Below are 54573 nucleotides of genomic sequence, written 5' to 3' on the forward strand. Positions count from 1 at the left end.
CACCTCTTTTGCCTCCCCCTCTCGAGGGAGATTTTATCATAGGGTGGGTCAGTTTTATTTGACGATCGGGGGTCAATTCTATTTTACGATCTACATATCAAATTCTATCAGCACCTTATAAGTAGAGCTCTCGACTAACGCCGCGGGCGGATGAACCAAGAAATTAAACGGACACTCGGAACTAATCTCCAATTGCCCTTTTTCTTTTTTCCCCATTTGAGGACAGTAAATGTCCTGATCAAAACGCAATTCAGTGCCGGGAATTACAATACAATTTTCAGTCCAAATAACATTCTGCCTGAGAATCAAAGATACTGTGCATAACCCGTTAACATCTCCAGCAATAGCAGCCAGAGGCACGTATACATCCTTACCTCCGCAAATCACCTTCCTCAGGTTCTCTAAAGGTAGATACAGACTGCCGCCAGGGTAATCCAACCGCACCCCATATAGATATAATTCTTCAGGATCAGGCAGCGAGAATACCAGTTCCGGTAGCTTCCCCAGGTATACCGGTGTATTATCTTTGGTCCTCAGAACCGTTATCCTATTGCCTCCTAACAACTTGGGCACCAACTCTCCTTTCCGCTTAAGAATGGACACCCCAGTTTTTGACTCCACCAGTACCAAATCGACGTCATCCAGATGCAAATACCAGTATTCATAACCGGACCAGCGACCGGTCAACCGTTCTTGTTCTTTAATTACCTGGACGGGTTGTATATTGCTTCCAGCAGGGGCAACCAGGTAAACGTCTCCTGTTGGCAATTGCTCCTTTTCAATTAACTCTCCCCGCGAGTTGAAAAGCAGGCATAATTTATCGCCACCTAAACCGTTAATTTCCCAACACCGGTTAATTTCTCCGCATATGAGCTCAAAGTAGTATACAGATTCAGGTTGTTCCAGCTCTATAATAACAGACTCAGTTCGAAACTGGCCATCTTTAGTCTTTTTAATAAAAACATCTTTTTTCCATTCAGCCCCAGATTTTCCTCGAATCACAAATACAGCCCCTGTTGCCTCTTTTACGGATTGTTGAGGTAGCTCCACCTTAAGGGAACGCTCAAGAGTATCCAATCTGATAACCGGCCGGCGTAAAGTTATATCTCCCGCTTCTCTCCAGCCCCACGGCTGTTGTACTGCAGCCAACATGCTTTTTCCCTGCTGGTGCCACCATTTTTCCATAGACCGGACAATTCTGGAAGGTAAAGTAATACCGTTAATTTTTTCATCACCCTGATCCAGCTTCTGCATTAACAACAGGGAATTAAACACAAATTTGTGTGATATATCTCCTCCCTGTATTAAAAAGGTGCGGGTGGATTCATTCAAAGAATACAACGGCTTTTTGCTCCGTTCCATTTTTCCTTCCAATTCCAATTTCTGCTTCCGCACCTCGGTCAGGCTGACGTGAAGAGAATCTTCATCGAGATGCTCCTCCATTAAAGGCAGGTTGTCCAACAGAACATCAATATCGATCTGGCTGGATATTTCACCTTTTATAGTCTCAATTTCACGGCGTATATTTCTCTGTTGAACCAGCTCCTCCAGCCCGTCCTCCAGTTTACCTTTGCCCAGCTTGACCAGTTTCATTTTGTATCCAGCAATTTCTTCTTTGAGCTTGGACAACTGTTCCTTATATTGGAAAAGTTCTTGTTTAGAAACAGTTGCCATCCCATGCCTATCTGCAGCGATTTCCTGCTCTGCCCTGCCCAGGTCCTCCAATTGCTTCTCAATTTCTCGACGGCCTTTCAAAAGTTGTTGAACCTTCAGCAAGCCCTCGGGCAATAGCGGCCATGGCTCTGCCAGAAGATGGCTCCGCACGGGCAAATTGCTGAGATGTTGCACCAGCATACGCCTGCATTCCATTGCCTGCCGGTATCGCCGCCGCAACACTAAACGCAATAGCCACCCCCAAGAACCGGTAAACACCCTGATAGCAGAAAAAGATTCTCTGGCCAATTTCTCAACATATTCAACTGGAAGTTCTAACAGAGGAACGGCTAAACTTTCATCCCAGCAGTCCAATACTTGAACAGCAGTTGCTGCTATTTTCTGATTGAACTCATAAAGTTCGGAAAGCCTAACTTCTTTGATTTCAGCAATCTCCTGGGCCTTCTCCAACCAATTACAAATCTGCTGCAAATTATTCCGTTCTGCCTCAGCATGCTCCAGCCATCTCTCTGGAAAAGCCAATAACTCAGTTAACTCGTCAGATTCTTTAATTTTGGTTTTCAATTCCTTCAACCGCTTTAACCTATCCCTGTTTTTCCAAAGCTCCAGGGCAATGACCAAAGACTTCTCACGTTTGTCGAGTTCCGCCAGTTGTTCCTGCATATCTTGATATATAAGATATTCCTGGCGCCAGTTTGCCACCACATGTTTTACTTCGTCCCAGTTTACCCAGCTTTCTATCAGCCCGGCATTTTTGCGGTCTTTAAATAATGCCATTATCACATCGGAGAAGTAACTGTCCAGATAAGAATTCGGAACATAGCCGTGGGCCAGAATTGGTACTATATAGCGCGATTTGCCTTCAAATTTAGGCAATTTATACTTCTCAACTGTCTGGAGAAAAGTTTCGCCCAAAATCCTCTGCCATTTTACCTGAGCTTGTGGCAGTTCAAGGGCCCTGTATACCGGATCCCAAAAGTTATCCCTGTAATGCAATATACCCATCCAAACAAGAAAGATGGCAATGCTCAGGGAATTCTCAATAGCAGGATGCGGTTTTTTTAACTCCCTTGAGATCAATTTCGCCAGGTGATTGAGTTCCTCATGATTCAACTCGATATCCCCTAAAAGGGCCAAATCCGAAGAGCCAGCCAGTAACTCTTCAAAGTATATGTCGCTGGCATGCAAATGGCCACATTGGAGTAATCCCACTTTTTTCACCTTCTTCAAAAAACGAAAGAGCTCCAAAATGTGTCCCGGCTCCAGGCCCAGTTGCCCGGCCGCCATAATACATCCTACCGCAAAGCTTAACCTCACCTGCCACCAGCATTATTCCTCCAGCCGCATCAGGGCATTGTCGTAGTACATCAGGAGGCTTGAGTCTTCCTGGAGGACGGTATCGGGGATCCGTTTGGCCACATCCACGATGGTTTTAAAATCCTTTGCCGCCCAGCAGGCCTTGAATCCCGCCCGCAGTGCTTCGGTACGGAATACTTTCAGCCTGCCCCTGCCCTCCCTGTATTCCTCGAACTCTTTCAGGAGGGCCTTCTCCCGGATCTTCTCCAGGTCGGACTGCTTGTTGGGGTCGGGGACGTACCAGCGGCCCGCTTCGTCCCGCAGGAAGTAGAGTATGCTTTTTTACTATGCTTGACTGACAAAAAACGGTTTAATGCTTCTTATTAACATTAACTGGTAGTCGTTCTGCCGGTGATACTGGTTCACCGTTTAGTTCGGTTTGATTTTTTGGAATTATGCAAAAGTCACACTTGTTGGGTTATAAATCCAGGTTTTCTCAAGAGATATCCTTAAAAACAAAATTAACTTCATACTTTTTTAATGATATATTGGGTATTTCAGATACAGCGTATTTTAGTTTTCTATCGAAGTCTTCGGCAATTATAATACCTCTTACATTTTTGCTGCCAGCAATGTTTCGTCTAACCCAGCTGATGTAACTTAGAACTTGACCAGCAGCCGAATGGCTGGCCTTCCCTGCTTTTAGCTCAATAACAAGGTAGCCTCCTTCTTTATCTACGGCCAAAATATCTATTCTTCCTACATCGGTGCGGTATTGTCTCCCCGATATACTGTCTTCTGAATATAGCTGCAGTCCTTCTTCAATCTGTTCCAAGTTTCTTACGATATACTCTTCAAGGTCTTTTTCAAGGCTTATAACGGCTTCATCAATTTCTTCTTCAATTTCATCAATTTCTTCATCAACCTGAACAACCCCCTTCTCAGTAACTGCCCACTCTCCATCCGTTTCGGGGTTATAAAGCCTGTACTGCCCTCTGCCAACATAAAATAAACAAGGCTGTTTACGAAGATAGGGATAATGCTTGCTGGAGGGATGGTTAGCGCTTAAGCCGATCAAATGACACTGGATGGTGCTCTCCTTCCAGGGCCTGTCGGGATATTTCTCATAAATGTAGTCAATAACTTGCCTTGTGGTTACTGTACCGCCAAGTTTTGTTACGGCGTCCTTGACTGCTTCAAGACAGGTAGCCATTTTATCATCCCCTTTTATCAAATTCTATTCATTCCGCTAACAGTCCCTTTTCTTATCTTTATCATAATCAAAAGCTTTTCAAGAATGGTCAAGCAGGCCAACGGCATTATTCATCCAGCCGCATCAGGGCATTGTCGTAGTACATCAGGAGGCTTGAGTCTTCCTGGAGGACGGAATCGGGAATCCGCCTGGCCACATCCACGATGGTTTTAAAATCCTTTGCCGCCCAGCAGGCCTTGAATCCCGCCCGCAGTGCTTCGGTACGGAGTACTTTCAGCCTGCCCCTGCCCTCCCTGTATTCCTCGAACTCTTTCAGGAGGGCCTTCTCCCGGATCTTCTCCAGGTCGGACTGCTTGTTGGGGTCGGGGACGTACCAGCGGCCCGCTTCATCCCGCAGGAAGTTTTGTTCCAGGAGCTCGGAGAGTTCCGGCAGTTTCTCGTGCCTGGCCTTGTGCAGCTCTCTCAAAAATTTGGGCTGGATTTCCTGGTAAGTCTGTGGTTTCTTTTCCAGTTCGCCGCGCAGCCACTGGATGGAAGACTTTTCATCGGTTACAAAAAGGGATAATTGCTCAATTTCCTGGACCATAAAACGCTTCTTATCATATTCCACTACCTGGTCGGGGAGGAAGTACATTCCGTCTCTTTCCGGGAAGCGCTGTTTTAAACCGGCGTAAAACTCCGCCGCACCCATGGGAACGGCAACGCCCCGCTGGATGTGGAAGGCCACCATCCGGTCATAAAGGAGGTAGTTCTGGCGCTCGGCGATGACCTCGGCCCTGCCGTCCTTCTCCACAAACACGGGAAGCTGCTTTAAGTGCGTGCGGACAAAGTCCCAAACCCCCTCTTCCGTCCCCGCCGAAAGATGAAAACGCTTCTCCAGGCCGCCGTTGGGTTTGTAAGCTGAGATGACCAGGTCCTGCTTCACAGCGGTTGTCGAAGTAACCTGCTTGAAAGTCCCCTGCTTTTTGTCCAGGGTCCGTACGTCGGCAATAACAAACCCGGCCCGCATGATGGCCTCCTGGATGGCGTTCCAGATCCGGTTCTGGGAGTTGTGAAACACCACCGTCATCCACCGGCCGGGCTTGAGAACACGGTAATATTCAGCAAAGCACTTTTCCATGAGCTCCTGGTATTCCCTGGGGCCTTTGCCCTGTACTTTATTCTCAACGGCTTCGGGTCCATTATTGGTGAAGACTTTAAGCCAGGCTTCCCAGAGGAAGTTAAGCTCGGAATACATCAGGTTTCCACCAAAGGGAGGATCGGTGAAGATATAATCCACTGAACAATCTCTAAAATCAATTTGTGTCATGCTATGAGTTGAGATTGCAATAACGTTTTCGCTAAAATGTTTTCTCGCAGCCCTGAGAAGGGTCCTTAGTCTGTTAGAAAGGGATACATACACAGGCTTCTCAACCAAGATAGAAGGAATATATAGAGTTCCTTTGACACCACCAGAAAATGGCCCTCCACCTCCCTTAAACAGTTTCTTGATATCTACGCCCACCAGTTTGGTCAAATCACGGTGTTGTCCGGAAATCCACATAAAACTTTCGGTAGCCCGCCGGAACCGAGTCCACACCGAAGCCAGCACCCACAAATTCCGCCTGGTGTAAAAATGGTGAACATGAGTAATCCCATGTGATACTTTAGGCTGTTCGGTATTGTAGCCCTCCGGCAAACGGTCGGTAGGATACCAGTACGGTATCTCGCTCTCGTCGATCTTCCGGATCAGCTCCAGGTCGTACTCGTCGGGCTCTTTCTCATACCTCTTATTCCCTACCGAATAGTTAATGAGCACCGGCACCTGGCGGGCCCGGGTGATGGTCTGCCCGATGTCCCGGTCAAATACTTTTTCCCAGGCCCTCTCCAGGGTCCGCTTGGTGAGGTCCGCCCCGCAGTGGGGGCAGGGAAAATCGTCCCTGACTTTACCTTCTTCTTTGTCTACCGCCACTTCCCAGAAGACAAGCTCCGCTGAACAATGGGGGCAGATAAAGACGTCGGACCAGACGGTGTAGTTGATTTTCCCCATGATGGGGTTGCCGTTTATGTCTTTCTGCACCTTCCCATCCACCACGTGCCTTGTTTTGTACATCCAGCCGCATTCTTTTTCAACTTCGTCCAGAATCCGCCGGGCTTCCCGTTCAAAGGCCCGAACATCCACCGGTGTGTTGTAGTTGTAGGCAATGAAAGTGGCTGCCGGCGAAAGGTCGACTAATATAGCCTTGCGTGCTCCAAGCTTAGAAAAGGGCCGGCCTTTTTCGTCCAGGATGGTCCCGTCATCCAGCACGCGGTAACCCAGGGATGCGACGGCCTTGCGGTCCCCGCATAACCTTGCCGCCACGCCGGTCATGCCCGTACCGCAGAAGCCGTCAAAGACGATATCCCCGGGCTCCGTATAATGGAGTATGTAGCGCATGATGGCCCTGTGGGGTACTTTTGTGTGGTATGAGTGGGCGTTGTAAATGGGGTCATTTTTCCCTTCTGAAACGTCCGCCGCAAATGGTTCCCGATGATAGCTGTCGTGATCAGGATCATAGGGCCTGCCGTGTTCTTTAACAAAATCCTCGATGAATGGATTGGGGCAGGCGGTATAATAGGGCGGGTCGGAGAGGTTAATGATATCTTCATCTTGAGCAATGGGAAACCCTTCGATATGCCTGACCCGGTCCAGGTGATCTCTGGTAAGCTTGAAGCGCCTGTTTTCCTGCCCTTCTTTTCGCTCACCGGTTTCTTCTAACAGGGCATCCGGGAAAATCCGGTTTTCTTTTGCCACAAATCTTCACTCCTCTACTCCAGTACGATTCTAACCTTCCCGGGGTCCCTGCCGCGGGTCAGGGACTGGACATAGTCCTCAAAGCGCTTCTGAAATTCAGAAATGGTGCAGGGCGTTCCTCCCACACCCAGGGCCTTTTTAAGGTCATCTACCTTTACCAGAACTTTTTCCATGCCGGACAGCACTTCCTGAACGGCCTTTACAAACGATGCATCAACCACGTAAGGAAGTTGCTGCTCCCTGACTACCGTCTCCAGTGCTTTTTGCTGCTCCGGCTTTAAGAGATAGATGTTTTCCTTCACCGTGGGGTCTTCCAGGTTGGCGGCCAGGGTGCGGGTCCAATCCCCGTACAACCGTTCCAGGTCATCTTCGAGCTGCCTGAGGGCTGCTTCCGCCGGCACTTTAACCGGCTCTTCCGCCGGCCGGAAACGACAGTGGGGGCAGACAGGAGTTCCCTTCAAATCCTCAACGGTCAGGCTGAAGCATGTTTTCAGTTCGGCCAGGCGGTTTTGAAAGCCGGTCAACTGCGCCCGGGGCATCAATTCAATGCCCGCCAGCTTGCCAAGTTTGCCCAAGCGCTCATCTTTAAGGAGTTCAGATTTCTTCTGGTCCCCTGTGGCGTTTAACCGGGCTTTTGCATGGGCCTGCAGGTAGCTATCAATATAAGAATTTTTAAGTTCCGTGAGTACATGAACGATCTCACGGCGTAGATTCGGGTCGGCAAGCTCATCCGCCCCGGATATTTTTGCTATGAGATTGGCGCGTTGCTCCCGGGCCTTTCTGCTCCATTCCGCCTCAGCCGGGAGGACGGCCTCGGCCGTAGCAAGGTAAGAAGTTAACGGCATGATTTCCCTGGCCAGGGCGGCCAGTTCCTCAATCTTCCGCAGGCTGTCGAGGTGCGACTTCTGGGCGTTAATATCGCTTTCACCGTACCGGAAGTTTTTCAATTTGCCCGGTGTATTGAATACTTTTAAGGACTCCAGAAACTCTTTAAAAGCGTCCAGTGCCTGCCGTAAATCAGTTTTCTTTTTTTCATCGAAAAGGGAAATGTCCCACAGGGATACCCCCTGCTGTATCTCCTGCCGGGCCAGCAGGGTGCGTTCCAGAAGCTTATCTACTGCTTCTTGAAGCTGCCTTATGGCCTCCTCTCTGGTGGCCGGGTTGACGACCAGCCCGGGAGGCAGGCCGAAAAATTCAAAGAGAGCCTGCAACGGGCCAACGGGCAGATCCCTCGGCCGTTCAATGTGCTTGAAAATGACAAGGTCTGCCAGGGGAGTCCTGCCGAGTTCCTCCAGATTGGAGGCGTCTATTTTTTTTCCCGTAAGGCTTAAAGTGATATCACCGCTGTGGATCAGGCTGGCCAGGATGACCACCACCCATTCCGGTTCCAGCCTGAAACGGGGCTCGTACTCTACACCGCGAAAATCGGCAATTATTTCGTCTCGCTTCAGAACCTGCCCCGGCCCTTTCCGGTTCAGCTGGTCCAGGATGTGTCTGGCATAACGCGACTGCTGTGGCCTGAGCTTATCCCCGTCCAGCAGTTCCAGAGCGTCAAGGACGGCAGTACCCTGCCTGGTTTTGATCTGGCCGAGGATCCACCGGATGGCTTCCTGGGCAGCCTGGGGCCGGTTTTTTGACGTGATCAGGGTGGAAAACGCCGGATAGTCCGGGGCCTGTTCTTCAAAGTGTGATGCCAGACATATGGACCCTGCCAGGTTGACCAGATCCCGTATGGAGGAATGGGGAGCGGCATTTCCCCTGATCCACTCGACAAATTTTCTGGCAACTCCCCTGCAGGTAACTTCAAAAGCGGTAGTGATATTGCTGCGCAGCCATTTGACTATAGTTTTAAGGTGCTCATTGGCCTTGTTCTCGTAAACCTGCCGCGTACCTTTCGAGGCAGTACTGGCCATTTCCCGGGCACCGGCGAAAAGCTTTAAGGCCTGATTGAAGCTTTCGTCACGCTGTACCAGCCTGAAAAACACTTCGTCGGGCTTTATCTCATCTTCAAAATGCGGCGGGTCAAAGGGCTGGAGAAAGTACAGATAAAAATCCCTGGGGGGATGGGCCGTAGAACGTTCATTGGGAGCTCCAAAGAACAGATAGCCCAACCGGCTCACTTTTTTCGCCCGCCACTCGATTTCGTGTTCCCAGATCCTGAAATTGGGTACATAAGTAACCTCCGGGCATTCCATAGCCCGGGCAAGGGCTTCAAAATAGTAGCGGTCTAACTGGGACTCATTCAGGGTCTCTGCCTTCTGCTCAATCAAGGAATCAAAATCGATATCCTTCTTTAAGTCCAGGTAATACTGGCCGTTCTCCTGGTTAAAAGAGATAAACTGCCCGCTTACCGTCCGCAGGATTTCCCGAAGAACCGATTCAACGGTGGTCTTCAGGAAATCGGCATCCTCTTCGGGTAAAGGTAAGAAGAGGCAGAGGTCGTCGCGCAACTCTTCGGCCGTAACCCCCAGCGGGCTGTAAATATCGCCGGTAGTTAGGCGGTGGACGCTTAAAGCGTGAATTATGCGCAGCGCCACGGGCTTATACTGGGGCCGGGTAAATGCCTGCTGGATGCGGCTTTCTAAAACCTGGCTTTTCTCTATAACTTCTCTTATTTCGGGAATGCTCCTGAAAGACGGGTTATCCTTCAAGTTCTGCCAGTATGAGTCATAGGCAATGAGGCCGGGCGCAGTTTCCGGAACTTCTTCGTCCAGGAGTTTTTTCATGGCACCGCTAATGGTTTTCAGCACTTCCCGCTTTTCGGCCACATAGACCTGTTCGAAGGTTTCGAGATACGCCGGATGGACGGGAAAAAGGGCAACAAATTCATCCATGCGCTCGGCCATAGTGCCGTAAAGTCTGGTGAAACGCTGCAGGTGTTCCCGGATAAGGGCCTTTTGCCGATCATCCTTGCGCAATAACCGCTCGGCGACTACATAGGCTATATCTTCACGGACAATCCGTATTTGTTCGAAGCGGTCCTTCACCCGGCGCAGGGTTTCCGCTACAAACTGGAAGCGGGGATTGTCGAACAGGGCCTCCTGTACACCGGCCATAAAGCGGAAACGGGTCAGCCGGCAGACCTCGCCTATTTCCCGCAAGAAATTCAAGTCGAGAATCAGTTCCTGGTCCTTGCGGGTCCGCAGGTAGTCGAGGAGTTCATCAACAACCAGTAAAAGACCGTAATCAGGGTAAACCTCCTGAAAAGCATTCATCATTTCAATGAGAGGGTCTTTGTTATTGGTGACTTTATCCGCATCCGGAAACTGGTACTCTACTCCCATTCCAGCCAGATGTTCTTCCAGCTCGGCACAGATAATGTTCCGCAGGGACATGGTTGTGGAACCAATTTCGGTCCTGATGACTTTAAACTTTCCGGCGATGGCCCTAGCCTTTTCCGACACAGCCGGGTTGCGTATTGCCCCGGCCATCTCCGGATATTCGGCCACCGCAGAGACTACCGACATTAAGTGGGATTTACCGGTACCGTAGTTTCCTACGATCAGCAATCCCTTGTTATCCTGGGGGTTATCATATTGAAGTTGAGGAAAAACAACGCCTGCAAGCTGCTCGGCCATGCGGTCGGAGATTACATAGGTTTCAACTAACTGGTAAGCTCTGGCTCTAGCGTCGGCTTCACGCAATTGGACGATAGTCTCTATAGGTTCAAAATGAATCAGGTCATTGTATTTCACGACACTCCCACCTTTGTTAAATTTGACAAACCAGAGCATCAACTTCAGAATACTTCCTGTACTCCGGGTGACCGGGCTCGGCATAAATCAGTGTGCGGCCTTCAAATTTTCCACTCCATGCAGCCACGATGGTCCGGGTGCGGCTGATGTGTTGAAGCAGGCGTAAAGGGTCCTGCTGAAGACCAGGGTCAAAGAGTATCTCGATATTATCCAATAGAACAGTATCTCCTGCCGTATCTATAATTGCCTCAACGATCCTGGGCAGCCGCAAGGGGCGAACCCGGCCGGGGTATTCAAGCAGTTTCTGGCTCAGTATCAGGTTCAGATTAATGTAAGGATAACCCGCCTCATTGGACAGTTGAAGAAGAGCCCGGGTTTTCCCGGACGCATCCGGCCCAACCAATAACACTAATTGATAATAACGCGACCGGGCTGCCTCTATATGTCTTTTCAGATCCTCTATTTTACCACTCATAGTAATCACCGGTGCTCATGGTTCGACGGAATCTGGCGAAAATCCTGCCAAAAATAGCAGTCGTTGCTGCAGTTCCGGGTGTGATGCAACCAGCCAGAGCTAAAAAAAACAGGGCGAGGTTCCATCCTTTCCTCGCCCATACCTATTTCATTTCAATTCAGTTTACCACTTTATTACCAAGTCTACGACTCATACTCAGTTCACAACTTTATTCCATGAAAACACGAAAGAACTAATCCTGCCTCTCCCTACTCCACCGTCACGCTCTTGGCCAGGTTGCGGGGCTGGTCCACGTCACAGCCCCTGACCACGGCCATCTGGTAGGCCAGGAGCTGCAGGGGTATAACGGCCAGCACGGGGGCCAGGACGGGGTTGGTGGGCGGGATGTAGAGCACGTGATCGGCCACCTTTTCCAGTTCCTTCTGCCCCTCCATGGCCAGGGCGATTACCGTGGCGTCCCGGGCCTTCACCTCTTTGATGTTGCTCAGGGTTTTTTCAAAGAGGTTCTTCTGGGTGGCCAGGGCGACCACCGGCACGCCCTCTTCAATCAGGGCCAGGGTGCCGTGCTTTAATTCCCCGGCGGCGTAGGCTTCGGCGTGTATATAGGAGATTTCCTTCAGCTTCAAGGAACCTTCCAGGGCCACGGCATGGTCCAGGCCCCGGCCGATGAAGAAGACATCCTCGGCCCTGCCGTACATCCGGGCGAGATCCCTGATCAGGTGGCCGTTGCCCAGGATCAGTTCCGCCCGGCTGTCCAGCTGTCTCAACTCCCGGATGATCGCCCGCCTTTCCTCAAGGGTAATGGTGCCCCGTACCGCGGCCAGGTGCAGGGCAATCAGGTACATGGCCACCAGCTGGGTGGTATAGGCTTTGGTGGAGGCCACGGCGATCTCGGGGCCGGCCCAGGTATAGAGCACGTGGTCGGCTTCCCGGGCAATGGAGCTGTCCACCACGTTGGTCACGGCCAGCACCGGAGCACCCAGACGCCTGGCTTCCCTCAAGGCGGCCAGGGTATCGGCGGTCTCCCCCGACTGGCTGATTACTATCACCAGCGTACCTTCATCAATAAGAGGCTGGCGGTAGCGGAATTCCGAAGCGATATCCACCTCCACCGGTACGCGGGCCAGTTGTTCGATCACATACTTGCCCACCAGGCCGGCGTGGTAGGCGGTGCCGCAGGCGGTGATAAATATTTTACGCAGGCTTCTTAGCTTATCGTCATCAAGCTCCAGTTCCTTGAGCACCACCGCCGAATCGTCACCGGCCAGGCGGCCCTTCAAGGTATCCCGCAGGGCCCGGGGCTGCTCGTGGATCTCTTTGAGCATGAAATGGGCAAAGCCGTTTTTTTCCGCCTGGGCGGCTTCCCATTTTACCTCAAAGACCCGTTTCTCCACCGGCTCCCCGCACCGGTTAAAAATCTTTACTTCTTCCGGCGTAAGTACGGCCATCTCGCCGTCGTCCAGGATGTATGTGCGCCGGGTATGGGCCAGCAGGGCGGGGATATCGGAAGCCAGGAAGTTTTCGCCCTGACCCAGGCCCACCACCAGGGGGCTGTCCTGGCGCACGGCCACCAGTTTATCCGGCTCGTCAGCAGACAGCACCACCATGGCGTAGGAACCCCGGATGTGCTCCACCACCCGGCGTACCGCCTCTACCAGATCACCCCGGTAAAAGTGTTCCACCAGGTGGGGAAGCACCTCCGTGTCCGTTTCGGAAGTAAACTGGTGGCCCCGGGAGCTCAGCCATTCCCTCAGTTCCAGGTAGTTCTCAATAATCCCGTTGTGCACCACGGCAAAACGCCCGGAACAGTCGATGTGGGGGTGGGCATTGGTGTCCGAAGGGCGGCCGTGGGTGGCCCAGCGGGTGTGCCCGATGCCGGTTCGCGCCCGGCCGTTGTAACCCTGTAACCTTTCCGCCAGGCCGGCCAGCTTGCCCGCCTGCTTGTGCACCTTAATGACCCCGTCTTCCAGAACGGCAATGCCGGCTGAATCATAACCGCGGTATTCCAGTTTGGCCAGCCCGCCAAGGAGTATGGGTACGGCCCGCCGGGGGCCGGTATAGCCAACGATGCCACACATATGGAAAACCTCCAGCAAAAAGGTTTTTAGTCTAACAATTAGAAATGCCGGGGCACAGAAAGGCCTCCGGCAGAGAAAGGGGCTTTTGTAAAAAGAAGGAACGGGGGTAATTTCGTAGAACGGCCTCCTACCCATATGCCACCGGACACCCTTTGTCCCGGCCGTTGCCGGCCGGTTTTGTAGTGTCGTTCACGGTCGTGGCCAACCGGGGAGCACCCGCCGAAAACTTCGATAAACTCCCTCCTCGTCAACCCGGAACACCCGTTAAATCAACTGGCTAACCGGCAATTTCCGGGTTCTGGCGCTTTAGTTTTCAGTTGTCCCGAAAGATTAGCGCTTCCCACCCCCTTCCAAAAAACCCTCGTTTAAGAGGATACCTTGCGGATTACGTCTACCAGCTCGCCGGCAATGGACCGCAGGAGGTCCATATCCCGGCCCTCAACCATCACCCGCACCAGGGGCTCGGTGCCCGAAGGGCGCACCAGGATGCGCCCCTGCCCGGCCAGGCGTTCTTCCTGCTCCCGGATGGCCCGGGCCAGTACGGGACTGTTCATCACCTTATCCTTATCGGTTACCCGGACGTTTTCCAGCAACTGCGGCAGCTTCTCCATCTGGGCGGCCAGTTCCTGCAGGGTTGCCCCCGTTTCCCGCACCACCTGCAGGAGCTGCAGGGCGGTTAAAATGCCGTCCCCGGTGGTATTGTAATCCAGCATGATGATGTGCCCGCTCTGCTCCCCGCCAAAGGTGGCTCCCGAGCGCAGCAACTCCTCCAGGACGTAACGGTCCCCCACCCGGGTCTTCAGCACCCGGATGCCGCTCTGCCCCAGGGCCAGGTCCAGCCCCAGGTTGCTCATCACCGTGGCCACCACCGTATTTTTGGCCAGCCGGCCCTTTTTCTGGAGGGCCCGGGCCAGGATAACCATAATCTGGTCGCCGTCCACCGGGTTGCCCCGGCCGTCCACGGCGATTACCCGGTCGGCATCCCCGTCATGGGCCAGCCCCAGATGGGCGCCGTGCTCCAGCACCGCCTCCTGCAGGGCGGCCGGGTGGGTGGAGCCGCAGCCGGCATTGATATTGACCCCGTCGGGGGTGTTGAATATGGGGATGACTTCCGCACCCAGTTCCGCCAGCACCCGGGGGGCAACCCGGGAGGCGGCCCCGTTGGCGCAGTCCACCACCACCTTCAAGCCGGAAAAGTCACAGGATACGGTATCCTTTAAAAAGGCCACGTAACGGTCCACCGCATCGACTACCGGGTAAGCACGGCCCACCCCCGCCCCCACGGGAGCGGGAATGCGGTCGGGACAGGAAACCAGTTGCTCGATTTCCTCTTCCATCCCGTCGGACAGCTTGTAGCCGCTGGCTCCGAAAAACTTGATCCCATTGTCACCCATGGGATTGTGGGAAGCAGATATGACCACTCCCCCGGCGGCACCCAGGGCCCTGGTGAGGTAGGCAATGGACGCGGTGGGCATGACCCCCACCTTGAGGACATTGACCCCGGCCGAACATATCCCGGCCGTAAGGGCGGCCTCCAGCATGTCGGAGGAAATGCGGGTATCCCAGCCGACCACCAGGCTTGCCCCCGGCAGGCCCCGGGAAAGGACGTAAGCCCCCGCCCGGCCCAGCTTTAAGGCCAGTTCCGGGGTAAGCTCCCGGTTGGCTACCCCCCGGACGCCGTCGGTACCAAATATTGCTCCCATGGTCAGAGTCTCCTTTCACGTTCACCCGCAGGAAGTAATTCCAAGATCACGTCCAAACACTGATAATTATATCCACACCCATTGAAGAGGTCAATTTTTTGTCTGGAAGTTTGACTTCACTAACAATAATATGATCAGGGATAACTTCCGGTCATGTCACTCCTGGCAAATCCCTGCAGCCACCCGTTTTTCATTGATTTTGTTCTTCAGGCGGCGTTCTTTCAGGAGGGCTTTCCGGCAATGGGGAAAGGCGTACCGTAACCTGCACCTGCTCGGGACGCATGACCACCCCGTTCCCGGGAGCAACCAGGCCAACCCTTCGTACCATGTCCTGACTGACCCCGCTGATATCCACCGGGACAGTGTTTACCCTTTGGACACCTTCCAGTACCGGCGCCGGTGCCGATACCTGGATCACATCGGGCTCCACCCTTACCTCCTCCACACGGTAACCTGCCGCGGGAGTCCCCCTTACCTGGGGTTCCACCGGCACTTCTTTTACCGGCATGGCCAGAACGGGAACGGTCACCCTGACCACAGGGGGAAATACGCTGACCCCCCGGGGCAGGCCGGTGAGTGTTGCCGATCTTTCCACCGTTCCGCTGGCACCCTGTACGTCAACGGTCGCCGTTACCCGGGTAACGGCATTGACCAGCCGCTCCGGTCCTTTCAGGTGCACCAGCGGCGGGTCCACCGTAGCGGCCAGGGCACTGTAACCGGCGGCGGGTTCCCCCCTGAAGGTCACCGCCACCGGGACTTCCTTTTCTACTATCCTGTCCACCTGCACCCGCACCCGGGAGGGGGACACCTGGATCACCCGGATGCCGGGTGGAGCACTCACATTTACCGTCAGCTCGTTTTCCCCCGGGGTGATGCCGGATAAGTCCACCACCGCCTGGAAATCACCCGGGGTAAGGGTGGTCAGCTGGCCCCGGCTGCCCTGGGCCCGCACATTCACCGTTGACGGCAACCCGGTCACCAGGTAACCGCCGGGCACCCCCCGCCCCCGCAGGGAAACATTAAACGGGCGTTCGTCCAGGGGGTTCTGCTCGTTGGTTACGTAAACCCACAGGATCAGGGCCATCAGCAGTGACAGGATTTGCAGGGAAAGATTGCGCCAGTTTAAACGGGGCAAAAAGGAACACCTCCGGGACTCCTACTGTTTGCGGAACCACAAAAAAGCCAGGGAGCGTCCCCTTTGCGGCTCGAACGCTCCGGCCAGGCGGTCGGCCAGGGCAGGCTCGTCCAGGTTTCTGGCCAGCACACCCTCCACGGCCAGGGAAATGATCCCCGTCTCCTCGGAAACAATCACCGCCAGGGCATCCGAAACTTCCGTAACGCCGATACCCGCCCGGTGGCGGGTGCCCAATCCCCTGGCTACATCGGGGCTTTCCGTCAGGGGTAACAGGCACGCCGCCGATGCCACCCGGTCGCCCCGGATGATCACCGCTCCGTCATGCAAAGGGGTGTTGGGCTCAAAAATATTGAGCAGCAATTCTGCCGTCACCAGGCCGTCGATTTTAATGCCCGTATCGATGTACTCCTCCAGGCCGGTCGCCCGCTCCAGGACAATGAGCGCACCGGTACGCCGGCGGGACAGGAGACTGGCCGCCCGCACCACCTGGCTGATGGTCCGGGAACGATCGTCCTCACCCTGGTGAATGAGCGAGCTGGTAAAAAAGCGGCCTCCCCCCAGCTTTTCCAGCGCCCGGCGCAGTTCGGGCTGAAAAACTATGGGCAGGGCGACCACCAGGGCGGTCATGGCCTGCCGCAGCAGCCAGTGAAAAGTGTATAAATGCAGCCAGCTGCTTAAAGCCGTGGCCACCAGCAGAACGGCCAGGCCTTTGAGGAGCTGTACCGCCCGGGTGCCCTTAATCAACAGAATTAACCGGTAGAGAACAAAGGCCACAATAAGGATGTCGATGATACTGGTGAGATTAAACAGATCCAGGTTCAGGGCCTTGAGCTGCTCCAGCAACTTCTTTCCCCCTTCGTACCCCCGACCACGGTTAGTATTGGATTCATGAAGACATTATAACCCTTTTGCGGCTGCAAATAAAGGAGCGCCCTTATCTAAAGGAGCGCCCGGATTTATCTTCCATTGTTTTTGAGCAGCCCGTAGGCGATGCTGTCTACCAGGGCCTGCCAGCTTGCTTCAATGATGTTTGTGGATACCCCCACGGTGCCCCAGGACCGCTCACCGTCCCCGGTTTCAATCAGCACCCGCACCACCGCCGCCGTGCCGTCCTTTTCATCCAGCACCCGCACCTTGTAGTCGGTGAGCTGCATGCGCCGGATGTCCGGGTAGAAAACTTCCAGGGCCTTGCGCAGGGCATTGTCCAGGGCGTTCACCGGGCCGTTTCCTTCCGCCGCCGTGTGCACCACCTGGCCGCCCACGGTCAGCTTGATGATGGCTTCGGAATACACGGGGCTGTTTTCCTTCAGCTCTATGATCACCCGCAGGCTTTCCAGCTTGAAGGGCTCCCGGTAATTGTCGTACGCCCGGCGTAGGAGCAGCTCAAAGGACCCTTCGGCGCCTTCAAACATGTACCCCTGATGTTCCAGCTCCTTAATTTCTTCCAGGAAGCGGCGCGTTTCTTCCCTGCTGGCATCGAGATTGAAGTTGAGCTCCTTTAACTTGTAGAACAGGTTGGACAGCCCGCTCAACTCGGATACCAGCACCCGCCGCTGGTTGCCCACCAGCGCCGGGTCAATATGCTCGTAGGTACGGGTGTCCTTTAAAATGGCGCTGACGTGGACCCCGCCCTTGTGGGCAAAGGCGCTGGCTCCCACAAAGGGCTGGTGGGGGTTGGGATGCAGGTTGGCCAGCTCGCTCACATAGCGGGAGAGGTCGGTGAGCCGGGCTAATGAAGAGCGGGGGATGGTTTCGTGGCCATATTTTAAGGTAAGGTTGGGTATAACGGAACAGAGGTTGGCGTTGCCGCAGCGCTCCCCGTAGCCGTTGATGGTCCCCTGCACATGGGTGACCCCGGCCCGCACCGCCGCCAGGGTATTGGCCACGGCCAGCTCCCCGTCATTATGGCAGTGGATGCCCAGGACAACCGGGATCTCTTCCTTTACCCTTCCCACTATAGCGGTAATTTCCTCCGGCAGGCTTCCCCCGTTGGTATCGCACAGTACCAGCCGGTCGGCTCCCCCGCGCACGGCGGCCCGTAAGGTGGCCAGGGCATATTCGGCGTTGGCCTTGAAGCCGTCAAAAAAGTGCTCCGCATCATAGATAACCATCAGGCCCCGGCTTTTCAAATAGCCCACCGACTCTTCAATCATGGCCAGGTTTTCTTCCAGGGTGGTCCCCAGGGCCCTGGTCACGTGCAAATCCCAGGACTTGCCGAAAATGGCGGCCACGGAAACCCCGGCCGCCAGGATGCACTGGATGTTGCCGTCTTCCTGCACCGGAATACCGGGCTTGCGGGTGGACCCAAAGGCGGCAATGCGGGCATGGGACAGCCGGTGGTTTTTAATGCGCTGGAAAAAAGCCATGTCCTTGGGGTTGGAGCCGGGCCAGCCGCCTTCCACGTAGTGAAAGCCCATTTTATCAAGCTTGAGGGCAATCTTGACCTTGTCTTCCGCGGAAAAGGAAATGCCTTCCCCCTGGGAGCCGTCCCGCAGGGTGGTATCGTAAATCTCCACTACCGCCATGGTTTCTCCCCCTTAGACAAGCTCGCCCCTTTCCACCAGTTCGGCAATCAGCCGGCCCATCTCCGTGGTGGTTACCTGGTGTTTGCCCGGTTCCATGATATCAGCCGTGCGATATCCCTGCTCAAGCACCGTGGCCACCGCCCGTTCAATGGCCGCGGCCGCCTCCTCCAGCCCGAAGGAATGGCGCAGCATTAAGGCACCGGAAAGGATGGCGGCAATGGGATTGGCCAGCTGGCGCCCGGCAATGTCCGGGGCGGAGCCGTGAACCGGCTCATATAAGCCCACCCCGTCTCCCAGGCTGGCCGAGGGCAGCATGCCCAGGGAGCCGGTGAGCTGGGCGGCCTCGTCGCTCAGGATATCGCCGAAAAGGTTCTCCGTGAGCAGTACATCGAATTGTTTCGGGCTGCGCACCAGCTGCATGGCACAGTTATCCACCAGCATGTGGTTGACTTCCACGTCGGGGTACTCCCTGGCCATGCCCGTAACCACCTCCCGCCACAGGCGGGAGCTTTCCAGCACATTGGCCTTATCCACCGAGGTGAGCTTTTTCTTTCTTTTCCGGGCCAGTTCAAAGGCCCGCCTGGCCACACGCTGGATTTCCTGGGTGGTGTAGACCAGGGTTTCCACCACCCGCTGCCCGCCGGGAATTTCCTCCCGCTTTTTATCCCCGAAATAAAGCCCGCCGGTCAGCTCCCGCACCACCACTATATCCAGCCCCTCCACCACTTCCGGCTTCAGGGTGGAAGCACCGGCCAGGGCCGGGAAAACCATGGCCGGGCGCAGGTTGGCGTAAACATTCAGGGCCTTCCGCAGGGGCAGCAGGGCGCCCGCTTCCGGGCGCAGGTGCACCGGGAGGTTATCCCATTTGGACCCCCCGACCGCCCCCAGGAGGACCGCGTCACTGGACCGGCACAGATCCAGGGTGGCCTGGGGCAGGGGCTGGCCCGTGGCGTCATAGGCTATTCCCCCGATTAAGCCTTCCTGGAAACAAAATTCATATCCAAAACGACGTCCGGCGGCGGCCAGGACCCGGGTGGCCTGGGCCGTTACCTCCGGGCCAATACCGTCCCCCGGTAAAACCGCGATCCTGTACATCATCCATTCAACCTCCGGGCTACATAGTTAATCAGGCCTCCGGCGGCGATAATCTCCTGCATGAACGGCGGCACCGGTGTGGCCCGGTACTGCTCATTACGGGTCAGGTTGGTGATGGTCCCCGATTCCACGTCCACCGCCACTTCATCACCCTCCTGGATTTTAGCCGCCGCTTCCGGCGACTCGAAGATGGGCAGGCCGATGTTGAAGGCGTTGCGGTAGAAAATGCGGGCAAAGGAAGCAGCAATCACGCAGGAAACCCCGGCCGCCTTGATGGCTATGGGGGCATGCTCCCGGGAGCTGCCGCAGCCGAAGTTTTTCCCGGCCACAATGACGTCCCCCGGCTGCACCCTCCCGGCAAAGGAGGGATCCGCATCCTCCATGCAATGGGCGGCCAGCTCCCGGGGATCGGAGGTATTCAGGTAGCGGGCCGGAATAATGGCATCGGTGTCTATATCATCACCAAACTTCCACGCTTTGCCGCGCAGCTGGTTCATCTACAGCACCTCCTGGGGAGCGGCAATCCGCCCCAAAATGGCCGAGGCGGCGGCTACCGCTGGATTGCTCAGGTATACTTCGCTTTCCGGGTGGCCCATCCGGCCGACAAAATTCCGGTTGGTGGTGGCCAGGCAGCGCTCCCCGGCAGCCAGGATGCCCATGTGGCCGCCCAGGCAGGGGCCGCAGGTGGGAGTGCTCACCGCCGCACCGGCGTCAATAAATATTTCAATTAAACCTTCCTTTAAGGCGGTGCGGTAAACTTCCTGGGTCCCCGGGATAACAATCAGGCGCACACCGGGATGCACCTTTTTGCCCTGCAGCACCCGGGCGGCCAGGCGCAGGTCCTCCAGCCGGCCGTTGGTGCAGGAACCGATAACCACCTGCTGGATCTCCACGTGCCCCGCCTGGCTCACCGGGCGGACATTGGAGGGCAGGTGGGGGAAGGCCACCTGGGGTTCCAGCTTGCTCACATCAAACTCGTAAACCCGGGCATACCGGGCACCGGGATCGCTCTGATACACCCGGTAGGGCCTCCTGGCCCGTCCCTTTACGTAGTTGAGAGTAATTTCATCGGGCGGCACAATGCCGTTTTTGGCCCCGGCCTCCACGGCCATATTGGCCATGGTCAGGCGCCCGTCCATGGACAGGGTCTCGATGGCCGGCCCGGTGAATTCCATGGCCTGGTAGAGGGCACCGTCCACGCCGATCTGGCCGATGGTGTAGAGGATTAAATCCTTGCCCCCCACCCAGGGCTGGAGCTCCCCATAATAGACGAACTTAATTGACTCGGGAACTTTGAGCCAGATTTCCCCCAGGGCCATGGCCGCAGCCAGGTCGGTGCTGCCCACCCCGGTGGCAAAGGCCCCCAGGGCGCCATAGGTACAGGTATGGGAATCGGCCCCGATCACCACGTCCCCCGGTCCCACCAGCCCCTGTTCGGGCAAAAGGCAGTGCTCGATCCCCATGCGCCCGACCTCAAAGTAGTGGGGCAACTGCTGCTGGCGGGCAAAGTCCCTGAGGATTTTGGCCTGCTCGGCCGACTTGATATCCTTGTTCGGTACGAAGTGGTCGGGTACCAGGACCACCCGCTCCCGGTCAAAGACCTTTTCCACGCCGATGCGCCGGAACTCCTTGATGGCTACCGGAGCGGTAATGTCGTTACCCAGAACCAGGTCCACCCGGACATTGATCAGCTGTCCGGGCTCCACCCGGTCGAGGCCGGCATGGGCGGCCAGGATCTTTTCCGTGATGGTCATGGGCATGTTCTTAATTCACCTCGTTGCAACTTTTATCTTTTAACCTCCCCGTCTCCCAGAGGAGCCTGTTTACCGCGTTGACGTAGGCTTTGGCGCTGGCCTCCAGGATGTCCGTGCTGATGCCCCGGCCCAGGTAGGTCTTGTCGCCGTTTTCGGAGATTTTCAAGGTAACCTCGCCAATGGCGTCCTTACCGGAGGTAACGGCATTAATCCCCCAGCTCTTGAGCACGCAGGGAATGCCGGTGACCTTGTCGACCGCCCGGCAGATGGCATCCACGGGACCGTTGCCGCAGGCCGCCTCCTCAAAGAGCTCGTCGCCCTTCTTCAACCCCACGGTGGCCGTGGGCACTATGGTCGTACCCGTGGAAATGTGCAGGTACTCCAGGGTATAGGTTACCGGCACCGGGCGCAGCTCTTCCTCCACTATGGCCTCCAGGTCCGCGTCGGTGATTTCCTTTTTCTTGTCGGCCAGGACCTTGAACTGCTGGAAGGCCTTGTTGAGCTCTTCCTCGCCGAGCTCATACCCCAGCTCCAGGAGCCTCTGCCGGAAGGCATGCCGCCCCGAGTGCTTGCCCAGAACCAGGTTGCTCTGGCTGATGCCCACCATCACCGGGTTCATGATCTCGTAGGTGGTGCGCTCCTTGAGCACCCCGTCCTGGTGGATGCCCGATTCGTGGGCGAAGGCGTTCTTCCCCACCACCGCCTTGTTGGGCTGCACGGGCATGCCGGTGAGGCTGGAGACCAGGCGGCTGGTGCGGTAAATTTCTTCCGTACGGATGTTGGTTTCACAGCCGAACTGGTCCCGGCGGGTATACAGGGCCATGACCACCTCTTCCAGGGCGGCGTTTCCCGCCCGCTCACCGATGCCGTTGATGGCCCCTTCCACCTGGTTGGCCCCGGCTGCCACCGCCGCCAGGGAATTGGCCACCGCCAGCCCCAGGTCATCGTGGCAGTGCACGCTCAGTACCACCTTCTCAATGCCCGGCACCCGCCGGCGGATGTCCCGGATGAAACGGGCAAATTCCTCGGGCGTAGCGTAACCCACCGTGTCCGGGATGTTCACCACCGTGGCCCCGGCCGCAATAGCCGCCTCCAGCACCCGGCACAGGAAATCCAGCTCCGACCGGGAGGCATCCTCGGCGGAAAACTCCACGTCGGAAACATAACTTTTGGCCCGCCTGACTGCGGCCACGGCGGCTTCTATTACCTGGTCTTCGGTCATGCGCAGCTTGTGGCGCATGTGAATGGGCGAGGTGGCAATAAAGGTGTGAATCCGGGGCTGCTCTGCCTCCTTAACGGCCTCCCAGGCCCGGTCGATGTCCTGGAAATTGGCCCGGGCCAGGGCCGCCACGGTCACGCCCCGCACTTCCCGGGCAATGGTCTTCACCGCCTCGTAATCCCCGGGGGAAGTAATGGGAAAACCTGCTTCAATCACGTCCACGCCCAGCCTGGCCAGTTGCCTGGCGATCTGCAATTTCTCCATCACGTTCAGGCTTACCCCCGGGGATTGCTCCCCGTCCCTCAAAGTGGTATCAAAGATGTAAACACGCCGGGTCATATGCGACCTCCCTAGAGTAAAAATCAGCATTCAAAAGTCTCATCAATCCTCCGCCCCGTAGGAACCATGGGCAGCACGTTTTCCCCCGGGCTGACCAGGCAATTAACCAGCACCGGTCCCGGTTCGGACAAGACCTGAGGTACAATTTCCTGCACCTCTTCTTCTGTTTGTACCGTATAACCTTTAATGCCGTAGGCTTTAGCCAGGGTTATGAATTCCGGATGAAACTTGAAATCTACAGCCATATAACGGCCTTCGCAATAGTAATGTTGAATTTGGCGCACCATGCCCAGTCGAAAGTTATTTAACATAAAAATTTTAACCGGTAGCTCCTGTTCTTTTAAAGTAGCCAGCTCCTGAATGGTCATCTGAAAACTGCCGTCCCCGGTAATCAAAATAACCTGCTGGTCCGGCACTCCGAGCTGGGCTCCCACTGCTGCCGGCAGCCCAAAGCCCATGGTGCCCAGCCCTCCCGAGGAAACCAGGCTGCGCGGGCGCTTAAAGCGGTAGTACTGGGCCACCCACATCTGGTGCTGGCCCACATCGGTAACTATTACCGCCTCACCACGGGTGTACCGGTAGAGGGTCTCAATTACCAGCTGGGGCTTTAAACCATTCTCCCGCTGATACCGTAGTGGATATTGTTCCTTCAACTCCTGAATGCGGACAAGCCATTCCGAGCGGTCGGTTTTCTCCAGCAACGGTAAGAGCTCCTGCAAAACCAGCTTGACATCGCCCACAATAGGCACATCCACCCTTACATTTTTACCAATTTCTGCCGGATCAATATCCACATGGATCACCGCTGCATGGGGAGCAAAGGCATCAAACTTACTGGCAGCCCTGATATCGAAACGGGCACCTAAGGCAATAAGCAAATCACATTCGGTTACCGCTATGTTGGCATAGCGGGTACCATGCAGACCCAGCATACCCAGGAACAAGGGGTGATCCCCCGGAAAACTGGATAATCCCATCAGAGTATTGGTTACCGGGGCAGAGATGGTCTCCGCCAGTTTGAGCAATTCCTCATGAGCTCCAGAACTGATAATTCCCCCCCCGGCGTAAATCACCGGGCGGCGGGATTGTTTAATCAGTTGGGCAGCCTCGGCAATTTTCAAAGGGTGCCCCCGGTAGGTGGGTTTATATCCTTTCAGGTTTACCTGCCGGGGATACTCAAAATTAATCCGGGTTTGAGCCACATCCATGGGAAGATCGATTAATACCGGTCCCGGACGGCCCGTAGTGGCAATGTGAAAGGCATTTTTAATGATTCTGGGCAGGTCCTGGGCATTTTTGACCAGATAATTATGCTTGGTAATGGGGATGGTAATCCCGGTGATGTCCACTTCCTGAAAGGCATCGGTGCCCACCTGACTGGTGGGTACCTGTCCTGTAAAAATCACCAGAGGCACAGAGTCCATGTAGGCATTGGCAATGCCCGTAACCAGATTGGTGGCTCCCGGGCCGGAGGTGGACATACAAACGCCCACCTTCCCTGTAGCCCGGGCATATCCATCGGCCGCGTGAACCGCCCCCTGTTCGTGCCTCACCAGTACGTGTTTAATGCGGGCATGGTATAAAGCATCGTATACGGGAATCATGAAACCTCCGGGATAACCGAAAATAACCTCCACCTTTTCTTCTTCCAGGCATCGGACCAGGGCTTCGGCAGCAGTAATTTCCATGGACTTTCCCCCTTTCATTGCCGCTTTTGCAGCCAGGGCATCATCTTGCGCAGCTCACGCCCCACCTTTTCTATGGGATGTTCGGCTTCCCGACGGCGCATGGCATTGAACATGGGCCGGTTGGCCTGGTTTTCTAAAATCCACTGTTTGGCAAACTGTCCGGTCTGGATTTCTTCCAGTACCCGTTTCATTTCCCGGCGGGTTTCTTCATTAATTATGCGCCTGCCCACCATGTAATCCCCGTACTCAGCGGTATTGCTGATGGAATAACGCATCCAGCTCAAACCGCCTTCGTAGATCAGGTCGACGATGAGCTTGAGTTCATGCAGGCACTCAAAGTAGGCCATTTCCGGGGCATATCCGGCCTCCACCAGGGTGTCGAAGCCGGCCTTGATTAACTCGGTAACCCCACCGCATAGCACCGCCTGCTCGCCAAAGAGGTCGGTTTCCGTTTCTTCCCTGAACGTGGTCTCGAAAACGCCAGCCCGGGTGCCGCCGATGCCCCTGGCGTAAGCCAGGGCCAGCTCTTTTGCCTGACCGCTGGCATCCTGATGGACGGCCACCAGACAGGGCACCCCTTTCCCTTCTACAAACATGCGGCGGACAATGTGTCCCGGCCCCTTTGGTGCCACCATAAAGACATCCACATCTGCCGGGGGAGTAATCTGTCCATAATGGATGTTAAATCCATGGGAGAACATCAGGGCCTTGCCGCTCCTCAGGTGGGGAGCAATGTGTTCTTTATACAGCCCGGGTTGAACCTCATCGGGCACCAGTACCTGGATGATATCCGCACGTTCAGCCGCCTCGGCAGGCGTACAAACCTCAAATCCATCGGCCTTAGCCCTTTCCCGGCTGCTGCTGGTCTCATGCAGGCCGACGATCACATTTAACCCGCTGTCTTTTAAATTCTGGGCCTGGGCGTGTCCCTGGCTGCCATAGCCCAGAACCGCAATGACCTTTCCCTGCAGTAAGCTCAGTTCGGCATCCCTGTCGTAGTAAACTTTAGCCATCTCACTCATCCTCCCGTGCACCATTGGTATTGATATTGGTATAGCGGGAACCCCGCAGCATGGCAATTTTCCCTGTACGCACCAGTTCTTTAATCCCGTAGGGTTTGAGGGATTCCTCAAAGGCCCTGATCTTACCCTCGTTGCCGGTGCATTCCAGGATCATGGTCCGCCGTCCCAGGTCCACAATGCGGGCCCGGAAAATATCGGCAATCTGCATTATTTCCCCCCGTTTTTCCGGCTCGGCGCTCACCTTGATGAGCACCAGTTCCCGGTCCACGTATTCGTCGGCGGTGATGTCGCTGATCTTGATCACGTCGATGAGCTTGTGGAGCTGCTTGGTCACCTGCTCCAGCACCCGGTCGTCCCCTTCCACCACAATGGTCATGCGGGAAATGGCCGGGTTGTCGGTACGGCCCACCGCCAGGCTGTCAATGTTGTATCCCCGCCTGCTGAACAAGCCGGCCACCCGGGCCAGAACCCCGGGGTTATTCTCCACCAGAACAGCCAGGGTATGGCGCATGGAAATTCCCTCCCCTCAACCGAGCATTTTATTTAAAGGTGCCCCCGGTGGTACCATGGGGAAGACGTTCTCTTCCCTCTCAATAACAAAATCAATTACCACCGGCTGGGGAATATCAAGGGCTTCCTGGAGGGCAGAAGCCACCTCATCGGGTGTGGTAACGCGCATTCCCACCGCCCCGTAAGCTTCGGCCAGTTTCACAAAATCTGGATTGATCAGTTCGGTATAAGAATACCGCCGGTTATAAAAAAGCTCCTGCCACTGCCTGACCATACCCAAATAGCCGTTATCCATAATGGCCACTTTTATCGGTAACTGGTAATTCACCGCTGTGGCCAGTTCCTGAACATTCATCTGGAAGCTACCGTCGCCGGCGATATCAAAGACAATCTCATCGGGACAGGCCACCTGAACACCAATGGCTGCCGGCAAGCCGAAACCCATGGTCCCCAGCCCGCCGGAAGAAATAAAAGTACGGGGGCGGGTAAAAGTATAATGCTGGGCGGTAAACATTTGATGCTGTCCCACGTCTGTAGTAATCCTTGCCTTGCCGTTGGTAACCTTAAATATTTCCCTTATTACCTGTTGTGGTTTGAGACGGCCATTTTCCTCGTAAGTGATGGGGTATTCCTTTTTCCACTTCTGGATTTTTTCCTGCCAGGCCCCCGGCAGTTTCTTTTCCAGCCTTTCAATCAGGCCGGCCAGCACTTTTTTCACATCCCCGATTACGGGAATGTCCACCTCCACATTTTTACCAATTTCTGCCGGATCGATATCAATATGGATAATTACGGCATCCCTGGCAAACAAGTCCCGCTTGCCTGTGCCCCGGTCGGCAAAACGTACCCCCACTGCTATCAACACATCGCACTCGTTTACGGCAAAATTGGCGTACTTGCTGCCATGCATGCCCAGCATTCCCAGGGCCAGGGGATGGTCCCCCGGAAAGCCCCCCAATCCCATCAAAGTGGTGGCTACGGGGGCCAGAATCAACTCGGCCAGCAGGCGCAGTTCGTTATGGGCACCGGCAGAAACCACCCCTCCTCCGGCATAAATCACCGGCCTTTCGGCACGGGCAATGGCCCGGGCCGCCCTGTTCAACTGCTCCGGATCCGGCTCTGTCACTGGACGATAACCGGGAAGATTTACCGGCCCGCAATCCTCCTGGCTGGTCCTGGCGGCAGCCACATCGCTGAGGATGTCCACCAGAACCGGGCCGGGTCGACCGGTGGTGGCAATGTAAAAGGCTTCTTTTACCACTCTGGCCAGTTCACTGATATCCTTAACAATGTAATTATGCTTGGTAATGGGCATGGTAATGCCGGTTATGTCTGCTTCTTGAAAGGAATCCCGGCCCAGCAGCGCAGAAGAAACCTGCCCCGTAAAAGCCACCAGCGGAACGGAATCCATATAGGCAGTGGCAATCCCGGTTACCAGGTTGGTGGCCCCGGGTCCCGAAGTGGCCAGGCAAACTCCCGGTCGACCGGAGGCCCGGGCATAACCATCAGCAGCGTGTGCTGCTCCCTGCTCGTGTCTGGTTAAAATATGGTTTATATCTGCATCGTAAAGGGCATCGTAAATCTGTATGACATTGCCTCCGGGATAGCCGAAAATGGTCTCCACCCCTTGTTCCATCAGGCTATCCACAAAAATCTGTGCCCCGGTCTTTTCCATGAGCTTTACCACCTCCAAAGGGAAACCAACCTTACCGTCAGTTAACCCCTGCACCTCTACTGGCTGAACTCACCTGCCGGGCATAGCGGGACAGATAGCCTCTGGTCACCCGGGGAGCCGGCGGAATCCATTGAGCCAGCCGGGCCCGGATTTCTTCCTCGCTCAGCTCCACATCCAGACGATGCCGGGGTATGTCAATGACAATCATATCTCCATCCCTGACCACCGCCAGGGGACCACCTTCGGCAGCTTCGGGAGAAATATGGCCGATGGACGCACCCCGGGTGGCGCCGGAAAAGCGCCCGTCGGTTAACAGGGCCACTTCCCTGTCCAGCCCCATGCCGGCCACTGCCGCGGTGGGCGTCAGCATTTCCCGCATACCCGGCCCTCCCCGGGGGCCCTCATAACGGATGACAATAACATCGCCCCTGTTAATCCTGCCGCCTAAAATGGCCTGTACTGCTTCTTCCTCGGAATCAAATACCCTGGCCGGGCCCCGGTGGACCATCATCTCCGGCGCCACCCCGGCCTTTTTCACCACCGCCCCGTCAGGAGCCAGGTTGCCCCGCAGGATGGCAATGCCGCCGGTGGGGCTATGGGGATTGTCCACGTCCCGGATTACCTCGGGGCGGCTCACCCGCCGGCTCCGGATCAGCTCACCAACGGTTTGCCCGGAAACCGTGGGCAAATCCAGGTGGAGCAGGTTCTTTTTCGCCAGCTGGGCCATGACCGCCGGAATGCCCCCGGCCTCATGGAGGTCCTGCATGAAGTAAGGCCCCATGGGGCTGAGCCTGCACAGGTTTGGCGTGCGCTCGCTGATTTCATTGACCTTGTCCAGGCTGATTTCCACCCCGGCCTCCCGGGCAATGGCCGGCAGGTGGAGCACCGTATTGGTGGAGCAGCCCAGGGCCATATCCACGGCCAGGGCGTTCTCAAAGGCTTCTGCCGTAAGGATAGCTGAAGGGCGCAAATCCTGCTGTACCAGCTCCACCACGCGCATACCCGTCAACTTGGCCAGCCGGCGCCGGGCTGCCGAAACGGCAGGGATGGTACCGTTGCCGGGCAGGGCCATGCCGATGGCCTCGGTAAGACAGTTCATGGAGTTGGCGGTGAACATGCCGGCACAGGAACCGCAGCCCGGGCAGGCCTCTTCTTCCAGGGCGGCCAGTTCCTCTTCCGTCATCCGGCCGGCCCGCACGGCCCCCACGGCTTCAAACATGTTGCTCAAGGATAAATCCCGCCCCTGGTAGCGGCCGGCCAGCATGGGACCGCCGCTGATCACTATGGCCGGAATGTCCAGCCGGGCGGCAGCCATGAGCATGCCCGGTACAATCTTGTCGCAGGCGGTAACCAGTACCAGGCCGTCAAACTGGTGGGCCTGAGCCATGACCTCGATGGAATCGGCAATTAACTCGCGGCTGGCCAGGGAATATTTCATGCCGCTGTGGTTCATGGCAATACCGTCGCAGACCGCAATGCAGGGAAATTCCACCGGTGTACCGCCGGCCATCCGCACACCAGCCTTGACCGCAGCGGTAATCTCGTTTAAATGCATGTGCCCCGGTACAATCTCATTGAAGGAATTCACCACCCCGATCATGGGCCGCTCCAGTTCCTGATCCACATAGCCGAGGGCCTTTAACAGGGAACGGTGCGGGGCCTTTTCCAACCCCTTTTTAATCACGTCGCTGCGCACGGACCAAAGCCTCCTTTACCTATTCCTGAAAAATTACCGGTCCATCCACCAGAGTCAGCTCGCGGAAAGCCTGCATCAACACTCTGGTCATTTCCCCCGGCTGGCCGCTGCCAATCAGCCGCCCGTCCAGTCTTACAGCCGGGATTACTTCTGCTGCCGTACCGGTGAGGAAACACTCATCGGCAGTGTAAATATCAAAGCGGGTAAACAGCTTTTCTTCCACCGGAATGCCTTTGCCCCGGGCGATCTCCATCACCGTATTGCGCGTGATCCCCTCTAAAATGCCTACATGAGGCGGGGGAGTAATTAAAGTGCCGTTTTTAACGATGAAAATGTTGTCACCGGTGGCCTCGGCCACATAGCCTTCCTGGTTAAGCATCACCGCCTCTGGGGCACCCACCAGGTTGGCCTCTATCTTGGCATAGATGTTGTTCAGGTAATTCAAGGACTTAACCCGCGGGTTACAGGCCTCAGGCAGGTTGCGCCTGGTGGCTACGGTAACCAGCTCCAGTCCCTTCTCGTAAAGTTCCCGGGGATACAACTGGATGGAAGCGGCAATGCAAAATATGGTCGGTTCAGGACATTTACGGGGATCCAGCCCCAGATCCCCCCGTCCGCGGCTTACCACCAAACGGATGTAGGCATCCTTTAAACCATTGCGCCGGCATGTCTCGAGCACCACTTCCGTCATCTCATCCTGACTCAGGGGAATGTGCAGGTCAATGGCCCGGGCCGATTCGTACAGGCGCACAATATGTTCCTTTAGCTTGAATACCCGGTTGTGATAGGCCCGGATACCTTCAAACACGCCGTCCCCGTATAAAAGCCCGTGATCAAAAACCGATACTACCGCCTTTTCCTCCGGCACATACTCGCCATTAAGGTAAATAATCAACCCCATAGAACAGACCTCTTCCCCTTTCTTTTAGCGAATTAATGAAAAATTTAAGACCCCGCCAGCCGGTATTTAATATTTATTTAATATTTTTGATTAGAAAAAGCATAAGAAAAAGCATAACCTCCCGCCCGGCAGTCCCCATGGGAACTGCCAGGGACGAGAGGTATTTCCTCGCGCGGTACCACCCTGCTTGCCTTTGCCTCGCAGCAAAGACCCCTTTTGTGTCCCTACCAGGACACGGCTTTGATAACGGGTAGACCAACCCGGCCCGGCTTAGTCGGCCATCCCGTTAAGGGATGCCTTTCGGCTGGCAACTCCAGGGCGATCCTTTTCACCTGCTCCGGCACCGGTTCGCAGCTACCCCGGCTCTCTGGGGCCGACTAGACAGGCTACTTCCTCCCTTTCATCGTCTTTCGCAGGTAAACTTGTTATCCAGTATACCGGAGTCGAAAACCGGTGTCAAGAAATTTTTCTTTAAAATCCGGTTTCAAAAAAACACCCTGCAGTTTACAGAACTTTTCCCGCCACAGGAAGCTGGATTTGGACCTCTGGGCCTGAAAAGCTCTTACCCGCTACCTCAAAGCTTATAATTAATTATGTCACTTGAGCGGATTATGTAAAATATGGATAATAAGAGGAGGAAACGAAGGTGGGGCTGCAGGCCTGGAAAGCATGGCTTATTTTAATGATTTTTACTCTGGGTACCAGCATAGTATCTCCCCTTTTGCCCATTTACCAGCACATCTTTCATCTTTCTAAAGGGAGTACGGTTTTAATTTTTGCCATTTACACTCTGGCGGTCATACCCTCCATGCTTCTTTTGGGTCAGTTATCGGACCAGTTGGGCAGAAAACGGGTTATCTGGCCGGCCATGGCAGCCCTGACCACGGCCTCCATTCTACTGGGCAGCGCCATCAGCCCCGTCACCCTTTACCTGGGACGACTGATCCAGGGTCTTGCTTTAGGAGCTTTTCTGGGTACCTGCACCGCTTATGTGGTTGACCTGGCCCTGCCGCAGGCAAAGGCGCTGGCCGCCATGCTGGCAGCCATCAGCTTCCGCCTGGGCTTTGGCCTGGGGCCGGGGTTGGCCGGAGCAATGGCCCAGTACCTCCCTCATCCGTTAAGTCTTCCTTTTTTATTTCACATATTCCTCATGGCCCTGGGAATGATCATTCTGCACAGGACCCCGGAAACCATAGCCAACCGGCAGTTCCGGGGTATATCCGTCAGCATAGGCATACCGGCCTCTCAAAAAGTGCCCTTTCTCCTTTTTATTGCTCCCTCGGCTTTTATCCTCACAGTCCTGGATTCCACCGTACTTTCCCTGGCCCCTCTGTTTATTGTGGAAATCCTGGGCTACCGCAATCTGGCCGTTATCGGACTGGTCTCCTTCCTGGTCCTGGGGGCTGGAGGTTTCTCGCAAATCCCCGCCGCATCCGTACCGCCCAAAAAATCCATAGTGTTGGGGCTTTTGTGGGGAACAACCAGCCTTTACCTGTTTTTTCTTGCTGCCCGGTTGCAAAATGTGGCCTTCATCGTCATTGCTTCAGCACTCATTGGTGCTGCCGCAGGGCTCATTGTTAAAGGCGGCGTAACTCTCTGCAGCTTAATAGTTCCCATTCAGGAAAGGGGAAGGCTCCTGTCTTCTTTTTACACCGCCTGCTACCTGGGTATGCTGGTTCCCCTGGGAACCGGCTACCTGGCCGACCGGATCGGCCTGTTTAAGGCCATGCTGGCCCTCTGCCTTACCTTAACCGCTATTGCTTTGATATTATCCCTGGGGACATCCCGCCTGGTGCCATATTCCCTCCCTGAAATAAAAGACTCACTGAAGACGCAGCAGCCATAAACCCCGGTGGCCCGAAGATCCCCTTCTTATCACGGTCATCCGGAACAGACTGCAAAAATCGTACAGTAAAGACAGTTACCGGCGGCATTTTTCTTTACAAGGCATTACTTTATCAACCGTGGCGATAATTAAATACCTCTCTTTTACCGGGTGACAGTCAAGAATGCTAAATCCAGCATCTTCCAACCAGTGCCTGAAATGCTCAAATGTCCACGTCCTCCCGCGGGCAGTATGAATGAGCATGTTAACATCAAAAAGGGCTGCCCGCCGGTTGGTGCCACGGATGAAATCGAGGATGGCAATTCTGCCGGCTTTTTTTAACTGCCGTGCCACATGCTCGATTAAAGCTCGATTCTCCTCCTCCCCATAAAGCCGGCATATATTGCCAATAAAGACCAGGTCATAATGACCCGGAGGTAAGCCCTGCCGGAAATCCCCTCCCACCAGCTTTATTCGCAGTTCCTGCTTTATATCGGGCGCCATTTCCTTGATTACCGCCGGAAGATCCAGCACCACCACCGCTGCCGCCCCCTGCCGGACAAACTCCCGGGCATAGACCAGCGTCCCTCCCCCCACATCCAGAACCTCCGGTGAATCCGGCAGGCCCCTCAGACAACAGCCAACCACCTCTTCTACCATGGGACTGGCATAATGGGCCAGGGCTTCCATCAAAAGCCTTAATTGTTCAGGCGCTCTCTTAATACGAACGGGCTTTCCGGTTTTTATGACCTCCGGCAATTGCAACCATAGCTTTAGTTCCTCATAATCGTACATAAACGAGAATCCTACATAAACATCACTTTGCCGGTCAAAAAATAATTCCCGCGCAAACCGGCTCAATTTCACCTGCCCGCCGTCGATCACCAGGTAACCAAGCCCGGCCAGTGATTCACAGAGAATCTCTAAAGGCCTGAGCTCCACTTCCAGTTGACTGGCCACTTGGGCAATAAAAAGGGGGCCTTTTTGCAACAAGTGAAATATCCCCATTTCCGCTGCTGCCCCCACCACCAGTAATTCTTCCGGAAGACGCAATGCCTGTATATCTGGTTTCATAAATCGATTTCTCCCACCTGCATTTTTAATCCTTCCTTGGTGGACCCGTCCTTAAATCAAAGAAAACATTCTTGCCTGCGGCAGCCAGCGGCACTCCTACCGCCATCTCCCCGCTCACCAAACCTAGATTTTTGGCCGCCACGCCTACCGAATACATTATGCGGTTGTCGGCGTTAAAAATGCTGGCCGTCTTCACGGCAGAACCCAGGGCGATGCCCAGATCCAGCACGCGCCAGGCACAAAGGGGCTTTGCTGCCCCGCTGTTCCTGCGCTCCTCACAGGTAGCCACCCCGCATTCCCCGCAGTTCAAACCCCCGGTCCTGGGTGCCACCAGAGAAAGCATTAACACCGCGGCCGACTTGCGCAGGCTATTGGCATTTAAACTGAAAAAGTCCCTTCCCGTAACCTGGGCCAAACGGTCCAGTTCTCCGGCCAGGCGTTCCAGGTCTTTTCCTTCCAGAATTTTGATTTCCAGAAAGTCCTGCCCCCGGGTTTTAGGGGCCGTTCTGGCCGACAAAGCCATAAACTGAGCCACCATATTCAAGGCTTGATTAATGGCCTCCATGATATCCCTCCCCTCAAAAGCTTGCCAGGAACACTTGCCGGACTCCTTTACCACGGCTCCGGCGCCAGCCAGGCAAAAAAACCTCCCTTGTAACAGACCACCGGGTGCTCTCACCCCCTTATCTTTCATCTTCGCAAGGGCAAAATCCAACCATCACTCACCACCGGCACCGGCCTTTAATTTTAAGTTCCCCGGCGGTTCCCTTTTTTCCGGACCATCAGGTAGAAATTTTCGACCGGCATGGCCACCGAAATAATGCCACCAAAAAACTAATAATAGCAACAATAAACCTGCCAAGCTGCTTTTAAGGTCCGGCAATATCAGCAGCACAGCAACGGTAAGAAAAACCACCCTCTCCATAAGGGATAACGGACGGGCTAACACCCCTTCCAGCCCGGCGGCCAGAGCCATTACTCCTAACATGGTAAAAATCGTAGCCGCCACAATTTCCCCCGGTTTACCCACCATTAAAAGAGCCGGATTGGCCACAAAGGCAAAAGGCACCAAAAAGCCGGCAATGCCCAACCGGCTGGCCGTAAAGCCGGTGTGAAAGGGGTTTGAACCGGCGATGACCGCTGCCGCATAAGCTGCCAGGGCCACAGGCGGAGTAATAAATGATATGGCCCCGAAATAAAGCATAAACATATGGGTGGCCAGGGGCATTATCCCCAAATCATTAATTATTGGGCCAACAATCAAGACCAGAATCAGGTAGGCCGGGGTAATGGGCAGACCCATCCCTAAAACCAGGGAGGCCAGGGCGGTAAAGATCAAAACCAGAAGCAGGGAACCGGCAGATATATGGGTGATGAACCCGGCCAGCTTAACTCCCAGACCGGTTAACATAACTACCCCCACAATGATGCCGGCACAGGCACAGGTGAGGGCTACATCCAGCGCAGCCTTGCCGGTTTCCACCAGGCAAGCCCATATCCGCCGGAACCCCATGCGGGTGGAAGGACGCAGGGCCGCCACCAGAATAATTAACACCGAACCCCAAATAGCCACCGTCGAGGGGGAATCGGGCATCCTGACCAGCAAATACACCAGCACCACTAACGGTACCATCAGGTGCCCCAGGTTTAAAAGGGTTGTCTTCAAGGGAGGTATTTCCTCATCTTGTAATCCGCGCAGCCCCAGTTTAACCGCCCTGAAGTGGATCATGCAGAAAAGGGAAAAGTAATAAAGAACAGCAGGGATGAAAGCGGCCCTGGCTATGGTAAGATAAGGCACTCCTAAAAGCTCGGCCATAATAAAAGCCGTTGCTCCCATTAGCGGCGGCATGATCACTCCGCCGGTGGAGGAAACCGCTTCCACCGCCGCGGCGAAGTGTGGAGGATAACCCAGCCGTTTCATCAGGGGAATGGTGAAGGATCCCGTCCCCACCACATTGGCAATGGCGCTGCCGCTGATGCAGCCAAAAAGGCCACTGGAAATGATCTCGATCTTTGCCGGCCCGCCTCTGGCCCGACCTGCCAAACCGAGAGCAAGATTATTGAAAAACTCCCCTCCACCCGACTCCTTCAAAAATGTAGAAAAAGCAACAAAAAGGTAGAGGAACCCGGCACTGACACCCAGGGCCACCCCAAAAATGCCTTCAGTCATCAAGTAAAGCTGGCCCACTACCCGCTCCACCGAATAGGCACGGTGACCCAGGTTGCCGGGCAATAAATCGCCCCACAGGGCATATGCTATGAAGATAAGGGAAACTAAAGGCAGGGGCCAGCCCACCGAGCGCCTGGTGGCTTCCAGTAAAGCGATCAGGAGCACCAAACCAAGCCACATTTCCCAGGGCTCCACTTTACCCAGGCGCTCGGCAATGGCCACATGGCAAAGGGCCAAATAAAGCGTTGAAGCAAGACCACCCAGGAGGAAAAGCGCATCTACCAGGGCACCTATCCAGCCTTTGACCCTGCTCTGCCCGCTTCTCCCCATGGGACGAAGTAAAAAAAGGAGGGTGAGGGCAAAGGCCAGGTGTACCGCCCGTTGGGGAATGGAAGAAAGCTCTCCCATAACCCCGGTGTATAGCTGGAAAATGGACCACAGGGCAGCCACCAGGGAAGCCCAAAAATTTCTGTCCAGGTTAAAGGTTTTGATTAACACCTTTCCTCACCCCCCCTTATGTCCCAAATTTTGGCTATTCTACCAGATTTTCTGGAATCTGTACCCCCTTTTCCCGGAGGAGCTTTGCCGCACCCGGGTGAAATGGAGCGGTTATCTGACCCATTTCCAGATATTTTTTAACCTGCTCCAGGGTGTATTCCTTGCCTGCCGGGTGAGCTTTGGCCAGATAATCGTTGTTTTCCACAATAACTCTGGTAATGTCATAAACCAACTGGGGATCAGCAGAGGCATTCACCCCCACCAGCAAGTACTGACCCGGCGCACCGGCATAGGGCCTGGTTTGTCCTTTATAAGTGTTGGCCGGAATTTCCCGTGGTTTCCAGTAGGGGTGCTTCTTAACGAATTTCTCCATTTTATCCTCATCGGCGGATATAAAGCGCACCCGTGTAGATTCGGTGAGGTCCATCAAAGCCGAAGCCCGGGGATAGGCAGACAATACGGCCATATCAATGGTCCGGTTTTTTAAGGCTTCCACCTGCTGGGCAAAGGTAATATAGGTTATGGTCACCTCTTCGGGCTTAATTCCGTACAGCTTTAACAGCTCCTGAAGAGGGAGGGAAATTCCCGGAGAAGTGCATCCAACCTTGCGGCCCCGCAAGTCCGCCAGGGACTTTATGGGGGAATCCTCCAGCACCACATAAGCCATGCCCACTTCATGACCAGCCAGCAGCGTTCTGAGATTGGGCAGCTTCTCCCCCGCAAAGGTATAGGTTCCCTGACGGGCAAAAGCCATCACATCGGAAGAAACCAGCCCTATGGTAAACTCACCGCTGTTCAAAAAGCGTGCCGTCTGGGTGAGCACCGGCGCCGGCTCGGGAGTGGCCCTCACATAGGACAACTTTTCATTAATTAAATTGGCAATGGCCGTACCCACCACCTGGTACACTCCACCGGTGCCGCCGGTCCCTACGGAAATATCCCGGCGGGCACTTTTCTGAACTGTCTTATCATCCTGCGACGACCTGGCACAACCGGCGGCTGAAGCTAAAAGCAATAGCAAACACAAGATACCCACCGCCAGCCACCTTATCCTGGCCCTGGCATCGTTTTGTCCCATCCCTGCTCCTCCTCCTTCTGTTTTTTCTAACATTTTGCCATAAATCCTCCAGCATGGGGAATTGGTTCAGCCAGTGGTAAGAAAATGCCGCCCGAAAGTCATTACCAGGCGGCGAAAGGAAAGCAGGAGCAAAACCCCCTCTTTTTTGTGATTAGCGGGGAAAGAGAGCCGGTCAAAAAGTTAGTCGGCGCGGCGGTTATTCCTCCTTTATTACGGTACTCCGGGATAAACCGCCGGTCCCGGGTTTTCAGGGGATTTTTCGACATTTTTGAAAACTTTATGGTCAATCCCCTGGAGACATGCTTTCGTGGCCACCGGCCCTCAACCCCACCTCCGGACGGCCTGAAGGTATACGGCCGCAGGCACGGAAAAGAACGTAGAGAAAAAGAAGCAACGTGAGCAGGGGCAACCAGGCCAGAGCGAAAAAAGCACCGCGGTAGGAAAAAAAGTCGCTCAAAAGACCGGTCAGGATGGGACCCAGAAAATAGCCGGTATCAACGGAGGCAGAAAAAATGCCCAGCGCAGTACCGCGGCTCCCCGCGGGTGCATGTTCCACCACATAGACATTCAGGGTGGGGTAGGACAAACCGTAGCCCAGGCCGTAAACCACCGCCACGGCTATTAAAAAGGCAGGTGTATGGAGCACCGATAGACCCATCATGCCCAGGGCAATCAGGCTCACCGCCGGCACTATCACCATCACCCGCCCCACTTTATCCGACAGACCACCCATGGTAAGGCGCACGAAAATGATAACCAGGGAGAAAATCAGAAAAAATAACGACGCAATTCCCGTGCTGGCCAGATGGGCAATGGCCAGCGGCAAAAAGGACATCACTCCACCCTGGGTACAGGAGCAGCTGGCAAAGATCAAGGAGGGAAATAACACATCCCTGCTTGCCAGCACCGCCAAAAACGGTTGCCTTTCCTCCCGCACAGCCATCACTTGGCTTCCGGGCAACCTTAAAATTAAGATAAAAGCCAGAGCCGCAGCCAGACTGGGAATAAGCACCACCAGTTTAAACGAGGCGGAAGCAGCCAGTTTCATCCCCACCGTAGGACCGAAACCCACAGCCAAACTGACACAGGTAGCATAAACAGCCACCGCCCGGGCCAGCCTTTCCCGGGGTACAATCTCGGTAATGGTGACGAGAGAAGACACGGTATAGGCGGCCAGACCCAGCCCATGCAGGAGGCGGTACACGGTAAGCAACACCAGGGAAGAGGTGGTGATATAGAGGAGCGGGGCTATGACAAAGATTCCTATTCCTGCCAGCATAAATATTTTGCGCTGAAAGCGGTCCACCAGGGTACCCACAAAAGGCCTCAGGAAAATGGCGGTAAAAGAAAAAGCACCTACCACAATACCGCTCTCGGTCCCGCCGTAACCGGCACGCTGCAGGACAATGGGAAAAACCGGCATAAAATAAAAATATGCTCCGTAAAAAATGCAGGAAGCGATATAAATAGAAAGAAAATTTAACGTAATGAAGCCCCTATCTCTTACATTATCTGCCATAATTCCACCCCTCAGGCAGCCCTCCGGCTTGAATTGCTTTCCCGTGACCACCATTGTTTGCCCTATCCCCCGGCTCTGCCTTTGAGAACCCCGGCGAATTTAACGGGTGGCCAACAGGAGGTTAACCACATCGGTCAGGACGCGCCCGATACTTTCCCGCACAACCACCTCGGCCCGATCATCCCAGGGAGTGGGGTCCCGGTTGATAATTACAAAACGGGGAACCCTGCCCGGCAGGTCAGCCACGGGGTACACCTGCAGGCTGGTACCAATTACCAGCAACAACTGGCAGCCCGCCAGCGCCTCCAGGGCTGCAAAGTAATCCGGGTGCATCTGGTCACCAAAAAGCACCGCCACCGGTCTTACCAGTCCGCCACAGGCAGGGCAACAGGGCGGGACAGTCCCGGCATTGAACTGCTCCACCACCTGGTCAAAGGTTTCTTCGTGGCGGCAGCGCAGGCAGTAAAAAGTCCTCAGGTGACCGTGAACCTCCCAAACCTGCTTTGAACCGGCCCTCTTATGCAGGCTGTCCACATTTTGGGTGATTACACCGGCCAGGTAGCCCATCTCTTCCAGCCGCACCAGGGCATGGTGGCCGGCATTGGGCTCGCAGTCGGCCCAGGTCAACCAGCGGGGAATGGCCCTCCGGTAATAGGCTTCGGGGTCCCGGTACAGGGCCTCTACACTGGCCACTTCCATGGGATTTTCTTTGGTCCAGCGCCCGGTCCCCGGGCTGCGGTAATCGGGTATCCCGCTTTCGGTGCTTATACCCGCCCCGGTTAAAGCCAGGGTTTTGCCGGACCAGCGCAAAAGCGTGGCAATACGCTCAATATCTTTTTCGTATGACACTTTTTCACCCCCTATATGCTGCGGCCCGAGGCCTCCCATTCCCTCAATACCTGTTTTCTCAATTTTCCCGTGGCCGTGCGGGGCAGACTGGCCACAAACTGGATATACCTGGGCTTTTTATATCCGGCCAGACGCCGGGCACAGAAACTTCGGATTTCTTCCTCCGAAATGCCGTTATCGGCTACCACAAAGGCCTTGATGGCTTCTCCCCACTGGTCATCGGGAACGCCGATTACGGCTGCTTCCCGCACGCCCGGGCATTGCAAGAGCACGTCTTCCACTTCCCGGGAAGAAACGTTCAGACCGCCGGTAATAATGAGATCTTTCACCCGGTCGGTGATATATAAATAACCATCCCCATCAAAGCTGCCCACATCACCGGTATGGAACCAGCCATCCCTCAGGGCCTCCCGGGTGGCCATCTCATCCTGGTAATATCCCAGCATCACCGTATGGTCTCCCGGCGCTCCGCTGCGGACGAGGATTTCCCCCGACCCCAGGCCCGGGTCGGCTATAGTTACCTCCACCCCCGGTACCGGCCGCCCGACAGAATGGGGCTTTTCCATCTGATCCCGCCCCCAGAGGCAACTGATCATTCCCGTTTCGGTAGAAGCATAAAAGCTATACAATTGAACTGCGGGAAGCACCTCCCACAGGCGCTCCTTTAAGCTTACGGGACAGCTTTCACCCGTCAGCAAAAGGCCCCGCCAGGAATCCATCTTTCTCAGTCGCTCAACCGGCACCTCCTCTAAAAGCATGCGGGCCATGGTGGGTACCATGCCTACCACCGTGGCTCTGTAGCTGGCAATAATATCTACCAGCTCTTTAGGCCGGTAGGGGGTACCCAGCAGACAGACGGTGCTGCCCAGACCCACCGCCTGGACCAGTCTCCCCCAACCTGTGCGGTGACAGAGGGGGGTGGTGATTACAAACACATCCTCTTCTTTAAAGGGAAACACCGTAAGGCAGTTAAAATATTGCCCCACCACCACGTTGGCGTTGGTCAACATGACTCCTTTGGGCTTCCCCGTGCTGCCGGAAGTATAGCAAATGGAATGAAGATCGGCCAGGCGGGGCTCAGGCCACAGGGGCTGAGAATCTCCTTCCAGTGGTATCCTTCGATAAGGTATGGCCCAGGGAGGCAAATCCTCTCCCGCCGCAATATATACCGGGCTTACCTTTATTTCCGGGAGTATCTCTTCCAGCACCGGACGGGTAAAATCATCAAAGGCCAGGGCATCGGGCCGGGAATGTTCCAGAATGTACTTTAGCTCTTCTCCCCGGGAACGAAAACTGACGGGAACCAGCACCACCCCCGCCCGGGAAGCGGCAAAAAATAATTCCACCCACTGGATGCTGTTGCGCAGGAAAAGCGCCAGCTTCTTTCCTCGTTCCAGGCCCAAAACCTTTAGGCCCCGAACCAGGCAGTCAACCCGCTTATCCAGCCAGCCGTAACTTACCTCCTGTCCGTTAAAAACCAAACAGATTTTCTGGCCCTGCCTTCGCGCATTTGCCCTTAATAAAAACGCCACATTCACCCTTAAATCCCTCCGTGACGAGCTTTTTCCAGCAATGCCTCGGGTATATCGAGAGCCATATCTATTTCCTGCAGCATCAATTCTCTCTCCTCGGGCAACTTACCGGAAATATCCCAGTAATTGGAGACGTGGTCGCTAAAAACCTGGCTGTTTACCTTTAAATTTTCAATCATCAACCTTATCTCATTTAGAATTCCGTGGGGCGAAACCAGTTGAAATTCCCCCCGCTGGCATTTCTCAAACAGGGGACTGCCGGGGCGGGGAATGAAAGTGCGGATGCGAATGAAATGCGGGTCAATGGCATTCAATACCTCAGCGCTGGCCAGGGCATGTTCCCGGGATCTCCCGGGCCCGCCAATCCCCATCAAGACGTACTCGCTCAACTCCATGCCGGCCTCCTTTACCATCAGGCCGGCAACAACCATTTCCTCCGCCGTGGCACCCTTGCGTATTTCGGCCAGGATCGTGTCGTCGCCACTCTCCATGCCCACGTGAATGCGGTTTAACCCTGCTTCCCTCAGTCGGCGCATCTCCAGAGGAGTTTTTCTAACGATAAACTTGGCCGAACCGTAAACGGTAATACGCTCCACATAAGGAAACAGTTCCCGGGCACAATCCAGTACCCGGCAGAGATCATCGGTTTTCATGGCAATGGTATTGCCATCCGGGAAAAAAATAGACCTAACCCCCTCTCCGTAATAATTCCGGGCAGCCAAAAGATCTTCCTTAATTTCTTCTACGGGACGGATGCGGAACTTCGTCCTTTTATAAATGGCACAGAAAGTGCACTGATTGTGAGGACAACCAATGGTTGCCTGGATCAACAGACTACCGGCTTCACTGGGTGGCCGGTAGATAACCCCTTCATAGCGCAAAGGATCATCACCTCTATAAATTTACAGGAGAGACGGGCCTGAACGCACGTCAAGCCCGTCCCCTTTCTCGTTATTCAATTTATATTTATATCTTATTTTCCCGCACCTTTTCCACCAGTTCTTTAATCAGGGGATCCTTGGCCATCCATTTGTCATATACCGGCTTAACCTTTGCCTTCCAGGGGGTCATATCCACCGCATAAACGGTTACGCCATGGGATTTGATGAAATCCAGATCCTTGCCTTCTTTTTCTTTGTTGATCTTGATGGAATCCGCTATGGCTTCCCAGGCCGCATCCTGGATAATCTTCTGATCTTCGGCGGAAAGGGACTTCCACTTATTCAGGTTCATAACCAGTACACAGGGGAAGGGGAACTGGTTGGAATCCAGCAAATATTTGCTTACCTCAAAGAGCTTTTCACTGTAAACCGAGCTGGGGTTCATCTCCATGCCGTCCACCATGCCGGTCTGCAAGGCGTTGTAAATCTCCCCGTAGGGCAGGGGTACCGGATTTACGCCGATGGCCTGCGCCCAGTCTTTAATCACTTCCGACGGGGGCACCCGGAACTTCATTCCGCTCACATCAGATGGAACAGTGGGCTTTTTCTTGGCAAAGAGCATATCCCGAAGACCGCCTTCATAAATGGCCAGCCCTTTCATGTTATGGGTCTCCAGCGTATCCAGCATCCGCCGGACCACATCGCTCTGCAACACTTTTTGCTCGGTATCGTAATCGGTAATCAGCCAGGGTAACTGCAGCCCGGCCAGCACCGGGGTATAAGCAGCAAACATGGAAGCAGAGACTAAAGCCATATCCTGAGTCCCGGCAATTACTCCTTCCAGAAGCTGCTTATCATCGCCCAGTTGCCTGGCGGGGTAGATGGTGATCTTAATCCGCCCGTTGCTCTTCTCATCCACCTTTTTGGCAAAGGCCTCCACGGACAGGTGATAAGGGTGCGTAGCTTGCGTCACGTGGCCCACTTTGAACTCCAATTTTGGCTTTTCCTGGCCGGTCCCTGTTTTCTCCTGTTTCGGTTGCTGGCCGCAGCCAGCCAGCACCGCTGCCACCACCAGGAATGTGACTGTTATCATGGCAATGAGCTTTTTCCTCACGAAAACCCCCCCTTTTTTGTCTCACAAATTTCCGGAAGCGGCCACCATCTCCGGCCGCTCCTCCGGAATAATCGCCTTTTTTATCCCCTATTTATCCGGGAAGCTCTTTACTCTAAGCTTCTTTGACTTTAGGTGCTTTACATTCAAACAACTTTTCCACCGCCTCCCGGATGCGTTTCAGCCCTTCCTCAATCTCTTCATCGGGAACGGCAAAGGTCATGCGCACAAAACCTTCTCCCTGGGAACCAAAAGCCGTCCCGCTCACCACTGCCACCCCGTAAGAATTCATCAGGTAATCGGTGAATTGCTGGGAAGTCATTCCGGTACCCGAAATGTTTGGGAAGGCGTAGAACGTGCCCTCGGGAGGCAGACACTGGATACCGGGGATTTTGTTCAAACCGGCCACGAAGCGGTCCCGCTTGCGCTTCAGGGACTGACGCATCTTTTCAAAGGCCTCCTGGGGACCGGTCAAAGCAGCCAGGGCTGCCTCCTGGATGAACAAAGCTACATTGGTAATGCTGTCCTGGAGGAAAATAGAAAGCTTTTCCGCAATTGGACGGGGAGCTACAATCCAGCCGATGCGGAAGCCGGTCATGGTATAGGTTTTGGAAAAGGTATCAATGACAATGGTACGGTCCCGCATTTCCGGGATCTCGGAAATGGTCCGGTGCCGCCCCTCGTAAACGATATGGCTGAAAATTTCATCGGAAATAACCAGCAGGTCGTGCTTCAGACAAATTTCGGCAATCTTTTCCAGATCCTTCACCACGCAGCCATTGGGACGCTGGGGCGTGTTCAGGATGAGCAGCTTGGTACGCGGGGTAATCACTTCTTCCAGCCGGTCCAGGTCGTACTGAAAGGTAGGCGGGTTTAAAGGCGCGTAAACCGGTTTAGCACCGCAAAAGCGGATCCACACCTCATCGGGCGGATAACCCGGGTTGGGGAAAATAACTTCATCCCCCGGATCCAGGAGGGTAAGCAGCGACATGAACAGGGCATGCTTTGCACCTCCGGTAACCACCACTTCATCCATCTCGGTGGGCCGCCCCCGGCTGGTCATTTCCCGGGCAATGGCCTCACGCAGGGGCGGAATACCCGGCCCGGGATCATAACGCACTCCTCCCTGCCTTAAGACCTTAATAGCCGCTTCACTTATATGCTCGGGCAGGGTAAAGTCCTCCCCGGCAAAATCGCCTTTTTCGAAATGGACGATGCGCTGGCCCAGTTTCTTTTCCAGCTCCTTGGCCCGGCGCATGCTTTCCCACTGTTTGGGGGGAACGAAGTGCTCTGTACCCCTGGCAAAACGAACGGTCATGATTTCAACCCCCTGTATTAGCATATGCATATCAACTAATTTGCTTTCAGGCAACAGAAGGATAGAGGGAAACCCTCTACCCTTCCGTGCCCAACCACTGGATATGGAACTTTTACACCCCGTAAGGCTTCGGGAAGCGGTGGCGCATGCTGTAGCGATAGGGTTCACCCATGGTGCAGAACTTGGCCACTTCATCAGCCGACCGGGTAACTTCCTTCTTCCAGATAATTGATGCCGGCGGAATAATCAGGTCGAAGCTAAAGCTTACCAGCCCGATCAGTTCTTTCACCGGTATCAGTGCACCCACATTGTCAAACGGTGTAGATGCCAGATACCAGGTGCGGATGTCCTTGGCCGTAGCGGTTTTAATGCTGTCGGGCTTGAGCTGGAACCGGTGCACACCCTGCCACAGGGAGTCGAGGTAGGTCAGGTTATACTCAGTCTTGGTAAGATCCGGAGAGGTTACCATGCGGTAATTTAACCGCCCCCAGTCCGTTTTACCATAAAAGACGGGCAGGCGCGGCAGGTCGCTCATTTTGTTGCCGGAATAACGGCCCGTGGCGGTGTGAATCAGGTAACCGCGGCGCTCCAGCATAAAGGAGAAGAATTCCTTCCCTGGAGGTTCCCAGCCGTTATCTTTTTTGCCACCATGCTCCAGGCAAGAAATATAAGCGATTTTCTTGGGGAAACCAAAGGGCTCCCGTCCGGCAAAAACGGCAGAATCCTGGCTCAGGTACATGTAGGGATAATACCCACCCTTATATCCACCGTAGCTGGCTGCCACGGTTACGCCCATTTCCAGGTAAGGGCCAAGCATGGTGTGATTGTGATCCACGTACCAGAACTCCACTACGTCATCTTCCAGTTGCAGGGGCTCCGGCAAAACTTTCTTTAAGTCCTTTTCATCGGCCTGGTAGATGAAGGCAAACCACCGGCTATTGGAATAAGTTAACGGAAGAATATCGATGTCAAAAACCGGATCGGCCACACCCTGACAGATAATGGTCTTGGGATCCCGCTCAAGGGGGTATTTAACCAGCGTACCGTCATTGGGAATGGAGGCTTCGTGTAGGAACTGGCCCATGAACCTTTCCTCCTTTTTCACATATAAGAGTTTTCTTATACACCATAGGGCTTCGGGAAACGATGCCGCATGCCGTACTTGTACATGGTCTCGTGCAGGCACTGGGCAATTTCAGCATCATTCCGCTCATACTTCTTGGTCCATAGCACCTGCGCCGGTGGAATGATCAAATCAAAGCTAAAACTCACCAGACCAATGAGCTTCTTCACCGGCACCATGGCTCCCAGGTTATCAAAGGGTGTTCCCTGGCAGAACCAGTTGATATCTTCTGCCTTCGCGGTTCTGATGCTGTCCATCTTCAGCTGGAAGCGGTGCTTCCCTTCCCACTCGGAGGGGAGGTAGGTGAGTTGCCACTCGGTTTCCCTCAGATCACCGGAAGTGACAACCTTCATGTTAAAACGGCCCCAGTCAGTCTTGCCGTAGAAAATGGGGAGACGCGGCAGATCCTGGAAGCTATTTCCCGAATACTTACCGGTAGCAGTATGGATTACATAACCGTTTCTGGCCAGCATGAAGGAGAAGAAATCGTTCCCCGGCTTTTCGTAGCCATCATCCCACTTGCCGCCGTGCTCCAGGCACCGGATGAAGGCCATCTTCTTGGGGAAGCCCAGTACCCGGCCGGCATCGGTGGCCGCATCCTGGCTCAGATACATGTAGGGGTAGTAACCGCCCTTATACCCCTGGTAACTGGCCGCCACCGTAACGCCCATTTCCAGGTAGGGCCCCAACCTGGTATTGTTGTGATCCACGTACCAGAACTCGACCACGTTATCTTCCAGCTTCAAGGGTTCGGGCAGGACTTTCTTGAGATCTTTCTCGTCGGCTTCATAGATAAAAGCAAACCACCGGCTGTTGGTATAGGTAAGGGGCAGGGTATCAATATCCCACAGGGGATCCACCACACCGTAAATAATACGCGATTTTTCGTCCCGCTCTAAAGGTTGAGCCGGAACCTCACCCGTTGCCATCCAGGGTGAATCCTTAACTCCCATTAGACCCATAGATTTAAAATCCTCCTCTCAGACAGTTTTAGGTAAATCTGAGCTGTTGTTGCTACAATTTTAATAATTTTCTGTCAAATAAGACTCAGTCTCTCTCACCTCCCATTATTTCAACCTTATCTTCTCCTTCCTCCTGTGTGAAAGTATAAAATCTGTTTCAAGGACCGCGTGTTGTATTCCTCGAATTGTCTCTTTCCCCAGGTAAGTGGTTGATATATTGACCCAGTGGTATCCTGCACGAATAAAAAAAGACCCCGGCGTGTGGGGCCCATAATGATCATCCTTGCTCCTTTAATTTTTTAAACTCCTGGATCAAAAGCGGAACCACCTCAAAAAGGTCCCCCACTATGCCGTAGTCGGCCACTTTAAAGATGTTGGCCTCCGGGTCCTTATTTATGGCCACGATATACTTGGAGGAACCCATGCCCGCCAGGTGCTGGATGGCACCGGAAATGCCGCAGGCAATGTAGAGGGTGGGGGAAACGGTCTTGCCCGTCTGGCCCACCTGCATGCTGTGGGGTGCCCAGCCGGCATCCACCGCGGCCCGGGAAGCCCCCACTGCAGCCCCCAGCACATCGGCCAGCTCTTCTAAAAGCCTGAAGTTTTCCGGCCCCTTCATGCCCCGGCCACCGGAAACAATGATGTCCGCCTCCGTCAGCTCCGGCCGGGTGCTCACCTGGCGCACCACATCTCTGATTATTTGACGGATACTGCCCGGCTGGGGATTTACCTCAATTACCTGGGCCGTACGGCCGGCCTGCGGCGGGTTAACGGGCAGAACATTGGGCCGCACCGTGGCCATCACCGGGCGCGCCTCAGGGCAAACACCCTCAAAAAAGGCTTTACCGGCATAGATGGGTCTCTTGAATACCAGTTGCCCGTCTTCCAATCTCACATCGACGCAGTCGGTAAAAAGGCCGGTATCCAGGCGTTGAGCCACGTGAGCGGCCAGATCCCTGCCCAGAACGGTGTAACCCAGTAAAAAAACACTGGGCTGGTGTTCCCTGACTAAGGCAGTAACAGCGCTGGTATAACCGTCTGTGGTATAATTTTCCAGGTCTTCGCTTTGTAACAAATATACTTTATCTGCACCATATTCAGCCAGGGTACCCGCCAGACCTGCCACGTCCCTGCCCGTTAATACGGCACACAATTCTTCCTTTTGCTCATCTGCTATTTTTCGCGCGGCACTTAAAAGTTCCAGGGTTACTTTTTTCAGTTTCCCGTCCTTTTGCTCTGCGTAAACCCAGATTCCACCAGGCATTCTTTACCCTCCCCGACTGTTAGATAATTTTGGCTTCTTCCCGCAGGGCACGGACCAGGGCCGCTGCAGCTTCGGCTGCCTCACCGGGTATAATCCTTCCGGGCTTGCGAGGTGGGGGTAAGTAATACTTCACTGCCCGCACTTTGGGAACCACCTGGCCTGCATCCAGCCCCAGATCCTGAAGGGTCATTTTCTGCATGGGCTTTTTCTTGGCCTGCATGATCCCCTTCATGGTAGGGTACCGGGGTTCGTTTAATCCCTTCTGGGCGGTGACCACGGCCGGCAGGGGTACTTCCACCACTTCGCTTCCCCCTTCAATTTCCCGGGTGGCCAAAACGCTCCCCTCCCCCACTTCCAGCCTGGTAACCATATTTACCATGGGCAGCCCAAGTATCTCGGCCACCCGGGCTGCCACCTGGGCTGAACCGTCGTCAATAGCCCGCCAGCCGGCCAGGATGATGTCGTACTGCAGGCCGCCAATAACCTTGGCTAAAATCGTTGCCGTCACGTACTCGTCTACTTCCATCCCATCCGGGCTAACCAGTATGGCCTTATCCGCCCCCATGGCCAGGGCCTGGCGCAGAGCCTCCTGAACCTGTGCTTCTCCCACGCTTACAACGGTAACTTCTCCCTTGCTTTTTTCTTTCACCCGCAGGCCCTCTTCTACGGCAAATTCGTCATAAGGGTTGATAATTAAACTAACCCCCTCGCGATTGATTCTTCCTTTCTCATCCAGGGTTATCCTGGCCTCGGTATCAAAGGTCTGCTTCAGCATCACCACTACGTTCATATTTACCCTCCTCTCCTATCTTCTCGGTAGTAGCCTGGTAACATCTGGCGGAACCGCTCCACACAGGCGAAAACCAGGAACAAAAAAGCAAGGGGGATGGGTAGATAACCCACTATGGCCGGAATCTGAAAGGCGGTGGTCACCTGGTTTAAAACAGTTGCCGAGAAAACAAAGGTAAAGCCGGAAAAGGCCAGAAATACCACCAGAAGAATGACCACCACCTGTCTGGTTAATTCCACCATTTTTTTAATCGCAGCAGGAAAACTTTCCACCACAAAGCTTAAGCGGACAAATTCCCCTTCCCGGTAGGCCACAAAGGCACCCAGCGTGGAAATCCAGATCATGAAGATGCCGCATACTTCATAAGCGCCGTACAGGGAACGCCCCGTCAGCTTGCGCACGAAAACCTCCGCCACCATGACCAGGAAAAAGAAAATCATAGTTACGGTCAACAACCAACCAGTCAAAGCGCTCAAAACGTTGACGGATTTGGTGAGAGAATCTTCCCGCATTGTACCTGGCGTCGGTTCCAGTTCCCGTTCCTGTATTTCAGCTTCCGGCTTTCTCAAACTTAATGCCATAATAAATTTCCCCTTCATCGCCGAGCTTTACGCGGCGAATGGTGGCCCTGACCTCATCCCCTACTGCCAGTTCATCCAGAGGCATTTTCACCATGCGGCCGGAGATCAGCATACCCTCTTCCAGTTTTAGCTCGGCCAGAATATAGGGTTCCTCGCCTTTGAATTCCGTGGGGGGATAATACACCACTCCCAGGTGGTTTACCCGTGCCCGGCCGGAAAAATTCACCCGCTCCAGGTTCCGGGAAGCACACCTGCCACAGCAGTATTTCTCCCACCAGGGATGCAGGCTACCACAATCAAGGCAGCGGTAGCCGTGCAGTTGAAGCTTATCCACAGCCATCCGGCGGTATTCGATTGTACTCACGCCATACCCTCCTTACATTATAAAACCCGCTGGTAAACGTAACATACGCACACCGAACCGGGACCGCCCCGGTTGATGCTTAAACCAAACTCGGGAATTTTGGGCACCTGGACGCCCGGGAATTCTCCCCTCATCTGCTGAACCACATCCACTATTTCCGTGGTTCCCGTGGCCCCCAGGGGATGCCCCTTGCTCAGGACACCACCGCTGATGTTCACGGGATGCTTGCCGTCGTGGTGGGTACCTCCCTCCATGACCAGCCTGTATCCCTGGCCATAGGGAGCAAAACCCGCCGCTTCAATGCCCAGGATTTCCTGTATGGAAAAGGCGTTGTAAATTTCCGCTATACCAATCTGCTCCGGACCAATGCCGGCCATGGCGTAGGCCTGCTTTACCGGCCTTTCCACCAGGGCCCAGTTGTCCTCCAACTGGTCCGTGCTGTTGTAGAAGGTACCGCTGCCCACCCCGGTGCCGATTATATAGACCTGTTTCTTACCGCTTGCCTTCATAATATCCTCATGGCAGAGCACCACCGCCGAAGCAGCATCCGTCATGGGACATACTTCGTACAAATGCAGGGGTTTGGCCACATAGGGCGACTTCAGCACCTCCTCCACCGTACACTCAAAACGCAACTGGGCATCGGGATTGCGGGCCCCGTAGTAGTGGTTTTTTACAGCCACGTGGGCCAGGTCGGCTTCGGTGGCACCAAAACGCGCCATGTAACGGGTGGCATACATGGCTACACCGGAAGGAAAGGTCAGCCCGCTGAAATACTCTTCTTTGCCATCGGCACTGTTGGCAATGATAGTGGTTCCCACATCGGTGGTCACGTCACTCATCTTCTCCGCGCCAATGACCAGAGCCGTACGATAAAAACCGGCCAGGATCCCCATCAGGGCAATCTGGGCAGCCCACCCGCCCGTACCGCAGGCGGCCTCACACCGCACGTTTGGCTTGGGAACCAGCCCCAGGTGGTCGGCGGCCATGGCGGAAACATTGTTTTCCATATTGAAACCAAGGGATGCCGCATTGCCCACCACCAGCACATCAATATCCCTGGGTTCCAGCCCCGCATCGGCCATGGCCTTCCGCCCCGCTTCTACCATTAAATCCCGGAGGGACTTATCGTAATGCGTTCCGTGTTTGGTCTTGCCCACGCCCAGGACTCCTACTCGAATCGGCATCAAGCACCAAACCTCCTTTGGAAAATGGTCTTCCAGTAGGTGGCCAGATCCACCGGCATGGCGGCAGCCATTTTTTCCCTGACCCCGCAGGGGGGTGGATCTGCAGTTAAGGAAAGGGAAACGCTCACCGTGTTACCGTGACCGTAGCCCACCGCCAGAATCCGGTCGCCCTCTGCGGCCTGTTCAAAGGCCATAGCCAGGTTTACCGCAAAAGTAGCACTCCCCAGGTTGCCCACCGCCGAAAGGGAATTAACCGGTTCCCACTGGTCGTTTTTAATACCCCGCCTGGCCAGAACCCTGGTCCAGCGGAAGCGGTTTAGTTGAAGGGGCACATAGCGGTAACCGCCCAGATTCTCCGTCCCCCCACGGGTTGTTAACAGGCGGCTGAGAGCCCGGTCGAAATTATCGTCCAGCATTTCCGGGCGGTACCTGAGTACTTCCTCCCCCCGCAGACTCCAGAGGTCGTAGCTCTCGATTTCGTAATCCGCCACGATATCTTCTACCCGGGCAAAACCCCGCGGCGCCACCATGAAGGCTGCTGCCCCGGCCCCCCAGGCCATCTCTACTTCTTCCCCCGGCCGGTAGCGGGGGTGCTCCGCACAAACCACCAGAATACCTTCGGAACTACCGCCTTCAACCAGATTCACCGCCAGGCTGAGGGCCTCTGCCGCCGCCAGGGGACCACCTGCCAGGTCCCAGCAGGGGAGACTGGAATCCAGACGCAACATCTTTCCCAGCAGAGAAGAACCCTTTTTATGGGTGAAGGGCAGGGAATTGCAGGCCAGGATTACTCCTCCTACCCGGTTCCTTTCCACAATACCCTTGGCGGCCTCGTAAGCCATGGTAAGGCTATCTTCGTCCATTTCGGCCATGGCAATGCCCTTCACTCCGGCCGGACTTTTTCCGTAAAGCGACTTTAAAATATCACCGCTCACCCGTCCGCGGGGAATGTACACCCCGTAATCCGCAACAAAAGCGCCGGCCATGATACCCTATCACTCCTTTTACCGGTTATAGGCCCAGTTCGCGGGCAATGATCAGACACTGAATTTCAGTGGTTCCTTCGGTAATGGTGCTCAACCGCACGTCGCGGTAGAACCGCTCCACAGGGTATTCATCCACATACCCGTAACCGCCCAGAATCTGAATAGCCTCGTAAGTGGCAAACTGGGCCGCTTCGCAGGCCATCAGCTTGGCCATAGCTGCTTCCTTTAAACAGGGCATTTTCCGGGAGTACATATAAGCCACTTTAAAGGCGTAGGTCCGGGCTGCCTCTAACCTGGTCAACATATTGGCAAATTTAAACTGGATGGCTTGAAATTGAGAAATGGGCTGGCCGAAAGCCTTACGTTCCTTTGCATAGGTAAGGGCTGCTTCAAAGGCGGCATAGCCGATAGCCACCGTTTTCACCGCCTGGGAGATGCGCGCCCCCAGCAAAGTTTGCAGGCTCTGCATGAAGCCGTTGCCTTCTTCACCACCCAGCAAATTTTCCGCCGGCACCAGACAATCCTCAAAGGCCAGTTCCGCCGTATCCGAGGAACGGTGGCCCATCTTGCCCTTTAATTTACGGGTTACCTGAAAACCGGGAGTGTCTTTTTCCACAATGAACAGGCCCATACCCTTTTTGGCTCCCTGGCTCTTGTCCAGGTAAGCCAGAACCAGTACAAAGTCCGCAATGGAACCGTTGGTGATAAAAAGCTTGGAGCCGTTTAAAACGTAGCCGTCGCCTTTCCTTTTGGCCGTGCTCTGCAGGGCGGCCACGTCGGACCCGGCATTGGGCTCGGTAATGGCCAGGGCACCAATCTTGTGCCCCTCAATGCCGGGTATCAGAAACCGCTCTTTCTGCTCCTGGGTACCAAAGCGGTAAATGGCACCGAGGGCCAGGTCACAGTGGGCATCGACGCTGGCGGCAATACCGGCACATACCTTGGAAATCTCTTCTACAAACAGGCACTGTGTTACCTTATCGGCTCCAATTCCCCCGTATTCCTCGGGAAAGGGTATGCCCAAAAAGCCCAGTTCCCCCATCTGGGGAAACAACTCCAGCGGAAACTTTTCCTCTTTCTCTGCCTCTTCCACCAGCGGCTGGATAACTTCCTGGGCAAATTCCCTGGCTGTCTTCTGAATCATTTTTTGTTCCTCAGTTAATTCCAGATCCATGATTTCCCACACCTCCGTGGTATTAGCTTTGATTTTTTAAAATTCTAACCCAGTTCACGGGACGGAGGCGCCTTTACTATTGAACGGTTGAGAAATGGCCGCCAACGGTTAAGAAATAAGCGCAAGTGGTTGCAACTCGACTTCCCGGCATACCGCTGGACCGCCAAAAACGTCCGTTGGAAATCAATAACACTTTGTCGCGTAACATCTTTATTAAGATAGAAGTGACTATAAAATCCAACCTGAAAGCAGGTGATTACCGATGGCTGTGGTTTCCATAGTGCGTTACAAACCGGGAGGAGAAAGCCTGCGCAGGGCCATTGAGCTCTGTGAGGGCTTTGCGGAATTGAAGAGCCATGCCCGGGTTTTAATCAAGCCCAATGTGGTCATCGGGGATGAGAAGTACCGGAATTTCGTCAAAGGTGTACTGACCTCGGTCCCGGTACTGGAAGAGCTAATAGGATTGCTCCGGGAGTTCGGCTGTCAGAATATCACCATTGGAGAAGGTTCCATCACCAACGAAGAAATGGGCCTTTCCACCGGCACCGCCTTTACGCTGGCGGGAATCGGGGAAATGGCCCGGCGGCTCGGCGTTAATTTAATCGACTTTCACCAGCAGGGTTTTGTAAAGATTGACCTGGATGGACACCAGGTGGAGGTAGCCGAAGCAGCCCTGGAGGCAGATTTTCTCATCAACGTGCCGGTTTTAAAGACCCATGTTCAAACCAAAGTTTCTCTGGGGTTAAAAAATCTGAAGGGCACTTTAAGCATGACCAGCAGGAGGATTTTCCACCGCTACGGGGTCGAGAAATACATAGCCCTTCTGGCAGGCAAATTAAAACCTCAACTGACCGTCCTGGACGGCCTTTACACCGTCAACTACGGTCCCGTCCATTACGACTACAGGGAGTTGAACCTGCTGGTGGCCGGAAGGGACCCTCTGGCCGCAGATGTGGTGGGTTCCAGCATTTTAGGCATACCGCCCGAAAGGGTGGAACATCTGGTCATATACGCATCCCTGCAGGGACGCAGGCCATCCCTGGAAGGAATAGAAGTGAGGGGGGAAAAAATCAGCCAGGTGGCCATAAGGGCCGAATGGGAAACCACCTGGCTGCAGAATATCATCAATTCTTTCGGGATTAAGGGAATCAGGGCCCAAACCCCCGGTCCTTCCCTGTGCTCGGGCTGTATGGTTACGGTAAACAACGTCCTCAGGAAATTTGGCAGGGAATACAGCGGTGCCACCTTTGATAACATTGAAATATGCACCGGGAGGGAACCCCGGCCCTTCAAAGACTCCAGGCTGGTGTTCTTGTTCGGCAATTGTTCGCTGGAAAGCAACCCGGAGGTAGAGGGAGCCATAAAGGTAAAGGGGTGCCCCTTGAGTTTTGCGGCCTGCTACGAAGCACTGAAAAAGCACGCCATACCTCTTTAGATTACGGGCAGGTTAAAGGGCAATTCACCGGGCCTTTAACCTGCCCGCTTTTTTGTATTTACCTGCTGGCTCTTGTTCCTTCCTGACGGGTTTACCTAACCGGGTAGTCTTGCTACCAGCCAACCGGGTAAAAAGACCCCCCGAAAACCACCCTCTCGGCGGTTTTAATACTGCCCTTTGGCATGGTGACAACAGAAAACAGTTAAGGGATAATAAACTCGGGATGTACCTTCCCCACGGGCACCGGTGCCAGGGAAGTAGTCAAAAAATTCTATATAATTTTTAGGGAGGTTTAGCATGAAAATCGCGTAGAAAAAATAAATAACCATCTGCCCCATTATATGGTAATTAATGGGTACAACAGAAATATGGGGCACAAAAAGGTT

General features: G+C 54.7%; 42 protein-coding genes. 2 read left to right on the forward strand and 40 right to left on the reverse strand.

Annotation, left to right across the window (positions count from 1 at the left end; genetic code table 11):
- Window positions 1-90: 90 nt before the first annotated feature.
- The 20 genes from J2Z49_RS10280 to ilvE form a co-directional block, all read right to left on the reverse strand.
- Window positions 91-2961: an AAA family ATPase gene (locus J2Z49_RS10280; RefSeq protein ID WP_307402802.1), complete on the reverse strand. Its 2871-nt coding sequence runs from the start codon at window positions 2959-2961 to the stop codon at window positions 91-93.
- Between the two features lie 505 nt (window positions 2962-3466).
- Complete coding sequence (locus tag J2Z49_RS10285; protein ID WP_307402804.1) at window positions 3467-4183, reverse strand: endonuclease NucS domain-containing protein; 717 nt, start codon at window positions 4181-4183, stop codon at window positions 3467-3469.
- A 106-nt stretch (window positions 4184-4289) separates the two neighbouring features.
- Window positions 4290-6956 (reverse strand): DNA methyltransferase, encoded by a 2667-nt coding sequence (locus J2Z49_RS10290; protein ID WP_307402806.1) that lies wholly within the window; start codon window positions 6954-6956, stop codon window positions 4290-4292.
- 14 nt (window positions 6957-6970) lie between these two features.
- Window positions 6971-10651, reverse strand: coding sequence for a DUF6079 family protein (locus tag J2Z49_RS10295; protein ID WP_307402808.1), 3681 nt, complete (start codon window positions 10649-10651; stop codon window positions 6971-6973).
- A 16-nt stretch (window positions 10652-10667) separates the two neighbouring features.
- A complete protein-coding gene (gene brxF, locus J2Z49_RS10300) occupies window positions 10668-11126 on the reverse strand; it encodes a BREX-3 system P-loop-containing protein BrxF (protein ID WP_307402810.1) in 459 nt (152 codons plus the stop codon).
- A 248-nt stretch (window positions 11127-11374) separates the two neighbouring features.
- Window positions 11375-13204, reverse strand: a complete 1830-nt coding sequence (glmS, locus tag J2Z49_RS10305) for a glutamine--fructose-6-phosphate transaminase (isomerizing) (protein ID WP_307402812.1) — start codon at window positions 13202-13204, stop codon at window positions 11375-11377.
- 365 nt (window positions 13205-13569) lie between these two features.
- Complete coding sequence (gene glmM, locus J2Z49_RS10310; RefSeq protein ID WP_307402814.1) at window positions 13570-14907, reverse strand: phosphoglucosamine mutase; 1338 nt, start codon at window positions 14905-14907, stop codon at window positions 13570-13572.
- 190 nt (window positions 14908-15097) lie between these two features.
- Window positions 15098-16042 carry a CdaR family protein gene (locus tag J2Z49_RS10315; RefSeq protein WP_307402816.1) on the reverse strand — a complete coding sequence of 315 codons (945 nt, stop codon included), beginning with the start codon at window positions 16040-16042 and terminating at the stop codon, window positions 15098-15100.
- A 21-nt stretch (window positions 16043-16063) separates the two neighbouring features.
- On the reverse strand, window positions 16064-16885 hold the full coding sequence (gene cdaA / locus J2Z49_RS10320) for a diadenylate cyclase CdaA (protein WP_307402818.1): 822 nt from the start codon (window positions 16883-16885) through the stop codon (window positions 16064-16066).
- Between the two features lie 113 nt (window positions 16886-16998).
- The gene (gene cimA, locus J2Z49_RS10325; RefSeq protein WP_307402819.1) at window positions 16999-18567 is read right to left on the reverse strand and encodes a citramalate synthase; all 1569 of its coding nucleotides are present in this window, start codon (window positions 18565-18567) and stop codon (window positions 16999-17001) included.
- Window positions 18568-18579: 12 nt separating this feature from the next.
- A complete protein-coding gene (leuB, locus tag J2Z49_RS10330; protein ID WP_307402879.1) occupies window positions 18580-19662 on the reverse strand; it encodes a 3-isopropylmalate dehydrogenase in 1083 nt (360 codons plus the stop codon).
- Window positions 19662-20159, reverse strand: coding sequence for a 3-isopropylmalate dehydratase small subunit (gene leuD, locus J2Z49_RS10335; RefSeq protein WP_307402821.1), 498 nt, complete (start codon window positions 20157-20159; stop codon window positions 19662-19664). Before leuD ends, leuB begins: the two co-directional genes overlap by 1 nt.
- A complete protein-coding gene (leuC, locus tag J2Z49_RS10340) occupies window positions 20160-21422 on the reverse strand; it encodes a 3-isopropylmalate dehydratase large subunit (RefSeq protein ID WP_307402823.1) in 1263 nt (420 codons plus the stop codon).
- A gap of 4 nt (window positions 21423-21426) precedes the next feature.
- Window positions 21427-22974, reverse strand: a complete 1548-nt coding sequence (locus J2Z49_RS10345) for a 2-isopropylmalate synthase (RefSeq protein WP_307402825.1) — start codon at window positions 22972-22974, stop codon at window positions 21427-21429.
- A 23-nt stretch (window positions 22975-22997) separates the two neighbouring features.
- Entirely contained in the window at window positions 22998-24662 is a 1665-nt protein-coding gene (gene ilvB / locus J2Z49_RS10350; RefSeq protein WP_307402826.1) for a biosynthetic-type acetolactate synthase large subunit, read from the reverse strand.
- Between the two features lie 14 nt (window positions 24663-24676).
- Complete coding sequence (gene ilvC, locus J2Z49_RS10355) at window positions 24677-25675, reverse strand: ketol-acid reductoisomerase (RefSeq protein ID WP_307402828.1); 999 nt, start codon at window positions 25673-25675, stop codon at window positions 24677-24679.
- Window position 25676: 1 nt separating this feature from the next.
- Window positions 25677-26195 (reverse strand): acetolactate synthase small subunit, encoded by a 519-nt coding sequence (gene ilvN / locus J2Z49_RS10360; RefSeq protein WP_307402830.1) that lies wholly within the window; start codon window positions 26193-26195, stop codon window positions 25677-25679.
- Window positions 26196-26210: 15 nt separating this feature from the next.
- Entirely contained in the window at window positions 26211-27869 is a 1659-nt protein-coding gene (ilvB, locus tag J2Z49_RS10365) for a biosynthetic-type acetolactate synthase large subunit (protein WP_307402881.1), read from the reverse strand.
- A gap of 37 nt (window positions 27870-27906) precedes the next feature.
- A complete protein-coding gene (gene ilvD, locus J2Z49_RS10370; RefSeq protein WP_307402832.1) occupies window positions 27907-29565 on the reverse strand; it encodes a dihydroxy-acid dehydratase in 1659 nt (552 codons plus the stop codon).
- A gap of 19 nt (window positions 29566-29584) precedes the next feature.
- Complete coding sequence (gene ilvE / locus J2Z49_RS10375) at window positions 29585-30466, reverse strand: branched-chain-amino-acid transaminase (RefSeq protein ID WP_307402834.1); 882 nt, start codon at window positions 30464-30466, stop codon at window positions 29585-29587.
- Between the two features lie 646 nt (window positions 30467-31112).
- Here ilvE and J2Z49_RS10380 point away from each other — a divergent pair.
- Window positions 31113-32312 (forward strand): MFS transporter, encoded by a 1200-nt coding sequence (locus J2Z49_RS10380; protein ID WP_307402836.1) that lies wholly within the window; start codon window positions 31113-31115, stop codon window positions 32310-32312.
- A gap of 75 nt (window positions 32313-32387) precedes the next feature.
- Here J2Z49_RS10380 and J2Z49_RS10385 read toward each other — a convergent pair whose 3' ends face one another.
- From J2Z49_RS10385 to J2Z49_RS10475, 19 genes are all read right to left on the reverse strand, one after another.
- Entirely contained in the window at window positions 32388-33365 is a 978-nt protein-coding gene (locus tag J2Z49_RS10385) for a methyltransferase (protein ID WP_307402838.1), read from the reverse strand.
- 25 nt (window positions 33366-33390) lie between these two features.
- Window positions 33391-33930, reverse strand: coding sequence for a ferredoxin domain-containing protein (locus tag J2Z49_RS10390; RefSeq protein ID WP_307402840.1), 540 nt, complete (start codon window positions 33928-33930; stop codon window positions 33391-33393).
- A 153-nt stretch (window positions 33931-34083) separates the two neighbouring features.
- Window positions 34084-36033: a TRAP transporter permease gene (locus J2Z49_RS10395; RefSeq protein ID WP_307402843.1), complete on the reverse strand. Its 1950-nt coding sequence runs from the start codon at window positions 36031-36033 to the stop codon at window positions 34084-34086.
- A 34-nt stretch (window positions 36034-36067) separates the two neighbouring features.
- A complete protein-coding gene (locus J2Z49_RS10400; protein ID WP_307402846.1) occupies window positions 36068-37111 on the reverse strand; it encodes a TAXI family TRAP transporter solute-binding subunit in 1044 nt (347 codons plus the stop codon).
- A 283-nt stretch (window positions 37112-37394) separates the two neighbouring features.
- Window positions 37395-38684: an MFS transporter gene (locus J2Z49_RS10405; protein WP_307402847.1), complete on the reverse strand. Its 1290-nt coding sequence runs from the start codon at window positions 38682-38684 to the stop codon at window positions 37395-37397.
- Window positions 38685-38729: 45 nt separating this feature from the next.
- Window positions 38730-39479: an SIR2 family NAD-dependent protein deacylase gene (locus J2Z49_RS10410; protein ID WP_307402849.1), complete on the reverse strand. Its 750-nt coding sequence runs from the start codon at window positions 39477-39479 to the stop codon at window positions 38730-38732.
- Between the two features lie 11 nt (window positions 39480-39490).
- Window positions 39491-41017, reverse strand: coding sequence for a class I adenylate-forming enzyme family protein (locus tag J2Z49_RS10415; RefSeq protein ID WP_307402850.1), 1527 nt, complete (start codon window positions 41015-41017; stop codon window positions 39491-39493).
- 2 nt (window positions 41018-41019) lie between these two features.
- Window positions 41020-41892 carry a B12-binding domain-containing radical SAM protein gene (locus J2Z49_RS10420; protein WP_307402852.1) on the reverse strand — a complete coding sequence of 291 codons (873 nt, stop codon included), beginning with the start codon at window positions 41890-41892 and terminating at the stop codon, window positions 41020-41022.
- Window positions 41893-41977: 85 nt separating this feature from the next.
- Window positions 41978-43006: a TRAP transporter substrate-binding protein gene (locus tag J2Z49_RS10425; protein WP_307402854.1), complete on the reverse strand. Its 1029-nt coding sequence runs from the start codon at window positions 43004-43006 to the stop codon at window positions 41978-41980.
- Window positions 43007-43118: 112 nt separating this feature from the next.
- Window positions 43119-44321, reverse strand: a complete 1203-nt coding sequence (locus J2Z49_RS10430; RefSeq protein ID WP_307402856.1) for a pyridoxal phosphate-dependent aminotransferase — start codon at window positions 44319-44321, stop codon at window positions 43119-43121.
- A gap of 112 nt (window positions 44322-44433) precedes the next feature.
- The gene (locus J2Z49_RS10435) at window positions 44434-45405 is read right to left on the reverse strand and encodes an acetoacetate decarboxylase family protein (protein WP_307402858.1); all 972 of its coding nucleotides are present in this window, start codon (window positions 45403-45405) and stop codon (window positions 44434-44436) included.
- 35 nt (window positions 45406-45440) lie between these two features.
- The gene (locus tag J2Z49_RS10440) at window positions 45441-46406 is read right to left on the reverse strand and encodes an acetoacetate decarboxylase family protein (RefSeq protein ID WP_307402860.1); all 966 of its coding nucleotides are present in this window, start codon (window positions 46404-46406) and stop codon (window positions 45441-45443) included.
- Between the two features lie 277 nt (window positions 46407-46683).
- The gene (locus tag J2Z49_RS10445; protein WP_307402862.1) at window positions 46684-47670 is read right to left on the reverse strand and encodes an electron transfer flavoprotein subunit alpha/FixB family protein; all 987 of its coding nucleotides are present in this window, start codon (window positions 47668-47670) and stop codon (window positions 46684-46686) included.
- A gap of 19 nt (window positions 47671-47689) precedes the next feature.
- Window positions 47690-48460, reverse strand: coding sequence for an electron transfer flavoprotein subunit beta/FixA family protein (locus J2Z49_RS10450; RefSeq protein WP_307402864.1), 771 nt, complete (start codon window positions 48458-48460; stop codon window positions 47690-47692).
- Between the two features lie 2 nt (window positions 48461-48462).
- The gene (locus tag J2Z49_RS10455; RefSeq protein WP_307402866.1) at window positions 48463-49041 is read right to left on the reverse strand and encodes a TRAP transporter small permease; all 579 of its coding nucleotides are present in this window, start codon (window positions 49039-49041) and stop codon (window positions 48463-48465) included.
- The gene (locus tag J2Z49_RS10460; protein ID WP_307402868.1) at window positions 49010-49405 is read right to left on the reverse strand and encodes a Zn-ribbon domain-containing OB-fold protein; all 396 of its coding nucleotides are present in this window, start codon (window positions 49403-49405) and stop codon (window positions 49010-49012) included. The genes J2Z49_RS10455 and J2Z49_RS10460 overlap by 32 nt, the downstream gene beginning before the upstream one ends.
- 17 nt (window positions 49406-49422) lie before the next feature.
- Window positions 49423-50592 (reverse strand): thiolase C-terminal domain-containing protein, encoded by a 1170-nt coding sequence (locus J2Z49_RS10465; RefSeq protein WP_307402870.1) that lies wholly within the window; start codon window positions 50590-50592, stop codon window positions 49423-49425.
- Entirely contained in the window at window positions 50592-51578 is a 987-nt protein-coding gene (locus J2Z49_RS10470; protein WP_307402872.1) for a 3-oxoacyl-[acyl-carrier-protein] synthase III C-terminal domain-containing protein, read from the reverse strand. The genes J2Z49_RS10465 and J2Z49_RS10470 overlap by 1 nt, the downstream gene beginning before the upstream one ends.
- Window positions 51579-51603: 25 nt before the next feature.
- Window positions 51604-52752 carry an acyl-CoA dehydrogenase family protein gene (locus tag J2Z49_RS10475; RefSeq protein ID WP_307402874.1) on the reverse strand — a complete coding sequence of 383 codons (1149 nt, stop codon included), beginning with the start codon at window positions 52750-52752 and terminating at the stop codon, window positions 51604-51606.
- A gap of 262 nt (window positions 52753-53014) precedes the next feature.
- Between J2Z49_RS10475 and J2Z49_RS10480 the strand changes: the two genes are divergently transcribed.
- Window positions 53015-54187 carry a DUF362 domain-containing protein gene (locus tag J2Z49_RS10480; RefSeq protein ID WP_307402876.1) on the forward strand — a complete coding sequence of 391 codons (1173 nt, stop codon included), beginning with the start codon at window positions 53015-53017 and terminating at the stop codon, window positions 54185-54187.
- Between the two features lie 164 nt (window positions 54188-54351).
- Here the strand turns inward: J2Z49_RS10480 and J2Z49_RS10485 are convergent.
- Window positions 54352-54573: hypothetical protein (locus J2Z49_RS10485; RefSeq protein ID WP_307402877.1), on the reverse strand; the 222-nt coding region annotated here is incomplete at its 5' end.

This window comes from Desulfofundulus luciae (assembly GCF_030813795.1).
Taxonomy (GTDB): Bacteria; Bacillota; Desulfotomaculia; order Desulfotomaculales; family Desulfovirgulaceae; genus Desulfofundulus; species Desulfofundulus luciae.

Bases quoted from the DNA above. Each gene is read 5' to 3' on its own strand.
- J2Z49_RS10280 (WP_307402802.1), bottom strand. From the start codon at position 2,961: ATGGCGGCCGGGCAACTGGGCCTGGAGCCGGGACACATTTTGGAGCTC.
- J2Z49_RS10285 (WP_307402804.1), bottom strand. From the start codon at position 4,183: ATGGCTACCTGTCTTGAAGCAGTCAAGGACGCCGTAACAAAACTTGGC.
- brxF (WP_307402810.1), bottom strand. From the start codon at position 11,126: ATGAGTGGTAAAATAGAGGATCTGAAAAGACATATAGAGGCAGCCCGG.
- glmS (WP_307402812.1), bottom strand. From the start codon at position 13,204: ATGTGTGGCATCGTTGGCTATACCGGCCCCCGGCGGGCCGTACCCATA.
- glmM (WP_307402814.1), bottom strand. From the start codon at position 14,907: ATGGGAGCAATATTTGGTACCGACGGCGTCCGGGGGGTAGCCAACCGG.
- cimA (WP_307402819.1), bottom strand. From the start codon at position 18,567: ATGGCGGTAGTGGAGATTTACGATACCACCCTGCGGGACGGCTCCCAG.
- leuB (WP_307402879.1), bottom strand. From the start codon at position 19,662: ATGTACAGGATCGCGGTTTTACCGGGGGACGGTATTGGCCCGGAGGTA.
- leuD (WP_307402821.1), bottom strand. From the start codon at position 20,159: ATGAACCAGCTGCGCGGCAAAGCGTGGAAGTTTGGTGATGATATAGAC.
- leuC (WP_307402823.1), bottom strand. From the start codon at position 21,422: ATGCCCATGACCATCACGGAAAAGATCCTGGCCGCCCATGCCGGCCTC.
- J2Z49_RS10345 (WP_307402825.1), bottom strand. From the start codon at position 22,974: ATGACCCGGCGTGTTTACATCTTTGATACCACTTTGAGGGACGGGGAG.
- ilvB (WP_307402826.1), bottom strand. From the start codon at position 24,662: ATGGAAATTACTGCTGCCGAAGCCCTGGTCCGATGCCTGGAAGAAGAA.
- ilvC (WP_307402828.1), bottom strand. From the start codon at position 25,675: ATGGCTAAAGTTTACTACGACAGGGATGCCGAACTGAGCTTACTGCAG.
- ilvN (WP_307402830.1), bottom strand. From the start codon at position 26,195: ATGCGCCATACCCTGGCTGTTCTGGTGGAGAATAACCCCGGGGTTCTG.
- ilvB (WP_307402881.1), bottom strand. From the start codon at position 27,869: ATGGAAAAGACCGGGGCACAGATTTTTGTGGATAGCCTGATGGAACAA.
- ilvE (WP_307402834.1), bottom strand. From the start codon at position 30,466: ATGGGGTTGATTATTTACCTTAATGGCGAGTATGTGCCGGAGGAAAAG.
- J2Z49_RS10385 (WP_307402838.1), bottom strand. From the start codon at position 33,365: ATGAAACCAGATATACAGGCATTGCGTCTTCCGGAAGAATTACTGGTG.
- J2Z49_RS10390 (WP_307402840.1), bottom strand. From the start codon at position 33,930: ATGGAGGCCATTAATCAAGCCTTGAATATGGTGGCTCAGTTTATGGCT.
- J2Z49_RS10400 (WP_307402846.1), bottom strand. From the start codon at position 37,111: ATGGGACAAAACGATGCCAGGGCCAGGATAAGGTGGCTGGCGGTGGGT.
- J2Z49_RS10405 (WP_307402847.1), bottom strand. From the start codon at position 38,684: ATGGTGGTCACGGGAAAGCAATTCAAGCCGGAGGGCTGCCTGAGGGGT.
- J2Z49_RS10430 (WP_307402856.1), bottom strand. From the start codon at position 44,321: ATGACCGTTCGTTTTGCCAGGGGTACAGAGCACTTCGTTCCCCCCAAA.
- J2Z49_RS10435 (WP_307402858.1), bottom strand. From the start codon at position 45,405: ATGGGCCAGTTCCTACACGAAGCCTCCATTCCCAATGACGGTACGCTG.
- J2Z49_RS10440 (WP_307402860.1), bottom strand. From the start codon at position 46,406: ATGGGTCTAATGGGAGTTAAGGATTCACCCTGGATGGCAACGGGTGAG.
- J2Z49_RS10445 (WP_307402862.1), bottom strand. From the start codon at position 47,670: ATGCCTGGTGGAATCTGGGTTTACGCAGAGCAAAAGGACGGGAAACTG.
- J2Z49_RS10450 (WP_307402864.1), bottom strand. From the start codon at position 48,460: ATGAACGTAGTGGTGATGCTGAAGCAGACCTTTGATACCGAGGCCAGG.
- J2Z49_RS10455 (WP_307402866.1), bottom strand. From the start codon at position 49,041: ATGGCATTAAGTTTGAGAAAGCCGGAAGCTGAAATACAGGAACGGGAA.
- J2Z49_RS10465 (WP_307402870.1), bottom strand. From the start codon at position 50,592: ATGCCGATTCGAGTAGGAGTCCTGGGCGTGGGCAAGACCAAACACGGA.
- J2Z49_RS10470 (WP_307402872.1), bottom strand. From the start codon at position 51,578: ATGGCCGGCGCTTTTGTTGCGGATTACGGGGTGTACATTCCCCGCGGA.
- J2Z49_RS10475 (WP_307402874.1), bottom strand. From the start codon at position 52,752: ATGGATCTGGAATTAACTGAGGAACAAAAAATGATTCAGAAGACAGCC.
- J2Z49_RS10480 (WP_307402876.1), top strand. From the start codon at position 53,015: ATGGCTGTGGTTTCCATAGTGCGTTACAAACCGGGAGGAGAAAGCCTG.